This is a genomic window from Flavobacterium fluviatile (assembly GCF_010645065.1).
GTDB lineage: Bacteria > Bacteroidota > Bacteroidia > Flavobacteriales > Flavobacteriaceae > Flavobacterium > Flavobacterium fluviatile.
On record NZ_JAADZW010000024.1, the window covers coordinates 1 to 50,581 of the forward strand.

Genomic DNA, 50,581 nt, shown 5'->3' on the forward strand with positions numbered 1-50,581 from the left:
GTAAGGAATATAGACTTCTTCTTATTCAGATTATCTAATCTTTTTGCTTAATCCCCAACTTTTGCACCTGATCCGAATTCTTCCTTTTTAGGCTAACTAATATTTATGCTTAATTTTTTAATCCCACAGGTTTTCGTGTTGATCCGTTTTCGTGTTGATCCCCGTTGATCCCAGAAGAGTGGGCAGAAAAACAAAAAAGCCACTCAAATTGAGTAGCTTTTGATGTGATCCCAGAAGGATTCGAACCTTCGACCTACGCATTAGAAGTGCGTTGCTCTATCCAGCTGAGCTATGGAACCATTTGTTTTAAACTTATGGCAAAGTTTGTCGGGGTGGCAGGATTCGAACCTGCGGCCTCCTGCTCCCAAAGCAGGCGCGATAACCGGGCTACGCTACACCCCGAGGCAAAATTAAGCGGAGAGACAGGGACTCGAACCCTGGCGACGGTTACCCGTCGACAGATTAGCAATCTGCTCCATTACCGCTCTGGCACCTCTCCATGCTCAAGGAATTGATTCCCTTTTTGCGGTTGCAAATGTAAGACAACATTCGATATCTCACAACTATTTTTGCTCTTTTTTCAATCTTTTTTCAATCTTTTTTTTAAAACACTTCACAATCAAATGAATAGAATTAACAAAAAAATGATCTAATTTTAAAATCTGTCCTATTCCATACAAAATTTGAATTTGTTCAAATAAACAGTAAATTTGCTTTAATAACAAATTATACAGAACATGAACAAAAGAGTTGTTATCGTTTCTGCCGTTAGAACACCTATCGGAAGTTTCATGGGAGGTTTATCTACCGTACCCGCACCAAAATTAGGAGCTGCTGCTATAAAAGGAGCTCTTCAGAAGATCAATCTAGACCCCAAACTTGTCGATGAAGTTTTCATGGGTAATGTAATTCAGGCCGGAGTTGGTCAGGCTCCTGCCCGCCAGGCCGCACTTTTTGCCGGTTTGCCTGAAAATGTTTCCTGTACAACTGTAAACAAAGTATGCGCCTCCGGAATGAAAGCTGTCATGTTTGCAGCTCAGGCAATCGCCTGTGGAGATGCTGAAATTGTTGTTGCCGGTGGAATGGAAAGCATGAGTCTGATTCCGCATTACGTACAAATGCGTGCCGGAAATAAATTTGGTCCTGCTACACTGCTCGATGGAATGCAGAAAGATGGTCTCACAGATGCTTACGATAACAACGCAATGGGAGTTTGCGCTGACTTATGTGCTACTGAATACAACATCAGCCGTGAAGAACAGGATGCATTTGCTATCCAGTCCTACGAAAGAAGTGCAAAAGCCTGGGATGCCGGAAAATTTGACAATGAAGTGGTTCCGGTTGAAGTTCCGCAAAGGCGTGGTGAACCTATCATATTTTCAAAAGACGAAGAATATACTAATGTGAAATTAGATAAAATACCTTCGCTAAGTGCCGTTTTCACAAAAGACGGAACGGTAACTGCCGCAAATGCATCCACAATCAATGACGGGGCTGCAGCTTTAATTTTAATGTCTGAAGAAAAAGCTAATGCATTAGGCCTAAAACCTCTGGCTTACATAAAAGGCTATGCTGATGCTGCACAGGAGCCAAAATGGTTTACTACGAGTCCTGCAAAAGCATTACCTAAAGCATTGGACAAAGCCGGAATTTCAATCTCAGATGTAGATTATTTCGAATTCAACGAAGCATTTTCTGTTGTTGGCTTAGCCAATGCAAAAATCTTAAATCTCGATAATAATAAAGTAAATGTTAACGGCGGAGCGGTTTCTTTAGGACATCCTCTTGGCGCTTCAGGAGCACGCATCATCGTTACATTACTAAATGTTTTAGCACAAAACGATGCCAAAACCGGAGCTGCAGCAATTTGCAATGGCGGAGGAGGTGCATCTGCAATTATTATCGAAAGAGCATAAATAATATTCACATCAGGAGTTACATAACAAATAACTCCTGATATTAACTTATAAAATTTCCTTTAATGTTCGGAATTTGCAATTTAGCCATAGTACCCGTTCGATCTGAAGCCAGCGACAGAAGTGAAATCGTTACACAACTTTTATTTGGAGAACATATCGAAATTTTAGAACGTAAAAACCAATGGGCGCGAATCAGGATTCACTTTGATGATTATGAAGGCTGGGTAGATTCTAAACAATATCAGGAAATCACTAAAGAGCAATTTAATCAGCTAAGCAAAGAAGCCATTATCTTAAATGCTGATTTAATTGATTATATCACAGCACCGGATAATTTATTGCTTCCTATTCCGCTTGGAGCCTCATTATCGTTTTTAAACAACAGCGAAATCAATACCTCAAATTTTGATTTCGAAGGAACCAAAACGAGCGGCATAAAACCTAAAAGTGCTATCATAAATACTGCTTTTATGTATTTGAACGCTCCCTATCTCTGGGGCGGAAAAACACCTTTTGGTATTGATTGTTCGGGATTTACCCAAATGGTTTACAAATTAAACGGTTATAAAATTCACCGTGATGCCTCTCAGCAGGCTCTTGAAGGTGATCCTTTAAGTTTTATAGAAGAAAGCGAACCTGGCGATTTGGCGTTTTTTGACAATGAAGAAGGCAACATCATTCATGTCGGAATCATAATGGACAACAATTATATCATTCACGCAAGTGGAAAAGTGCGCATTGACCGCTTAGACCACCTCGGAATTTACAATCCCGAATTAAACAAACATACCCACAACCTCAGAGTAATTAAGAAGATCATTTAAATATCCATACTTGCGTTGTAACCCCTAAAAAAGCAAAATGACTAAAATTGAATTATCGAAATCAGGCTTTCAAATTAATGGAATAACCATCGAATTCCCAATTGACATCACAATTTTGCAGCAAGCCTTAGGAAATTACCGATACACCAAAAAGCAATACAATCATACTTATACCTGGGACAATCTGGGCATTATCGCTTTTTCTAAAGAAGGAAATAAAGCGGAAAGTCTCGCAGTTGAACTCGAACTTATGAAATATGATTATTGCCCAAAAAGTGTTTTTAAAGGAGAGTTTATCTTTGATGATCAGGAATTATTCGAACTATACAAATCCGGTAAAAATAAACCCGTAAAACTTTTTAAAGGAGACAGAAGCGGTGCTTTCATTCTTAACGGAATCAGTGTTTGGTTTGACAAAGAAGATGGTAAAATTACGGCCCTTGATATTTCATCATACGAAGAGAAAGAAAAATCAAAAAAAGCCACAGCACCTGTTGATCCCAAATTCAAAGCATTCGAAGCTTTATGGCAGGAATGGATTTCAGAAATCAACAAAATTGTTTCAACAGACAATGATTACTACAATCTTACAGATGGAATCACTTCCGAAGACATAAAAAAACATACAGTTCTTGAAGACGATATAACCATACCTCCTGCTCTATTAAATTTCTATAAAGTTCAAAACGTAGATTATGACCCTGTAACTTCTGGTTTTCAGTTTGGCGTAAATAATTTCAGTTACGATCTTATTCCATTTCAGGATATTAAACAAGAATGGGAATCTATACAAGATTTACAATTTGATGAAGACGATCTTCCGGAACAAGAGAAAATAGATTTCGATAAAATTCAGACCAACAACTACGCCAATCCAAAATGGATTCCATTTGCAACGGGAAGAAACGGCGATTATTTACTCTATGATACAGATCCTGCTTCAAAAGGAAAATTTGGCCAAATCATAGAACTTCAAAACGAATCGTGGTCTAGAGATATCGTTGCAGATTCTCTGGAAGAATTAATTCAAAACGAAATCAATAATCTCAAAACCGGCAACACCGAACATTTTAATTTTATTGTTGGAAAGGAAAATTAAAGCACGCGGACAAAACAGATTCACTTTGCGAAAACGCTGATTTATACGGATTTTTATTCCTTTTTCTCTCGCAGATTCGGCAGATTTAAACAGATTCTTTTTTAAATTAAATCCGCTAAATCTGCGAGAAAATTTAATAGCCTCAAACCAAAATCCTTTCAATCACATTAATCTGTGGCAAAAAACAACTTAGGCACTCAACCGAATCGTCTTCCTAAATTCAGAAGGACTATACCCTTTCTGTTTTCTAAAGAATTTATTGAAATGGCTTTCATCCGTAAAACCAAATTCATAAGCAATCTCATTGATACGCTTATCGCTGAACTGCAATCGATGTTCAATCAGTTTGGTTTTGTAATTACTAATGTATTGCTGCATCGTTTCACTGGCATGCTTTTTAAAATAACGACCTAAATACGTATTCGAAATTCCGAAATAATCGCTAATTGACTCCGCTTTAATCTTTTCGGGATAATAAATATTGTTCTGAATATATTGCAGAATATCCATCGCTTTAGCCTCAGTATCAATATTAACCTGCTCCGGAAGGTATTTTGCAATATTTCTCGCCACAATAATAATCAGTGTATTGACCAATTGCTGAATCAGTTCCTGATTGTAAATATCTTTATCTTTCTTTTCCCTGCAAATCGCTTCAATCATCACTTTTACCAGACATTTATCCGGATCATTTTTCAAAATACAGCCCGGCTGATGATTCGCATTTTGAAGAATATATTCCAATCGCTGAATACTTTCGTTTTGCAGACTTGAATTCTTCAAATAAATATCATTGAATCTCAAAAAGAAAAATTTCGTTTCGGTTTCAATCGTGAAATTATGACAGTCTTCAGGCGTCAATAAAAACAAATGGCCCGGATCATACCTAAAAATGTTTTTGTTGATACACTGCGAACCTGTTCCCTCCAAAATATAAACCAGTTCAAAAAAATTATGACGATCTCCCACATCCGGATATTCACTCAGCGTTTCAAAAGAAACCGTAAAAGGCTCATATAGATTTTCTTTTTTCATAATTCAATTTATTTGAAGATGCAAATATACCTAAAAAAGACAAAAATATACCAAACAACAATCGTAAAAACAGTATAATTTTGCTTAATCAATTTAAAACAAAAAAATCACAATCATGGAATATAGAAAATTAGGCAGCTCAGAACTTGAATTATCAGCTATTACTTACGGTGCTTTTGCAATTGGCGGAACCATGTGGGCAGGAACAGATAAAAAAGATTCAATCGACTCCATTCACGCTTCAATCGATCACGGTGTTACAACAATCGATACTGCTCCTTTTTACGGATTTGGTTTAAGCGAAGAAATGATCGGAGAAGCTATCAAAAATCACGATCGCTCAAAAATTCAGTTATTGACTAAATTCGGTTTGGTTTGGGACGGAAGCAACAACGGAAAAGGCGATTACTTTTTCGATGCCGATGACAACGGAAAAAAAGTGCCGATTTACAAATATTCATCCAAACAAAACGTAATCAAAGAAATCGAAGAAAGCTTAAAACGCCTTCAAACCGATTATATCGATTTACTCCAAATTCACTGGCCCGATATTACAACACCAATTTCTGAAACCATGGAAGCTGTTGAAACACTAATCCAACAAGGAAAAATCAGGGCTTTCGGAGTAAGTAATTACAATGTTTCACAAATTCAGGAAGCACAAAAAACAGTTCAGGTAGTTTCTGATCAGGTTGCCTATAGCATGCTAAACCGTAAGATTGAAGAGGAATTAATTCCTTTCACCGTGGCAGAAAACATCGGAATCATTGCTTACAGTCCAATGGAAAGAGGTTTATTGACCGGAAAATACTTCTTAGACAGCAAATTAAAAGAAAACGACCACAGAAATGGCTATTTCGGAAAATTCGATTTACAGCAGGTAAAAACCTTAATCGAAGAATTGAGTGCTTTAGCACATTCAAAACATGTTTCAATTTCACAATTGGTTTTACGCTGGACTACTTTACAAAAAGGGATTGCAATAGTTCTAGCCGGAGCCAGAAACGCAGAACAGGCTATTTCAAATGCCAAAACAATGGATTTCGATCTATCCCCTTCTGAATTGGAATTTATCAATCAGGCAATTTCTAAAATAAAATAGTTTTTTTAAATACATAGAAACATAGTTTTGTATTATCTCAAGGTGTTTTTCACTTTGTAAGATAAACAGTACATTCTCAATATTATCATTCCGACGAAGGAGGAATCTTCGCGAGTAACTCTACAAAGATTGGCAACATTCTAGACAGAAACACTTACGAAGATTCCTCGTCCCTAGGAATGACAAACTTTGCAAACAAAAAAAACCTATGTTTCTATGTGTTAAAACAAATTCACAACAATCAAAATAATTTGGGTGTGTCCCTCCGGGTCGGGCTATCCGTTGCAATCTTTTATGCCGAACCCCGGCACAAAAGGATTTCCACTTCTATCCCTCACACATCCGCTTACATAAGAACAATTAAAATGAAAAAGATATTTATAATCAATGGCGGACAAAAATTCGCTCATTCAGGAGGACAATTCAATCAAACCGTTCAGGACTGGACAGTCGAATTTCTTTCAAAAAACAGTGCATACGAAATAAAAACAACCCATATCGAAAACGAAATTGATCTTCAGGAAGAAGTAGAAAAATTCGTCTGGGCAGATTTAATTATCTATCACACACCGGTTTGGTGGTTTCAGCTGCCAAATATTTTCAAAAAATACATTGACGATGTTTTCACGCACGGACACAACAACGGAATCTACAAAAGCGACGGAAGAAGCCGCGTAAATCCCGATATCAATTACGGAACCGGCGGACTTTTACATGGGAGAAAATACATGCTTACCACAAGCTGGAACGCGCCAAAAACAGCTTTTACACTTCCGGGAGAATTTTTTGAAGAAACTTCTGTTGATGACGGTGTAATGTTTGGCTTCCACAAAATGAACCAATTCACCGGAATGGAACGTATAAACGGCTTCCATTTTCATGATGTAGAAAAAGGAGCTACACCGGAAAATATCGTTATCTTTAAACAGGATTATACCCAACATTTAGAAGCAACTTTTAAAAAAATTCAATTATGATCTCAATTACAGCCATCATAAAAAGCAAACACGAAAACCTGATCGAAGTTCAAAATATGATTACACATCTGGTTACTGAAACCAGGAAAGAACAAGCATGCATCCGTTACGATCTTCACACAACAGATAATGTTTTCATTATTTGGGAAGAATGGAAAGATCAAACCGGACTTGATATACACAACAACCAGTCTTATTTGGTTGATTTTATTTCAAAATCCGAAACATTATTATCTGCTCCTGTACAGGTTTACAAAACTGCTCAGATTTTATAAATATTCCAACATTCCTGCAAGGTTTTCAAAACCTTGTAGGTATTTTATATAAAATTTCCACAAACAAAGTCCTACAAGGTTTTTGAAACCTTGCAGGACAAATAAAACCTTACTTTATCCCTCCAAAAGCCCCGAAACACATATTTTTATGTAAAATTTCGACTTTTGAAAAACCCACTTTTTTCATCAAATCCAATTGATAATTCATAGATCTTGGAGAATCTTCAATTTCGATATAATTTAAAACTTTCCGGCGATACTCTCCCCCTCCTATTCCTTCCAAATATTCGCCATAGCGCTGCCAGGTATATTGATTTAACAACTCCGTATCTTGTGTAATTAAATCAGAAATCATCAAACAGCCTCCGGGTTTCAATAATTTGAACAATTTAGCAAAAGTCGTTTCCCAATCGTTATCATCACGTAAATGATGCAAAACAGCACCTGCCAAAATAATATCGAAACTGTTTTCCTCTAAATCTGCTTCCCGAATATCGCCTTGCTTGATTTCGACTTTTCCGTTTGTTGCTGCCGAAACCCTTTCAAAAGCACGATCCAACATTGGCAAACTCAAATCGACCAAAGTGCAGTTTAAATTTGGCAACTTAGACAACATCATTAATGTATAATTTCCGGCTCCGCATCCTACATCCAAAACGGTTGTCGCATCAGGAACAATACGTTTTGAAGCTTCGGTTATTAATTCTAAAGAAATAGTAGCGTCAATTGTTGCTACTTGTCCCGTTTCTAAATTTGAAAATCGTTCGACATCATTGTCAAATCTTTCTTTGATTTCTGCAATAGTTGATTTTTTCATGGTCTTTGTTTTTTGGTTTTTAATCTCTCGCAGATCAAGCAGATTGAGCGGATATTTTTTGCTATTATATGATCGGGAAATTATTATGATTAAAATGATTCATCTTAAATTAATAATCTGCTGTATCTGAAAAATCTGCGGGAAACTTATTTTTCTTTTTCTTTAATCTCTCGCAGATCAAGCAGATTGAGCGGATCTTTTTGCTATTATATGATCGGGTATTATTATGATTAAAATGATTCATCTTAAATTAATAATCTGCTGTATCTGCAAAATCTGCGAGAGAAATATTTTTATTTTTCTTTAATCTCCCGAATATCAAGCAGATTGAGCGGATATTTTTTGCTATTATATGATCAGGAATCATTATGATTAAATTGATTATAAACATAATAATCTGCCTGATCTGCCAAATCTGCGGGAAACTTATTTTTCTTTTTCTTTAATCTCCCACAGATTGGGCAGATTCAGTGGATCTTTTTGCTATTATATGATCGGGAAATTATTATGATTAAAATGATTATAAACATAATAATCTGCCTGATATGCCAAATCTGCGAGAAACTTATTTTTCTTTTTCTTTAATCTCCCGCAGATTGAGCAGATTGAGCGGATCTTTTGGCTATTATATGATCGGGAAATTATTATGATTAAAATGATTCATCTTAAATTAATAATCTGCTGTATCTGAAAAATCTGCGGGAAACTTATTTTTCTTTTTCTTTAATCTCTCGCAGATCAAGCAGATTGAGCGGATCTTTTGGCTATTATATGATCGGGAAATTATTATGATTAAAATGATTCATCTTAAATTAATAATCTGCTGTATCTGAAAAATCTGCGGGAAACTTATTTTTCTTTTTCTTTAATCTCCCACAGATTGGGCAGATTCAGTAGATCTTTTTGCTATTATATGATCGGGAAATTATTATGATTAAAATGATTATAAACATAATAATCTGCCTGATATGCCAAATCTGCGAGAAACTTATTTTTCTTTTTCTTTAATCTCCCGCAGATTGAGCAGATTGAGCGGATCTTTTGGCTATTATATGATCGGGAAATTATTATGATTAAAATGATTAATCTTAAATTAATAATCTGCTGTATCTGAAAAATCTGCGGGAAACTTATTTTCTTTTTTTTTAATCTCTCGCAGATCAAGCAGATTGAGCCGATCTTTTTGCTATTATATGATCAGGAAATTATTATGATTAAATTGATTATAAACATAATAATCTGCTTGATCTGCCAAATCTGCGAGAGAAATATTTTTATTTTTTCAAAACTACCTTATTGTCATATACTTTAAAAATACTATTTTTATCATTTAACAATACTTTAAAAGTATCATGGAATTACGTCACTTAAAATATTTTCTGGCTGTAGCAGAAGAACTGAACTTCACCAAAGCTTCAGAAAAACTCTTTATTTCCCAGCCTCCATTAAGCCGACAAATAGCTGAATTAGAAGAAGAACTTCATTCAAAGCTTTTTATTCGGAACAATAAAAAGGTAGAACTCACCGAAGCCGGAAAATATTTTAAAGAAGAAGTGACAGCACTTTTTAAAAATCTGGAACGCATTTCTGTGAAAACAAAAAAGATTGCAGAGAATGTTTCGGGTGAATTCAGAATCGCTTATATCAGTTCGATTTATTCCGCAGTAATATCCGATTTAATCAAACATCTCAAAGCACAATTCCCGTATGTAAATTTCAAACTTTTTGAAGTTTCCACCACCAAACAAATTGATGCTTTGGAACAGGGAAAAATCGAAATGGGAATCATCAGATCGCCCATTCATTCACCCAAAATAAAATCGTATTTATGGTTTAAAGACGGCTTTTCATTGGTTTACAATAAGAAATCCACTCAGATAAAATCAGAAATTGATATTTTAAAACTTAAAGATGAAACGTTTGTTTTCTTCAATAAAGATTACGCGCCGCATTATCATGAAGTTTTACTTGAATTGTGTGCCTTTTATGGCTTTTCGCCGAAAATTATCCATGAAGCAAATAATATTAATTCAATTGTACAACTGGTCAAAAACGGATTGGGGATTTCGATTGTGCCTTCGAATATTGCAAAAAACAATTCCGACTCAGAAATTGGTTTTATTGAACTGAAAAAGGTTAATTTATATACGAATGTATCATTAATCACTTCAAAAGACGATCATTCTGAAATCACACAATCAGCTGTTGCCTTTTTGTTGTCACAAAAGCGCTAAGATGCTTTTTTTTAATCTCGCAAAGTCACAGAGTCGCAAAGTTTTATTTATCAAATACAAAAAAGAATATGTTTCACGCAGATTCAGCAGATTTGAGAAGATTTTTTTTTTAATCATCTGCAGAATCTGCTTAAATCTTATAAAATCTGCGTGAAATAAAAACTTTCCGACTCTGTGACTTTGTGAGAAACATATTCAAAATCTATTATGACCATAAAAAAAATTCGTTACAAATTAGTACAGTAATCCACATCATAAAAAGAGAACTTTTAAATACCTTAGCAAATTCAAATTCTACAATAAAAATTTCAATATAAAATGGCTGAGCAATCTTCAATTCAGTGCCCAAACTGCGGAACTCCTATCGATGTCAATGATGTTTTAAAACACCAGCTGGAAGATACCATCCGTAAAGAATTTCAACAAAAAGCCAACATTCAAAACCGTGAATTAGAGCTTAAAAACGAACAATTCGAAAAGGCAAAAGCCGAATTTGAAGCGAAGAAAAAACAGGAAAACGAACTTTTTGCAGAGCGTCTGGAACGTGAAAAGAAAAACGCAGAAAAAGAAATTGGGGAAAAACTAAAAACCAAACTCGAAGAAGAAAACAGAGACCGGTTGTTATTGATGGAAAAAGAACTCTCTGAAAAGTCTGAAAAAATCAGGGAATTAAATAAAATGGAAGGCGAAATTGCCAAATTACAGCGTGAAAAACTGGAAATGAAAGATGCCATCCAGGCCGAAGCCGAAAAGCAATTGAATGCTCAACTGGCATTGGAACGCGAAAAAATCAGAAAGCAGGAAGATGATAAAAACGAACTAAAATTCAAAGAACTTCAGAAACAGCTGGAAGAACAAAAAAAGCTGACTGAAGAAATGAAACGCAAGCAGGAACAAGGATCCATGCAATTACAAGGCGAAGTAATGGAACTGGCAATCGAAGAATGGCTTGCCAATAATTTTCCTCTTGACAGCATAGACGAAGTTAAAAAAGGGGCAAATGGCGCCGACTGTCTGCAGATTGTAAATACCCGTGAACATCAAAACTGCGGGTCTATTTATTATGAAAGCAAACGTACCAAAGCGTTTCAGCCATCCTGGATTGAGAAATTCAAAAACGATATCAGAACCAAAAGAGCGAATATCGGTGTTTTAGTTACCGAAGTGATGCCGGCAGGAATGGAACGAATGGGCATGCGAGACGGAATATGGATTTGCACCTATGACGAGTTTAAAGGCCTGAGTGCCGTTTTGCGTCAATCAATAATTCAGGTGAGTCAGGCGGTTCAGGCGCAGGAAAACAAAGGCGATAAAATGTCAATGTTATATGATTTCTTAACCAGCAATGAATTTCGTTTACAAGTAGAAGGAATTGTAGAAGGCTTTACCCAAATGCAAAGCGACCTGGACGCTGAAAAAAGAGCCATGCAGCGAATCTGGAAACAACGCGAAAAACAAATCGAAAAAGTAGTCCACAATACTTTAGGCATGTACGGTTCAATTCGGGGTATTGCCGGAAATGCGGTTCAAACCGTTAGGGCTCTGGAACTGGATTTTATTGAAGACAATAGTGATGATCCTAAGGAATTGGAATAGTTTTTTGTAAAATATTATTTTAATTCATCCATACATTATCCCTTTTTTGGCGATTCAGCCCGAAAAGGGATAATATTTTTATAGAGGGGTATACTTATTTTCAACTCTTTGAAATATTATTTATACAGTAATTTACCTCATTTTCCATGTAGAATTGTTAAGAAACTTTGGTTTTTATTCATAGTCAAAAAACCAAACAACTCGTTTTCAATTACTTATTTATATTTTTTAAGTAAAAACTTAACATTAGAAAACTTGTTTTATAATTATCTTTACTTAACTGCGAGTTAACAATTTAGTTACACTACAGAGATAATCATCATCTAAATGCATCTATAATATGGAAAACAAGAACGAAGAAACAAATCCTGAGAAAATTGATTCTCCAGCAACTGAAGCCGTACAACCTGTTGCAGAGCCTGAAAAAGCTGAAAATACACCTGTTAAAAAAGCACCTGCCCGTAAAACTACACCTGTCAAAACTGCAACAGCTAAGCCTGCAGCAACCACAAGTCCAGTTAAACCTGCTGTAAAAACTACCACAGCAGCTAAACCAACTGTTAGAAGAGCACCTGCTAAGAAAGTATCAGCACCTGCTACAAAAACAGAGAATAAAACTATAGTTACTGAAACACCTGTTACTGAATTGAAAGAAGAGAATACTAACGAAACGGTTAAAGCTGAGAAAACTGAAAAGGACAAAGCCGCTAAAAAAGCCAAAAAAGTGAAAGACAAAGAAAAAGAAAAGGAGAAAAAGAAATTAGCTAAGAAAAAAGAAAAAGCTAAAAAAGACAAGAAGAAAGAGAAAGCCAAAAAAGCAAAACTAAAAGCGAAGGCGAAGAAAAAAGAAAAAGCAAAAAAAGCAAAAGAGAAAGCTAAAGCTAAAAAAATAGCCAAAAAGAAAGCAAAGTCTCAGAGAAAGGCTAAAGCAAAAAAGAAAAAATAATTTTGAAGAAAGGTTTGACTTGAAAAGGTTAAACCTTTTTTATTTCTTTAGATTCTGTTTGTCATTCTGAGGAACGAAGAATCTTAGCAAAGAGGATCGACAAAGTATGGCTTAACGATAAGGAGTTCTAGCGTACAGATTCCTCTACGCAAGATTAACCACATATTTTAAATGAAATGTCACCCCCCAATCGCAATCATACTTCGATTGTCAAAATGTTTGACAGGATCGTCCATTTCAGAAATGGTTACCATTCCGGCTCTGACTTTTTTCTTGTTTTTTACAGAAGTAGAAATCAATTCCGTTATCGATTCACCGTTTCTGAAGGCAGTCAGCAAATCAGTTTCTGAATTAGAGAAAAGACAGTTTTTTATTTTTCCGTTTGCAGTAAGGCGGATTCGGTTACAGCTGTCACAAAACGGATTTGTAATCGAACTTATGATTCCGAAATCGCCCTGAAAACCTTTGATTTTATAAGTTCTGGCAGTAAAGTTTTTCTCATCTTCAAGCTTTTGGATTTGATCCAAAGTAAAACAGTTTTCAGCCTGAGATAAAATTTCATTTTGCGATACCATTTTGCTCCTGTCCCACTCGTTTCCGGCAAAAGGCATGAATTCAATAAAACGTACGGAAATGGGTAATGATTCCGTTAAATTGATAAAATCGACAATTTCGTTATCATTAAACCCCTTCATTAAGACAATATTTACTTTCACCTGAAAATCATGATTCAGTAGCAAATGCAGATTATCAATCACTTTTTCAAACTGATTTCGCAGCGTTATCGAATGAAATTTTGATGCAACAAGCGTATCTAAACTCAAATTGATTTTTTTGATTCCGGACTTTTTTAAAACTTCAATATGGCGGTCAATTAAAATACCATTGGTCGTAATCGAAAGTGAAACTTGTAAAGCCGATAATTTTGAAACAATTTCAGGAAAATCCTTTCTCAACAAAGGTTCTCCACCTGTCAGTCTGATTTTATCCACACCATTTTCTACGAAAGTTTGAGCAATGGCAAAAATCTCTTCAGCTGTCATTAAACTGGCTTTTGGAGACAATGCAATTCCGTCAGCAGGCATGCAATACGTACAACGCAAATTGCATTTCTCCAGCAACGAAATACGCAAATAATTGTGTTTTCGCCCAAAATCATCCGTTAAAATGGTTTTAGAGGGTGTCATGATTTTTTCCTTTTAAAATATGAAAAACGTGCATTACATGCGGAAAAACGGCATCCATGGATTCTCTTGCCCCGTTTGTAGATCCAGGCAAAGCCAAAACCAGGCTTTTTCCTAATGTTCCTGCCACTGTTCTGGATAACATCGCATACGGCATACGCTGCTGTCCATAATCGCGAATCGCTTCTTCAATTCCCGGAATTCGGCTTTCTAATATTGGCGAAAGTGCTTCAGGTGTTACATCCCTTGGCGATAATCCTGTTCCTCCTGTAAAAATAACCAGCTGATTCTCTTTCGCGAACGCCTTCGTTTTTTCCTGAATGATTTCTAATTCATCCGGAATAATCTCGTAATGAGTCGTTTCAACGCCGTAAGAATCTAACTTTTCTACAATGATTTTTCCGGATCGGTCTTCTTTATCACCGGCAAAAATAGAGTCGGAACAAACAAAAACTGCTGCTTTTATAGCATACGGAAATTTATTTTTGAAAGACGATTTTCCACCTTCTTTATTAATTAATTTGATCGTAGAAATTTCGATTTCCTTATCGATTGGTTTCAGCATATCGTACATTGTAAGCGCTACGATTGAAGCTCCGTGCATAGCCTCTACCTCTACTCCGGTTTTATAAACGGTTTTTACATTGAATATGATCTGAATCGTCAAATCCTCAATTTTATATTCAACCGAAGTATATTCAATTGGCAGCGGATGACAATCCGGAATTGATAAATGCGTGTTTTTTACGGCAAACAATCCGGCTGTTTTGGCCATTTCCAATACATTCCCTTTTGGCACCAGATTATTGACTACCGCATCAATTGTTTCCTGTTTGCTTACTTTGACAATTGCTGTGGCTGTTGCCTTTCTTAAGGTGCTTATTTTATGCGTAATATCTACCATTTAGGTGTTTTGTTTCCAGGTGAATGTATCGTTTTCAAACATTTCCTTGCCAAAAATTGGCACATCTGTTTTGATCCAGTTTACGATAGTTTCTGTGGCTTCATATACCTGCTTGCGTCTTGTTGCAGAAACGAAAACAAACAGACAGATTTCGCCTGCTTTTACAACTCCTAAACTGTGATAAATGTGCATACAGGTCAAATCGAATTTAGCAAAAGCTTTTTCACGAATGGTATGCAGGGCTTCGTTTGCCATATCAGTGTAAGCCGAATAATCAATGGCCACAACCCTATTATCGTGAATCACATCAGCACGAACCTGCCCCAGGAAAATATTGTGTGCCCCAATTGTATGTTTGGATTGGTGTTTGGCAATTGACTCCGCAATAAATGCCGGAGAAATTGGTCCTTCTACAAATACATTTTTACTCATTTTCTTTATTTTTTATTGTCCACTGATTTCACAGATAAAAAGGATTTTTTGCCACAAATTATACAAATTTTCATTACTTAATTCTATAAAAAAATAATCGTAGTATTGTCATTTCGACGAAGGAGAAATCCCCGTAAGAAGCTCTACAAAGATTGGCGAAATTCCAGACGGAGTTACTTGTGTAGATTCTTCGTTCCTCAGAATGACAAATTGTGCGGAGAATTATAATCTTTGACTATATTTTTATTTCTTTCGTTAATAATTCTTTCATTGCTAAAGCTCCACCAGAAATGCTTTTCACATTTTGAAACTGATTTCTCAGTAGCAATTCAACAGCCATTTTACTTCTGATTCCGGATTGGCAGAAAACATAAATCGCTTGTTTTGAATCTAGTTTTTCAATTTCATTTTCCAGATTCATTAACGGAATCTGAATGCTGTTTTTGAATGTTATTTTTGGAAGTTCATCTTCATTACGAACATCTAAAAACAAGGCTTCTTGATTATCTATTTGATCTAAAACTGCTTCAGCTGAAATATCTTCCACAAGATTTTCTTTTTGGGAATATTTTTCTTCAAAAGTATTTCTGTCCATTACAAAAGAATTATTTTTTTCAAAATCATATTTCTGCTGTTCATTATTCAGGATATTATAAACCAATATTTTTCCGCTCAAAACTTCTCCAGTTTCCAGAATCATTTTTATAACTTCATTGGCTTGGAGCATTCCAATAATTCCAACCGAGATTCCAATAACTCCTGCATCTGTACAATTTGCAGAAAAACTGTTTTCATCCGGATACAAACATCTGTAGGTTGGCCCGTTTTCATAATTAAAAACCGAAACTTGCCCCTGAAACCTGAAAATTGATCCGTAAACCATTGGTTTATTGGTGATCAGACAAGCATCATTTATAAGGTATTTTATTTGAAGATTATCTGTTGCATCCACAATAATATCATACTTTTCGAATAAAGCAATGGCATTATTACCGGAAAGTTTTTCAGCAATGGCATTTACTTTAACATCGGGATTCAATTCTGAAATCATGGCTTTGGCTTCCTCAACCTTATATTTTCCAACAGATGAACTTTTATAAATTACCTGACGCTGTAAATTTGAAACTTCGATAACATCATCATCCACGATTCCGATTTCACCAACTCCGGCAGCTGCCAGATAAGGCAATATGGCAGCGCCCAGACCTCCTGCACCAATAATTAAAACTTTGGATTTTAATAATTTGTACTGACCTGTTTCTCCAATTTCGGGAAGGATTATTTGTCGGTTATAACGTGAGGATGCATTCATAAATTGTAAATTATCCTCCGGCAAAAGGAGGCAATAAAGCAACAATATCACTTGTTTTCAAATTGTAATCTGTTGTTTTTGAAACTATTTTCTGATTGACTGCAACACTGAATGTCAGTGATTCGAACCTGTATTTTTCTTCTAAATCCTGCAATAAATCCTTCAGGGAAATATTCGAAGAAACCACATTTTCAAAAGTGCATTGTGTTTTTTCGGCAACAGCTCCAAAATATTTAACTTCAATCATTTATTATAAATTTAAATTCTGAAATATAAATTCGTCTTCAAAATGTCCCTGAAAATACGAAGTCAGTTTTGACGTATTTTTTACCACTTCACCAATTACAATAATTGCCGGTGATGAAATGTTTTTTTCGGCGACTAATTTAGTAATTGAGCTAATATTACCCACTACTTTTTGTTCTGAATTTTTAGTTCCGTTTTGGATAATGGCAATCGGAAGGTCGTCTGTACGATTAGCTTTATAAATGTCAACTATTTCATTTAGTTTATGCATTCCCATTAAAATCACCACGGTTGCAGCCGATTTTGAAGCCAAATGTACATCTTTGGACAGTTCATGGCTGGAAGTTGTACCTGTAATCACCCAAAAACTTTCTGCAACTTTTCGCTGTGTCAAACTGATTCCAACAGAAGCAGGAACACCTAAAGCTGATGAAATTCCAGGAACCACAGCAGTTTCTAAACCAAATTTTTCTGCAAATTCGATTTCTTCGCTTCCACGTCCGAAAATAAACGGATCCCCGCCTTTCAAACGAACTACATGCCCGTAACGATTTGCCATTGAGACAATCAATTCGTTAATCTGGTCTTGTGTATAAGCATGGCATCCCAGGCGCTTACCCACAAAAACAATTTCTGCCTGCGTTGCGTATTGCAGTAATTCTTCATTGACAAGAGCATCATACAAAACTACGTCGGCATTTTCTAACGCTTTTATTGCTTTTAGCGTAATCAGTTCTACATCTCCAGGCCCTGCGCCTACTACTGTTAATTTTGGTGTTCTTAAGCTTTTCATAACTATTAACTTAAATTGATATTCAGGTCGTTTAATTCGTCTGGCGAATTAATATTGGTTAAAGGAAAGTTTTCACTTTCTTCTATTTTTATGATCTGATGAGGCACTTTTGATAAAAAATCCATCATTTTCAGTTCATTATTGTCAATCGCTTCTTTTATAAGCGGAATAATTTTTTTTGAATAAATTCCGATTAAAGGATGCATTCTGCTTTCTGTCGCAAATATGGTAATCTGAGCTTCCTGATTGTGTTTTGATATTAATTCGGTTAATAATTCCGAAGAAATTAACGGAATATCACAACTCAGGATCAGGTTAAATTCGGTTTCAGAATTTACTAATGCTGTATAAATTCCCCCCAACGGACCTTTATCTTTTATTATATCAGCCGACTTTTTATATGGAAGATAATCGTATTCCTTTGTATTTGTTATAAACTCTAGACTTTCAGTAACCGGTAAAACAGCCTGAATAATATGCTCTATAAATGGTTTTCCCTGAAACATAACCAATCCTTTCTCAGACTTCATCCGGGAACTTTTTCCTCCACAAAGAATAAATGCTGTTAGTGTTTTCATGATTGAACTGTTTACTGTTTGTTGTTTCAGGTTTCAGGTTTAAAGTTTCAGGTTTAAAGTTTCAGGTTTTCACCAATCTTTCTTTTTTCTAACACATAGAAACATAGTTTTCTTTGTCGGTAAAGGTGTTTCACTTTGCCCTAATTCACATAGCTATGTGTGAGATAATGTGTTATCTTTTAAAATCTTTTTTAAATCTTTTATAAATATAGAAAACCTATGTTTCTATGTGTTTAATCCCCTGTTTAAGGAAAAATCAATTTTATGCTTGCCATCAAAATCACGGTTCCTAACACTATTTTTAATGTTTTGTTCGAAAAATAACCACTTCCGTAAAATCCGCCTAACATTCCGCCAATCACTGCAATCGGAACCAGATAGAAACTTTCTGTCGGAATAATTTTTCCTCCCAGAAGAAATCCGAGCATTCCTGCAAATGAATTCACAAATATGAACAGACTTGAGATAGCCGCAGATTCTTTTACAGAAGCCCATCCCAGGAACAATAAAATCGGACTCAAAATAATACCTCCTCCGATTCCCAGCATTCCTGACAACAATCCAATTACAAATCCGATTGCCAATGCAAAAGGCAATTTGATCTGAACAGCTTCTTTTTCCTTAAAATTAAATATTCCGAACAGCCTCAGAGCAGCAAATACCAGAACAATTCCCAAAATAACTTTATAAATTGTATTGTCTAGTGTAATAAATCCGCCAATAAAAGCTGCCGGCACAGAAGCTATCGCAAACGGATAAAAAAGTTTCGGTTTGAAATAATTCATTCTGTAATAGAATAAGAACGAGATACTTGAAACAAATAAATTCAATAATAATGCCGAAGGTTTCATAATCGCTACCGGAAAAGCAAAAATAGTCATTAAGGCCAAATACCCCGATGCACCGCCATGTCCTACACTGGAGTACAAAAACGCAATCACAATCAATGCGACACTAAATAAGATCATATTTTCGGAAGTAAGTAACTGCATCTTTTTTTGTTTCAGGTTTCAGGTTTTTTTGTTTCAGGTTCATGCTATATGTTTATTTTTACACACTGCATCTTAAAAACTCAATTCTATATTTTTTATTCTTTATTCTTTAAATCTAATCAATCGGCAATAATGTCACCAATTGTTCTTTTTTAAGGTTTTCGACATCATTTGGTACAATGAGCAGACAATTTGCTGTTGCAAAAGTGTTGAGCATTGCTGAACTCTGACCGTCTAAAACCGTTACATGGGTTTCATTGTACAAGGCTTTTAAGAACAATGTTTTACCTGAATCATTAGAAATTTCCGCATTTAATTTCCGGACTAATTTTGGTAAATGAATATCAGAAAATCCCATACGGTTTCTGATAGCGGGATATACGTACACATAAAAATTAGTCAGTGACGAAGCCGGATTTCCGGGTAAAGCAAAAACTAAAGTTTCTTTTTTAGAACCAAAAAACATTGGTTTTCCCGGTTTCTGATTGATTTTATAAAAGAGTTCTTCTACACCGTTTTTCAGTAATGCTTCTTTTACAAAATCGTAATCCCCAACTGAAATTCCGCCCGAAACTAAAACCACATCATATTTGGTGAGAATGCTTTTTAAAGCATTCTTCGTCGCTTTAAGGTTGTCTTTTACCTTAAAAACCTTCGTTTTCTTTATTCCGATTGTTTCAAGCGCAGCCTCCAGCATCACCGAATTGCTTTCGTAAATTTTACCCTTTGGCAATTTTTTACCAGGTTTAACCAATTCGTTACCGGTTACCAAAATAGCAACTTTGGGCTTCTTGTAAACTGTAATTTCTGTGATTCCCAAACAAGCCAGAAAACCAATTGCAGCAGGTGTGATTAACGTATTAGCCTCAAAAACAATTCCATTTTTATTAATTTGCTCTCCTTTTGCCCGAACATTTGCAAACTGTTCCGGCATTTTGGCAATCAAAATCGAATTTTCATTCGCCATAACATGCTCCTGCATCACGACTGTATCCGCATCATCCGGAACAAAAGCTCCGGTAAAAATCCTTACTGCTTCATTTTCTTTCAGTTTAACATTAAAATAATCTCCAGCTTGTGAACTGCTGACCACATCATACTGATGTTTTCTGCTGTGAATAAAAGCATAACCATCCATTGCTGACTGACGAAACGGCGGCATTGCAATTGGGGAATAAACCGTTTCTGCCAAAACATATCCCATTGCTTTTCTGACTGCTATTTTTTGCAATGGCATTTTCGAACTATTTCCAGCTACGATTGTTAAGGCTTCACTTACTTGTATCATTTTACAACTTATAAAACTAAGTATAAATACTTATTGCGAATATAAGTATTTTTTACTAGTGTGGTTAAAAAAAAATAATTTATTTTTCAGGATATAAAATTACTTCAATTTATTTAAAATCAATGTTTAAATCACTTTCTGTTTTGTATCTAAATTCTTTTGATTATTATTCGACTAGATATTCATTGTATTTTTTTATTCAATTAAAAATTTTAAATTGATATGTTTAAGTATAAAACATACCATCCTATTCACATCGGAAAAAAATTTATACCGTTTTTATTCAAAACAAAACATACCGCAAGTTACTGAAAAACAAATATTTGAAATATCATATATAGTTTTTACAGAGCATCATTTGCTTTATTTTAAAAAAAATACAGGAATTTTTTGGATTTTATTATATTAAAATTAACTTTGTCTATATAATTAGTAGAGTTTTAATTACTATTTAAAATTATAAAAACTACATTTTGAAAACAGCCGAAAGCCTATCGTATTTCATTTATGCTACAAAAATAACTTATAACACATCTTGTTGTTGTATGTGCAACTGTTTCTAATTCTTAAGCAGTTTTGTTTATGATGAATTTTTAACTTTTTGAAATAAACACTCTAAAAAAACAAAAAAATGTTTACTGCAATATGTATGACACAACAACTTACGCCGAAAAAGGATTGAAACTGTACCTGAAATAATACAATGTCAAATTAAAACTAAAATTATCAAAATGAAAAAAATGCACAACTGTTGCTGTAAATAACAAAAAAAAGCCATTTCTGCGGCAACAGAAATGGCGAGGCTTAAAGACAATTTATCGCTAAATAAAGGAAACACGAGAGAGTTGAAAAATCAGCTTTCAGGGCTCCTTGTTAATTACTTAAACCAATACAAAGAAATGAAAAAAAATATAAATCTCATTTTATGGGGAGCAATTTTATTGATCTCCCTGCAACTTCAGGCACAAAATACACAAGCTACCATTAACTCAACACTCAACGGAACTGTCATTGATCAGGTTACCAATCAGCCCATTCCGGGGGTTAATATTCAGATTAAAGGAACGACACATACAGCCGTAACCGATTTAGACGGAAAATTTTATTTCCAGACAGGTCAGAAATTCCCATACATACTGATCGTGAGTTATATCGGTTATGTTACCGCAGAACACACTGCAAATACCGATTTTGTTCAGATTTCATTAAAAGAAGACCGTAAAGAACTCGATGAACTTGTTATTATCGGATACGGAAGCACTACCAAAAAAGATTATACCGGAGCTGCCGAAACCGTTTCTTCTACAGCATTAAAAGCCACACAACGTACCCTTGAAAGTTCGCTTCAGGGTTCAGTAGCGGGCGTAAATGTTACACAGACTTCGGGACAGCCGGGGGCGGGATTAAGCATTCGTATTCGTGGAGGAAGTTCTATTCAGGGAGGAAATGAACCGCTGTATGTAATCGACGGATTCCCGCTTTATAATTCGGATGTAACTTCTGGAGTTTTGAGCGGAACACCAACCAATCCTTTGTCTTCCATAAACCCTTCGGATATTGAATCAATTACGGTTTTAAAAGATGCTTCTTCTACAGCAATCTACGGATCAAGAGGTGCAAATGGAGTTGTGATCATTACCACTAAAAAAGGATCTGCAAGCGCCATGACAGTCAATTATGATTTTACCATTGGACAACAGGAAGTACGCAATAAAGTGGATGTTCTGGATGCAAAAGGTTTCGCCCGACTTAGAAATGCGGCTTTATACGACACTAATCCTGCTTTGGGACCGAATCAATATTTAAGTGATGCGCAAATTGCTGCACTGGGAAAAGGAGTTGACTGGCAGGAAGAAGCCTTTCAGAAAGGATTGGTACAAAACCATCAATTGAGTATTTCAGGCGGAAACAACCAGACAAGATATGCCGTTTCGGGGAATTATTACAATCAGGAAGGGATTATTAAAAATACCGGTTTCGAAAGGCTGAGCGGAAGAGTAAACCTGACTTCGAAAATAAGCAGTAAAGCAAGAATTGGTTTAAACCTTACCATTGCAGAAACCAAAGCAAAAGTGGCTCCGGCAGGTTTGATCACTTCTTTACTGAGCATGCCTCCTACTGCCACTATTTATGAACCGGACGGAAGCTATACTTTAAGAAATCCATTTGAAAACATCTTCGCAAATCCAATTGCAACCTTAAATGAGCGTAAAACGAGGCCATTACTGACCGGATTCTGGGAACGATTTATGGCGAATATGATATTTTGAAAAACTTAGTTTTTAAAGTTTCTTTCGGAACCGATTTGATTTTTAACAAAGAGAAAAGCTACCTTCCTTCCACTATTTATGAAGGACTGATTACCAATGGAGAAGGAAGAATCGGTACCGCAGATTCAAGAACCTGGTTAAACGAAAACACCCTTACCTACTCTAAAATTGTTGGAGAAAAACACAATCTGAATGTACTGGCGGGTTATACTCAGCAAAATTCTACTAAAGAATTTGTTACAGCCGGTTCTCAGCAATTTGTAAATGATTTAACCTATTATTACAGTCTTCAAAGTGGAAATGTGGCGCTAATGCCTTCTTCAGGAGAAAGTACATGGGCTTTGAACTCCTATTTATCAAGGGTTAACTACAACTATGATTCAAAATATTTTTTAACGGCAAGTTTAAGAGCCGACGGTTCTTCGAGATTTGGAAAAAACAATAAATGGGGTTATTTTCCTTCTTTTGCTGTAGCATGGCAAATTAGCAATGAAGCCTTTTTTGAGCCTGTAAAAGACGTAATCAACAGCATAAAGATCAGAACCAGTTACGGTGCTACGGGAAATCAGGAAATTGGAGAATACCAGTCACTTTCTACATTAAGCAGTGTAAAATACCTTTTTGGAGACCAGATTTACACCGGCTTTACGCCAGCAAGAATCTCCAATGATGACTTGGGATGGGAACTGACCAACCAGTTTGACGCAGGTGTTGACGCAGGTTTTTTTGATGATAAATTAAACCTGACAGTTGACGTTTACCGCAAAACAACTAAAGACTTATTACTTGCAGTTCAAATTCCTCATACTACCGGATTTACATCTTCTTTACAAAATTTTGGCACTGTACAGAATCAGGGAATTGAATTAGGAATCAATACAGCTCTTGGAAATACAGCATTTTCATGGAATTCAAACTTTAATATTTCATTCAATAAAAACAAAATCATTGCACTTGGAAATGATGCGGAATTCTACACTTTCGGAAATTACATTCTTAGAAAAGGAGAATCATTAGGAACTTTTTACGGCGCAGTAACCGATGGAATACTTCAAACGGCAGATATCGCTACGAAAGGAGCATTTACCGGAAATGCAACTCCAAAAGCAGGTGACCGTTTATATAAAGACATCAATGGAGACGGTACTTTTACAACCGCTGCCGACAGAACCAGTATTGGTGATGCTCAGCCTGATTTTATTTTTGGTTTCACTAATACATTTACCTACAGAGGTTTTGAGTTATCAGCACTAATTAACGGATCGGTTGGAAATAAAATTCTGAATGGAAATGCTCAGGCACTTGAATTATACAACGGCCAGCAAAATGCTTCTACAAGTGCATTAGATGCCTGGACGCCGACTAATCCAAGTACGACTACACCACGTGCCAAACTGGATCCGGCTCCGGTTTTCTCAGACCGATTTGTTGAAGACGGCTCTTTTGTGAGAATCAAAAACATCACTTTCAGCTATAATTTACCAAAAAAGGTTTCAGAAAAACTGCTTCTGACCTCCGTTAAATTCAGAGTTGTCGGAGAAAACCTTTTCACTTTCACCAAATACACAGGATTTGATCCTGAAGTAACGAACGGAACTACAATTTCTCCGGGAACAGATACGGGAATTTACCCTGCATCCAAAACAATTTCGGGTGGTTTAATTGTAACATTTTAAAACGATACATCATGAAAAATATAACACTATATAGTCTATTACTTATTTTCAGCCTTAGTGCTTGTAATCCTTTGGATGAAAATCCAAAAGCTTTTATTGGCACAGGTAATTTTTACAATACGACAGAAGATGCTGATGCGGCCGTACTATCAATTTATAACGCCATCAACAGCAGTACACATACACTTTACAATCGTCTGATTCAAATTTCGACCGAAATGGCAACAGATGATTATGAAGCGGGTCCGAGAGCCAGAAATGCGCATGTTAGAGCTTTATCAAACCTGACACATGATGCTTCAAATGATCGTATGTTAGAAATTTGGCGTCAGAGTTATGACGGAATAAACAGAGCAAATGTGGCAATCGACAACATTGCTAAAAATCCGAATCTGAATTCGCAAAAAGATAAAGATCTGATTAATGAAGCAAAATTTCTAAGAGCGGTTTTATACTTCAATATCGTGAGATGGTTTGGAGACGTGCCGTTGGTTTTACACGAAACCAAAGGTCTGACACCGGAAGTTCTTAACGTTACCAATACCCCAGAAGCCGAAGTTTACGCTCAGATCGAAGCTGATTTACTTGATTCTGAAGCCTTGCCGGAAGTTCAGTCAGTAAAAGGACGGGTAACTTCGGGTGCTGCAAAAAGTTTATTGTCTAAAGTGTAACTGACGCAGAAAAAATGGCAAAAAGCGGCTGATAAAAGCAAAGAAGTAATTAACAGCAAGGTGTATGACCTGTTTGAAAATTTTGCAGATGTTTTTAACGTAGCTACCAAAAACGGCAAAGAACATATTTTTTCGGCACAGTTTAAAGGGCTTACCAACTGGAACGGAAATATGCTCGCTTCTACCGCCTCACCAAATACAGTTCCGGGAATTGCAGGAGATCATGCCGATGCATTGCACACTGCAGGTGGTCTATTTGAGGCTTTCGCCGAAACGGACAAGCGTAAATACATCACGTTTGCTGTAGAATTTGTGAGCCCGACGGATGGCAAAACGTATAAAACGATTCCGCATTTCAATAAATATTTTGATCCTTCAACTCCGGCATCTCCGGGACAGTCTTCTAAAAACACACCGATTATTCGGTTTGCAGAAATATTATTGATTTATACTGAAGCAGAAAACGAACTGAACGGTCCAACGACAGCCGCTTTTGAAGCCATTGACCGTGTCAGGGAAAGAGCAGGAATTGATTTGCTGTCGGTAACTTCCCCTTCAATCAACAAAGACGATTTCAGGGAAGCTGTTTTTGAAGAAAGAAGAAAAGAACTGGTGTACGAATACCAGCGCTGGTTTGATCTTGCCAGAAGAGGCCCTGATTATTTTGTGGCAAAACTAAAAGCGGCGGGTAAAACCAATGCACAGCCAAAACATGTTCACTTCCCGATTCCGCAAAGAGAACTGGATTTAAATAAAAATTTGAAACAGGTTCCTGCATGGAGAGAGTGAAATAATTTTAAAACATAGAAAAACATAAGCTTTTTGTTATTGAAAAGAACATAAAAGAGAAACACATTTCTCAACATATAGCTATGTGTTTTTTGAATAAGTGAAACGCTTTTTTACGCTTACAAATCTATGTTTCTATGTGTTAAAAACTTTCCAGAATTAAATAAGTACTAACAGTAATTACAATAAAATGAATCAAAAAAGAATTACAACTTTGCTTTCTGCCCTACTGATTGGGGCATTGGGCTCTTATCAACTGAATGCACAAACCAATTCATCAAAACCAAACGTCATCTTGATTATGGTAGATGACATGGGCTATTCTGACTTAGGAAATTATGGTTCCGAAATTAACACGCCAAACCTCGACAGATTAGCGAAAGAAGGTACACGTTTGCGCGAGTTTTACAACAACTCTATCTGTGCGCCAACAAGGGCTTCTCTTTTAACAGGTCAATACCAGCATAAAGCCGGTGTGGGTTATTTTGATGTCAACTTAGGATTACCGGCTTATCAAGGATATTTAAACAAAGAGTCCTTAACCCTGGGAGAGGTTTTCCGTTCAGGTGGTTACAGCACTTTAATGTCCGGAAAATGGCACGTAGGTTCTGAAGATAAAGCACAATGGCCAAACCAAAGAGGTTTCGATAAATTTTACGGAATCCTGAAAGGTGCTGCCAATTACTTTAATACGGATGGTCTTCCTTTTGGGAAAAGTCCATATCCGGTTGCTTTAATCCGTAATAATGAAGAACTGCATCCAAAAGCAGATTCGTATTATTTTACGGATGAGATTGGTAATAATGCCGTACAATTTTTAGATGAGCAAAACAAAGAGAATAAACCGTTCTTTTTATACATTGCTTTTACAGCACCACACTGGCCACTACAGGCAAAACCGGTTGACATTGCCAAATACCGTGGGAAATTTGACGAAGGCTGGGATGTTCTAAGAGAAAAAAGAATCAAAAAACTGAAAGAAAACGGAATCTTATTAGCAGACCAAACCATCGCTCCAAGAGATCCTGAAGTACCGGAATGGAATAAATTAACCTATGACGAAAAGCAGTTCTGGAAAGCTAAAATGGAAGTGTATGCCGCAATGGTTGACAATATGGATCAGAATGTTGGTAAGGTTCTGGACAAATTAAAAGCCCTGAAAAAAGACAAAAACACACTGATAGTTTTCATCTCAGATAATGGTGCACAAGGCGGTTTCAACACCTACAATCCGTTAAGAAGAGGATTAGTGAAAAATGATGGTCCAATTGGAACTTCGGGTTCTTTCGATTATCAGGAACAGAACTGGGCCTATTTGTCGAATACTCCATTGCAGGATTATAAAAACAACATGCACGAAGGCGGTTTCAGTTCGCCATTCATTGCCTGGTATCCATCCAAAATAAAAGCCGGCAGAATTGATAAAGGAACAGGACATTTGATTGACCTTGCTCCTACTTTCTATGATTTAGCCGGAATTCAGTATCCAAAAAAACTGAATGGCGTAACTTCAAATCCTTTACCTGGAAAAAGTTTATTGCCTGTTTTAATTGACGGCGCTTCCGAAGTCAACCGTGGTGCTCCGATATTCTGGGAAAGAGCCGGAAACAGAGCTGTGAGGGATGGCAAATGGAAACTAGTTTCAATTTATCCTTCTTACCAATGGGAACTTTATAATTTAGAAAATGACAGAGGTGAAACTAAGGATATAGCTTCACAAAATCCGGGTATTGTAAACGAACTTTCGGCTAAGTATTTTGACTGGGCTGACAAAACCGGCGTTGTGGAATACAGCAAATTCAAATCAAAAAATGAACTGATTCCGGGGGCCGCTCCTAAAAAGTAATTGCTTTTTTTGATATTTTAAGCAATTAAACAAAAGGCGATCGTTGATTCGATCGCCTTTTTGTGTTTGTAAAATATTATTTTAACTCGTTGGGTGAAAATATTTTTTTCCAATTCTATCGCATCAGCTTAGATATAAATCTGTCTAAATCTGCTTTAATCTGTGTAAATCTGAGTGAAAAATTAATATGCAAAAATACTTCACGCAGATTTTAAAGGATTTTTGCAGATCAAATTAGATTTAATCCTTGAATGAAGCTATTTTATTCTATTTCACCGAACGATTATTTTATATCATGCAAAATTTGGCGCACCTCAGCTAAATCGCTGACAAAATACCTTGCTGCTGTTTTTGTATTTCCAACTTTTACTGTATAAGCACTATCCGCCAATTCCTGAAACATAAATTCATCTGTCCAGTCATCTCCAATAGCTAAAATAAAATCATAATAGCCCTCAGTTACAAGCCTTCCTGCTGCACGTCCTTTATTTACATTGCTGCTCTTGACTTCGAGCACTTTATTCCCTTCCAGAACTGAAAGCGAATTGTTAGCCAAAAGTCCCGTCAGGACATGTTTAAGTTCCATTGTTCTTAAACTGGCAAGCTCAGCATCAGCTCTTCGATAGTGCCAGGCAAGCGAATAGTTTTTCTCTTCAATAAAAGTACCGGGAGTACTATCCGTAAAACTTTCTATAATGGGTCGTATATTTTCTTTCCATTCAGATTTAAGATGCTCCAGACTTATCCATTCTTTTTCTTTTTTTCTAAGCCATACACCATGATCTGTAATCAAAGTATAATTTTTATGTCCAAACCAGCTTTCCAGTGTTTTGCGGTCACGTCCGCTGATTATGGCTATTTCAGTGTTTTCGTCTGCGGCGATACTGTCCAGGAGAGCATATAACTCATCATCCGGACTTGCATCTGAGGGTATATTTTTAAATCCAACCAGTGTACCGTCGTAATCAAGCAAAAGCAGTCTTTTTCCGGAATTCTTATAATCCAATGCAATATCATGAATTATTTCAGGATTCATTTTTTTGGTAATGGCAACGGGTTTTGAATTTTTAGTAATTTCAAGGGCGTTTAAAAATGAGTCTGCCCATTTTTCTACATTATAGCGAGACACCCTTTTCTGCAAAGTTTCCAGTCTCGATTTTTGTTCTGACTCAGGCATTTCCAGAGCATATTTCAAAGTATCCGCAATCTGCTCAAAATTGTTAGGGTTTACTAAAAGAGCCTCATACAATTCTTTAGCAGCGCCAGCCATTTCGCTTAAAACAAGCACGCCTTTACCTTGTGTTTTTGCAGCAACATATTCCTTTGCGACAAGATTCATTCCGTCTCTTGTTGGTGTAATCAGGGCTATATCAGAAGCTACATATAAATCAATGAGATCATCAAACGGCATTGATCTGTAAAAATACCAGATAGGTGTCCAGTTTACTGTAGCAAGCTGACCGTTTATCCTGCCTACCAATTCGTCTGTTTCCCGTTTTAAACGCTGGTACTGTGCCACATTTTCCCTTGAGGGTACAGACAGCATCACCAGTCGTACTTTTCCTTTGTATTCCGGGTATTTGTTCAGGAAATATTCAAATGATTTTATTCTGTTTGGAATTCCCTTCGTATAATCCATTCTGTCGATTGATAAAATAAGCTTGCTTTCTGCAAAGGACATATTGTGAAGTTCTATATTCTGCCTCAGTTCGGACTTCTTGTCATCCGGGCTCGTTGCATGTTCAAGAGCTGAATTGTAATACTTATCATAATCAATTCCCATAGGGAAAGAATCTACTTTTACAATTCTGTCCTTATAAAATATTTCGTTAAAGCGAATTTCAAATCCTGTGATTCTGGATGCAGAACTGATAAAATGTCTGACATAATCATAGGTATGAAAACCAATAAGATCAGCACCAAGCATGCCATATAACAATTCATCACGCCACGGACAAGTCCTGAAAAGCTCAAATGACGGATACGGAATATGAAGAAAAAACCCTATTGTAAGGTTTGGTGCTTTCTGCCGAAGCAATTCGGGAAGCAATAACAGCTGATAATCATGAATCCATACCGTATCCCCTTCATTTACATGCTGAAGTACGATGTCAGCAAACTTCTGATTCACCTTTTTATAAGATTCCCAATGGTTAAGCTCAAACTCTGTATATGCTTGAAAATAATGAAAAAGAGGCCATAATGCGGTATTGCTGAAACCATAATAATAGTTTTCTATATCGTAGGCCGTCAAAGGAACCCTAACGCATTTTTCTTTTGCAAGTGCGGTATCTACTTCACTTTTTACTTCTGGCTGTATTTCCTCCTCTGTAAGTCCCGACCAGCCTATCCAGATTCCGTTTCCTTCTGAGTGAACTGATTTCATTCCGGTCGCAAGTCCCCCAACACTTGATTTTACTACTAATTTTTCGTCATCAAATTTAAGATCTACAGGAAGGCGATTGGAAATTATAATTGTCTTATTCATTTAGAATGTTTTGGATTAATAACATCGTTTTAGTAAATTTAAAGAATTAATACCCTTTTACCTAACTAAAAGATGACTTTATGAAGAATTTAAACTATGGTATAATTGGTAATTGTCGCAGTGCCGCATTGATTTCAGACAAGGGAGCTATCGAATGGTGCTGCCTTCCGGAATTTGATTCTGCATCCGTATTTGCAAAAATACTGGATCAGGAAATTGGAGGGAGTTTTGAAATACAAGTAACTGATGACTATACAATTACCCAAAAATACATACCAAATACAAGTATATTAGTTACTGCATTTTCTAACGGTACTGATGCTTTTGAAATTAACGATTTCATGCCGAGATACCGAAAAGATAAAGGAGGATATATGGCTCCTCCGGAAATTATCCGTTATTTTAAAAAATTGTCAGGAAACCCTTCGTTCAGGATAATTTATGATCCGCGTCTGGACTACGCATCAGGTGTAACGAGCAGTTTCGTGAAAGAAAACCATATCGTAAGCCTTACCGGTACAATAAAATTTGATTCCCTTTTCTTATACAGTAATTTAGATCTGGAAAGTATTGCCAATGGAAATGAAATCACGCTTCACGGTGACGGTTATCTTTTAATGGCGTATAATGAGAAAATTTTTATTCCAACGCTCACAAAAATAAATCTGGAATTTGAAAGAACCAAAACCTATTGGCTCAGCTGGAGTGATAAAACTACAGAATATAAAAAATACAATGAGCAGATTGCGCGTAGTGCCATTACGCTTAAATTACTCAGTTATGAAAAAACAGGTGCTGTTTTAGCAGCAGCTACAACTTCCCTGCCCGAAACTATTGGAGAAGTTAGAAACTGGGATTACAGATTCTGCTGGATTAGGGATGCTTCTATGGTAGTGAAGGTCATTTCTGAACTTGGACATAAGAAACTTGCCAAAGATTACCTGCAGTTCATCATTGATTTAGTTCCTAATAAAGATGAAAAACTGCAAATCATGTATGGCATCAATAAAGAAAAAAAACTGACGGAGGAAACACTTGATCACCTCAGCGGCTACATGGGCAGCAAGCCTGTGCGAATTGGTAATGCAGCCTACTCCCAGCGCCAGAACGATATTTACGGTATTCTTATGGATGTGATTTACCAGCAGCTCATCTCTTTCAGTAATGATACAGAAAACGGCGAAGAACTCTGGAACATAACCAAAGGAATCGTTTGGGTGGTAAATAAACACTGGCAGGAACCTGACAAGGGAATTTGGGAATTCAGGACTGAGGAAAGGCATTTTACATTCTCTAAAATATTGTGCTGGACAGCCATAGACAGAGCCATCAAAGTTGCCAGAATATTAGGCAAAAGACACAAAGCAGAAAAATGGGAGCCATTAGCTGCCACTATAAAAAATGACATCATGGAAAATGCCTGGAATGAAACGGTACAGGCTTTTACGCAGTCTTATGGCTCTAACGACCTTGATACTTCAGTACTTTTAATGGAAAGTTACGGTTTTATTGAAGCTATGGATCCAAAATATGTTGCAACCGTCAAGGCAATTGAACGTGATTTAAGCAATGACGGTCTTTTATACCGTTATAAAAACAAGGACGATTTCGGTCTTCCCTCTTCTTCTTTTACAATTTGTACATTTTGGTTCATTAACAGCCTGTACAAAATTGGAGAAGAAAAGAAAGCAGAAAAACTTTTCGAACAATTACTTTCTTACAGCAATCATTTAGGATTATTTAGTGAAGATATTGATTTTGAAACTAAACGCCTTTTAGGGAATTTTCCACAGGCCTATTCTCATTTGGCACTTATAGAAACAGCTATCAATCTTTCTAATATTACCAATGAAGAGGTAGTGCTTGATGCGATACGTTAATTTCAGGTAATTAAATCAAAAAGCGATTGTCTCCGGACAATCGCTTTTTGATTTATATAACTAAGTAAGAAAGTAAAATTAAGATGCCAAAGCAATTTCCAATGGTGCTTTTATTGCGGACAAAGTAAACGGATCTGAATATCCTGAGAAAAAAACATCCAGTATTTCCTTAAAAACAGGATCAGCATTTTGAGCCTGAGAAAAAAGAGTCATCGAAGAACACAGTTTTCTTGCATCTAATTCTCCAAGAATAGCCTCTATTGATTTTCTTTTATATTCAAGCAGTACCTGGCAAATTTCAATCAGATGTTTCGCTAAAACAGGGTGATTCAAAAAATCTTCTGCTTCTTTAAGATTTGCAAGTCCATAATAATTAGCTATTGTGCTTTTTCCTAAACCTTTTAGCTGCGGAAAAATAAACCACATCCAGTGCGTTTCTTTCTTCCCTTTTTTTAATTCGGAGTAAGCAGTAAGATAAAGTTTGTTCTGTGCATCTAAAAAGCGTGTTAAATCATTATTTGCGTAAGCCATTCTGAAATAATTTATAAGGTTAAACAAATTTTAGGTTGTTTTTAAAGTCCTCCAAAACTACTCAGCTTCTCAGTTTAAAATTTTATATAATTATTAAAATTGCATTATATAATTTCAATTTCTATGAAAAAGAAACAGCTGCGAAAAAATAGTAATCGCAGCTGCTTTGAACCCATATAAATAAAGACAAATTTAATTTTTAATTTTTGAAATCATTCAAAGATTTCTCAATAATAGCAAGGCATTCCTTAATTTGATCTTCTGTAATGACCAAAGGCGGAGCCAGACGAATTTTATTTCCGTGAGTTGGTTTTGCCAATAATCCGTTATCCCTGAATTTCAGGCAGATTTGCCAGGCAAGATCCGATTCTTCATCAGAATTGATTACAATCGCATTCAGCAAACCTTTTCCGCGAACCAGTGTAATTAAATTGTTGCGTTCGGCAATTTCGTTTAATCCTTTTCTCAAAATGATTCCCAGACGTTCTGAATTCTCAGCCAGTTTTTCATCTTTTACCACTTCAAGAGCTGCAATCGCAACAGCAGCCGCAACCGGATTCCCTCCAAAAGTAGAACCGTGTTGTCCCGGTTTGATTACATTCATGATTTCATTATTTGCCAAAACCGCCGAAACCGGATAAACACCACCGGAAATTGCCTTTCCTAAAATCAAAATATCAGGCTGTACGTTTTCGTGATGAACGGCTAAAAGTTTCCCTGTACGTGCAATTCCAGTCTGAACTTCATCTGCAATAAACAGTACATTATGTTTTTCGCAAAGTGCTTTTGCTTTCGCTAAATAACCTTCAGACGGAACATAAACTCCTGCTTCTCCCTGGATTGGTTCTACCAGGAAACCGGCAATATTTTTTGACGATTCCAGTGCTTTTTCCAAAGCCTGCAGATTATCATATTCTATTTTTATAAAACCTTCTGTAAAAGGACCGAAACTCTTGCGGGCAGTTTCATCATTCGAAAACGAAATAATGGTTGTGGTTCTTCCGTGAAAATTATTCTCACAAACGATAATCTGCGCCAGATTTTCATGGATTTCTTTTACTTCATAAGCCCATTTTCTGCAAAGTTTCAAAGCTGTTTCTACCGCTTCGGCACCTGTGTTCATAGGCAAAACTTTATCAAAACCAAAATAATTGGTTACATACTCTTCGTAATTTCCTAATTTATCATTGTAAAATGCTCGTGAAGTCAAAGTCAGTTTTTGCGCCTGCTCTGTCATTGCCCCTACGATTTTAGGATGACAATGTCCCTGGTTTACGGCAGAATAAGCAGACAAAAAATCATAATATTTCTTTCCGTCCACATCCCAGACATAGACACCTTCCCCCCTGTCTAAAACTACAGGAAGCGGGTGATAATTATGAGCTCCGTATTTATTTTCTTTATCTATTAAAATTTCAGATTTAGATGAAAGAGCTTGTTTAGTATGTTCCATGATTTTGAGTTTTTTATCTTTTCAAAATTAATCATATTATTTTATTTCACAATAAAAAACCATATTTTTGACTTTATTTTACAATTATAAAGTGAATTATAAAAATTATAACCAAATTAAAAGTCAATTTTAATTTCAAACAATATAAAAATGGATTCATTAGACCAATTTGACATCAAAATTATCCAAGAACTGGAAAAAGACGGCAGAATGGCTTTTTCAACCATCGCTGCAAATTTGAAAATCTCAAATACAATGGTGCATCAGCGGGTGAATCGCTTAACAGAACAAGGAATTATTTCAGGAATTAAACCTTTGGTAAACGAAAAAAAAATGGGTTACGACTGGGCTTCTTTTACCGGAATTACACTCAATAAAGATTCGGATTCGGAAAGAATTATTGAAGCCTTAAAAGCCATTCCGGAAATTACGGAGTGCTATTATGTGACGGGATCTTTTACACTCTACATAAAAATTATAGCCAAAAATCACGAGCACTTGCGAAATGTTCTTTACGAAAAAATAGACCGTATTTCGGGCATCGCTAAAACCGATTCGATTGTAGAATTGGGATGTGCTTTTAAAAGAAATATTACGCTTTAAATTTCACAATGTTTTTAAACTACTATTTTTCAACATTTTAAATTCTTATAAAAAACCGCACAAGAAAATATTATTGAGTTTTTTGGTACGATTTTATTTTAGATATTTGTTTAAAATTGTAAAAATCATGAAAAAATCAACATTCTTAATTTTAGTTATTTCCTTATTTTTCAACGCTATGAATGCCCAGTTAAAAACCGTAAAATACAATGACGGAGATCAGGTTTTAAATGGATTATCTATAAAATCTGCGAAAAAAAGCAGTCAAAACCCGGGTATTTTACTTTTACCGGCATGGCTGGGGATTGACAATGCCTCAAAAGGAATTGCTGAAGATTTATCAAAACTGGGTTATACCGTTTTTATAGCTGACATTTACGGAGAAGGAAATTATCCTAAAAATACTTCCGAGGCCGGAAAACAAGCCGGATTTTACAAAAAGAATTATGAGGCGTATCAAAAACGTATTCAGCTGGCTTTAGACCAACTAATTAAATCAGGTGCAAATGCCAATAATATTGTAGCAATTGGCTATTGTTTTGGCGGAACAGGAGTTTTAGAAGCTGCCCGCGGAAAACTGAATGTGAAAGGCGTTGTTTCTTTTCATGGCGGTTTAGGCAAAGATGCTGCCAGACCTTCTGAACCTATCACAACCAAAGTTTTAGTTTGTCATGGTGCTGATGATCCATTTGTTTCAAAAGAAGAAATATCGGGTTTTCAGCAGGAAATGCGTGAGACCAAAGCCGACTGGCAAATGATTTATTATGCAAATTCGGTACATTCATTCACAAATCCCGAAGCCGGAAATGACAATTCAAAAGGCGCTGCTTATAATGCCGTTGCTGCAAAACGTTCTTTTGAACATTTACAGCTTTTCCTAAACGAGGTGCTTAAAAAGTAACCTCATCATAAATCACCATTACTGACAAAGCCAAAAAGTTCATTTGTTAAAAGTGTAACATTATTTGTTATAAAATTTATTTTTATTCTATTTTTACTGCTTATATATCTCCATAAATTTACGCTAAACAAAAAATGAAAAAATTTTTAATTCTATTTTTAATCGTTTCTGCATATTCATGTAAAAACGCCCACAGTGTTATCTCCAATGACAATTCGGATCCTTCAAAATACATTGAAAAAATTTCCGAAAAAAACTTAAAGGCAATGCTTTACACAGTCGCTTCAGATGAAATGGAAGGTCGTGAAACGGGTTCGAAAGGCCAGAAGAAAGCAGGACTTTATATGATAGAGCAATATAAAAAAAATGGGATTCCTTTTCCAAAAGGTGCTTCAGATTACTATCAGCACATTCCTGCGTCTTACTTAAATGCAAAGCACAATGAAAACTTACAGGATTCAGAAAACATCTGGGCATACATTGAAGGTTCTGAAAAACCAGATGAAATAGTAGTAATCTCAGCTCATTACGACCATGTTGGCATTCAAAATGGTGAAGTTTATAACGGTGCAGATGATGATGGTTCCGGAACGGTAGCCTTACTGGAAATGGCAAAAGCTTTCGCAAAAGCTAAAAAAGAAGGACATGGTCCAAAACGTTCTATTTTATTCCTGCACGTAACAGGTGAAGAACATGGATTGCATGGCTCAAGATATTACTCTGAAAATCCATTATTCCCATTAGCCAATACAATCGCCGACATCAATATTGATATGATTGGCCGTCGTGACGTGGAGCACGCCAAAACAAACAATTATGTATATGTTATAGGAGCTGACAGATTATCATCCGATTTACATAATGCTGTAGTTGCACAAAATGAGAAATATATCAAAATGGATTTGGATTTTAAATTCAACGATCCAAAAGACCCAAACCGTTTTTATGAACGTTCTGATCATTATAACTTTGCCAAACATGGTATCCCGTCAGTTTTTTTCTTTAATGGGGTACACGAAGATTACCATGGCAAAGACGATATCGCAGAAAAAATCGAATATGATGCTTTAACCAAAAGGACTAAGCTGGCTTTTGTTGTTGCCTGGGATTTAGCAAACAGAAAAAACAGACCCGTAGTGGATAAGAAATAGGTTCTGAGGTTCTGAGGTTCTGAGGTTCTGAGGTTCTGAGGTTCTGAGGTTCTGAGGTTCTGAGGTTCTGAGGTTAGGTTCTGAGGTTCTGAGGTTCTGAGGTTCTGAGGTTCTGAGGTTCTGAGGTTCTGAGGTTCTGAGGTTCTGAGGTTTCTCTTAGCAAATGTCAAAAAAAAGGATGAGCAAAGCTCATCCTTTTTTTTATATTTATTTAAGCTTAGAAACTTAGCAGCTTAGAGCCTTAGCAGCTTTTTTATCAGTCATTCATCGAAATCAAAAACTCTTCGTTATTTCTGGTTTTCTTGAAACGGTCGTTTACAAAATCCATAGATTCTACCGGGTTCATATCAGATAGATATTTACGCATGATCCACATTCTTTGTAATGTTTTTTCGTCTAACAGCAAATCATCACGACGAGTACTTGATGACGTTAGATCAATTGCAGGGAAAATACGTTTATTAGCAATTTTACGATCCAGCTGAAGTTCCATGTTACCGGTACCTTTAAATTCTTCAAAGATAACCTCATCCATCTTAGAACCGGTTTCTGTCAATGCAGTAGCGATAATACTTAGAGAACCTCCGTTCTCAACATTTCTTGCGGCTCCAAAGAAACGTTTTGGTTTTTGAAGTGCATTAGCATCAACACCCCCGCTTAATACTTTTCCGGATGCCGGCTGAACTGTATTGTAAGCTCTTGCCAAACGTGTAATCGAATCAAGAAGAATTACGACATCGTGTCCGCATTCTACCAGACGTTTTGCTTTTTCGAGTACGATATTTGCAATTTTCACATGTTCCTGTGGTTCTCTGTCAAATGTAGAAGCGATAACTTCTCCACGCACGCTTCTTTGCATATCAGTAACCTCTTCAGGACGCTCATCGATCAAAAGAACGATTAGGTAAACTTCAGGATGGTTTGCCGCAATCGCATTGGCGATGTCTTTTAACAACATTGTTTTACCCGTTTTCGGTTGTGCGACTATCATACCGCGCTGCCCTTTTCCGATTGGAGAAAATAAATCGATAATACGGGTTGATATAGAACTGCCTTTTTCGGCTAATTTGAATTTTTCAGAAGGAAAAACTGGTGTCAGATGTTCAAAAGAAACTCTGTCGCGAACTACCTGAGGATCATGTCCGTTGATTTTCAATACACGGACCAAAGGAAAGAATTTCTCTCCTTCTTTAGGAGGGCGAACCACTCCTTTTACAGTATCTCCGGTTTTAAGACCAAACAATCTGATTTGAGAAGTTGATAAGTAAATATCATCCGGAGAGGCTAAATAATTATAATCTGATGAACGTAAGAATCCGTAACCGTCTGGCATCATTTCAAGAACACCCTCACTTTCGATAATTCCGTCAAATTCAAAGTCTGAATCCCTGAAATTATTATTCTTTTTGTTTTTATGATTTGGATTCTGATTTCCGTTATTTCCGTTAGTATTCCCGTTTTGATTTGGATTTGGATTCGGATTCAGGTTCGGGTTCTGATTCGGATTTTGTTTTTTATTCTGATTAGGGTTAATCTTTTTTACCGGAACATTTCCTTCTTCTTTTTCAGCATTCGGTGTGGCCTGAACATCTGCTTCTGCTTCTACAGCCTCTTCAGTAGTTTCTTCTTGTGCTGTTTCCTTCTCTTTCTGCAAGGCAACCTTTTTCTCGTATGCTGATTTATTAAACTTAACAATTTTCGGCTCCTTTTTCTCTACTGTTTTATTTTCACGAGTTTCTTCAGCTTTTGATTTTGGCTGAATTTTAGCATTTTGTTTAGCCGGAGCTTGTATTTCCTGACGTGGTTCTTCCACTTTATCAAATTCTGAAACAGGAGCATTTTTACTGGCAGCTGTTTTTTTTGCAGGAGCGATTCTTGCCCGTTTTGGTTTTTCATCCATTATTTCTGCATTTGTAACAAGAGGTACAGGCGGCTCTGCAGTCGCTTCCTGATGCGCTAAAATCTGACTGATCAAAGTATCTTTTTTGACGCCGTTAAACTTTATTGTTTTAGCTAATTTAGCTATTTCCTGAAGCTCAGAAAGCTTCATTTCTTTTAATGCAGAAATATCAAACATGAATGTTCTATGAATTTAATTATTTTAAAGGAAAATACTGTAAAAAGAATAAGGTAGATAATTATTTTGAATTGACCGCAGTATGAAGTGCTTACGGTATTATGATGCAATAATACGAATAAAATTTTATCATACAATAGTATTTATAAAAAAGAAAATATATTTTTGTAAAACAATTACAGACCATGCTACAACGAATTCAGACCATATATTTAATCCTTACCTTTTTAATCACAGGTGTATTATTATTTTTTATCCCGCTCTGGACATTAAATAATGGGAAGGCATTTTATTTCATGGAGAGTCAGCTCTACACAGTTTTATTGGGACTAAGTACCATGCTGACCATCATCAGTATTATTTCATTCAAAAAAAGACAAAATCAGTTTGTTATGGGCAGACTGAACATCATATTAAATTTAATTTTATTAGGATTATTTGTTTACCGTTCGCTAAATTTATCTGGAGAAACAGTTAATACTGTTTCTGAGAAAGGTATTGGGATGTTTCTTCCTATTGTTGCTATCGTGTTATTAGTTTTAGCTAATAAGGCCATCAAAAAGGACGAAGATCTTGTAAAATCTGTGGATCGTTTGAGATAAACCTATAAACTTAGTTTATTGCGCGAAGAGAACCCGAATTGAATAATTCGGGTTTTTTTGTATAAAATTCACTATATTTATTACCAGGCAATGAAAATAAACCTTAGAAATTCACGATTTTAAGTAGATATTTCATAATTTCGCTTCTGTTATTTCAATTATTTATGGCACATAAAATAAGAATACACCTCGCTGATGACCATTTAGTACTTATTGACGGATTAATAAATTTATTAAGTACTGTTTCTGAATTCGAAATTGTTGGTTCGTCCTCTAATGGTTTGAACATATATGATGAAGTAACAGCAAATAGTGCAAACATTTTGGTGCTTGATCTGAGTATGCCTGAAAAAGACGGCATTGAAGTTTTGAAAGAATTTCAGCAAAAAGGATATCCCTGCAAAGTCATCATCCTGTCCAGCTATGATGATTTAAAAATCATCAGGGAAGTAATGAATTTGGGTGCCAGCGGCTATCTGACCAAAAAATGTGCAGGAGAAAATATAATTGAAGCCATTGAAGTAGTCAATGAAGGAGAAGAATATTTTTGCAACTCTGTGAGGGAAAAAATCTTCAACACTTTTACAGAAAATAATCCCAAATTAAACAAAAAAAATATTGTTCCAGAAAATTCAATCCTGACAGGCCGCGAATTAGAAATTGTAACACTGATTTCACTCGAATACAGTGGAAAAGAAATCAGCGAACAATTATTTATAAGCACCAATACTGTTGAAACTCATCGCAAAAATATAATGAAAAAACTACAGACAAAAAACACTATTGGACTTGTAAAATATGCTATCAAAAATAATTTGATAAAATCGTAAAATTACTACTTTAACCAGCTTTGTCGTTAGGATTAATTTAGCATTCCTCTTATTTAAACAAATGCTTTCAAAAAATATCCTATAAACTATTTCATTTGAATAATATTTATGAACTTATTTCATTACTTATCTTAATATGTCGGTTTTTCGCAATTTTATAATTTACTTTTTAATAATTCTTTATTATATTCCTGCGGCAAGCCAAAAAAAAAATTTTACAGAAAAAGAGTTGTTAAAACTTTATAGTCAGGCAACAACTAACCTTCATAATGAAGATTATGAGAAATCATTAATACAATCCAGACTTCTTCTTAATCATTCTCTTTTATCTCAAAACAACAATCTGATTGCAAGGGCGTACAATACTATTGCAGCCAATTTTGATGGAATATCCGAACCTGATAAAGCTCTTTTTTATTATCAAAAAAGCCTGATATATGCTGAAAAATCTAATGATTCAGAACTTCAAAACTGGCTTTACAATAACATTGGAAATATTTATTGTTTTGACAAAAAGAAATATGAAAAAGGCATCTCTTATTATATAAAGTCGCTATATTACAGCAGGTCGATCAGGGATTCCTCCCAAGTTTTTCTTACCAAACTTAATATCACATGGGCCTATTTTGACATAGGACGCTTCTCCGAAGGATATCCTTATTTAGAATATATCAACAAACACAATCAGAAATACGGCATAGAAACCACTGCTGCCGTTACTGACATGCTTAATGGTATGTACTATAGCTATATTAAAGACATTCAAAAAGCAGATTACAGCTTTAAAAGAGGTATAAAGAATGCCATAAAATATGATGAAAAAACCGACTTATCCTATATTTACCAGGAATATTCAAGATTTTTATCTAAAAGTAAAAAATTCGAAGCTGCTTATAAATACTTAAGTGCTTTTCAGCAATTAAACGACGAAATCAATCTTCAGGATAAGGCAAAGAAAGCAAAAATTGCAGGAATAAATCTCGAAATTGACGAATACAAACGGGAGATTGATAAAATGGGAATCGAAAGCAAAAAAAGAGAGAAGTTATTTCATTCTGAAAGTGTCCGTAAAAACAAAATGACAACTATCATCCTGTCTTTATTCCTGATTAGTCTTATTTTATTCTACTTTTTTTATCAAAATACCAAACTGAAGCAAAAAAACAGAATTAAGGATATTCAGAATAAAATACACCAAAATATAATCAATGCCAGTATTGACGGACAGGAAAGCGAACGCAAAAAGGTTGCTTTATTTTTACATGATACTATTAGTGCCTCATTGTCATCGGCAGGAATGCATCTAAATGTTTTTTTATCCCAGCATGACAGCCTTCCTGCTGAAATTACCAAAACAAAATTAATATTAGATGAAACCCATGATAAAGTCAGGGACCTCTCCCACGATCTTATCCCTACTTTATTAGCACGTTTTGGATTACTATATGCTTTGGATGATCTCTGCGAGAAATATTCCAATTCAACCTTACATTTTGAATACCAAAACACTATCCCTATCAAAAAAAGATATAATGAGAAATTTGAAACGAGGCTCTATTTTATCATTTCTGAACTTTTGAATAATATCATCAAACATAGCGAAGCCAGCAAAGCTCAAGTTTCGCTGATTGAAAATAAAAATGAAATGATTATTGAAATTACGGATAATGGAAAGGGTTTCGATACCAATAAATTTAATTTTGTGGAAGGATTTGGTCTTAATCAAATCAAAGCCAGAATTAATAATCTGAATGGGCAATTTGATGTCAAATCAAAAATTAATGAGGGAACTTCTATCAATATTTGCGTTCCATTAAATAGCTAAAAAAACGCTTCATTTCTGAAACGTTTTTTTTCTTCTCGCCTTTGAAAGAAACTATTAATTTTTATTAAGCTTCCGTTTTTCCGCCTTTTCTCTCATCGGCTTCTCCAATTTCTTCATCTTCTTCATCATCCGCAAAAAAATACTTTGCCTGCTCATACCCTGCTAAGTCTTGAAATTCTAATTCTAAAAATCTGTCTGACATAATTATTTATTTAAAGTTGATATTTCTAGCTTATTATTTTTCTTCATAAAGGCATCTTATCTTATTAATATTACACCAATTACCCTACAATAATAAACATTTTTTTTTAGAATAAGAATGAATTTAATTATTAAATTTGAACAAAATACTAAAATTTAAATCTGTTATCATTAATATAAATGCGTAGAACCTTAAGAAATTTATTACTCATTTTGCTTATTTGTTTTTTCAATTGTATTTATTCTCAAAATGTAAATACTAATAAAACAGAAGCTGAAAAATTAGTTCTTGAGGCAACTGAAAGTTGGAGAAATAATAACTATCAAAAATCATTATCGCAAAGCAGACACGCTTTAAAAAAAGCCATAGCAAGTAATGATTATCATCTGATTGCCCGGAGCTATAATCTAATTGGTGTAAATTTCGATGACCTCCTAATGTTGGATAAGGCGCTAACTTTTTACTTAAAAGCACTCTACTACATAAATAAAACAAACAATACTATTTACAAAGGAAAGATTAACAATAATCTTGCAAACATTTATTTCTTTGATAAAAAACAATACAAAAAAGGGATACAGTATTATAAAAAAGCACTGGAATACAGCAAAAATTCAGCCGATACATCAATTATTTACATTCGAAAACTCAACATAACCTGGGCTTATTTTGAAATTAAAGATTTTAAAAACGGATTGTCTTTTTTTAAATACATAAACCAATTCAAACAATACGGTGATGAGTCAACAGAAGTTGCATTAAACATGTTAAACGGCATTTATTATGGGCATTTAAATGATTTAACCAAAGCAAATTTTTATTTTTCGAAAGCCATCAAATCAGGAAATACAAGTGATGAAAAATTTGATTTATCGATAGCCCATCAAAAGTATGCTGCTTTTCTATTTAAAAACAAGAATTATAAAAAAGCTTATGAAAACATAATAGAATTCAACCGATTAACCGATGAAATTACAGATTTGGCAAAACAAAAAAAAACAAAACTTGCCGGGGTTAATCTTGAATTGGACGAATTTAAAAGAGAAGTCGATAAGATCGAAACAGAATATAAAGCCAAGCAAAAACTACTACAGGAAGAACAGTCACGCCACAAAAAAATATTCAGTATCATCGTTATTTTATTCCTCATTATTACCATTCTTTTTTACTTTTTCTACCAAAACACAAAACTGAAACAAAAAAACAGAATAAAAAGTATCCAGAATAAAATACACCAAAACATCATCAATGCCAGTATTGACGGGCAGGAAAGCGAAAGAAAAAAAGTTGCTTTGTTTCTACACGACACCATCAGTGCCTCCCTCTCATCTGCGGGAATGCATTTGAATGTTTTTTTATCGCAGCATAATACTGTTCCTGATGAAATCATAAAAACAAAATTTATCCTTGACGAAACACATGACAAAGTAAGAGATCTTTCACATGACCTACTTCCTACTTTATTAGTCCGTTTCGGATTGTTATATGCTTTGGATGATCTATGCGAAAAATATTCTAATTCGACGTTACATTTTGAATATCAGAATACTATTTCAAGCAAAAAAAGATATGCCGAAAAATTTGAAACAAGACTCTATTTTATCATTTCAGAGCTTCTGAATAATATTATAAAGCACAGCGAGGCCACCAGGGCTGAAGTTTCGTTATCAGAAACAGAAAACCACAAGGAGTTAATTATTGAAATTACCGATAACGGAAAAGGATTTGATATTAATGATTTTAATTTTGTGGAAGGATTTGGCCTTAATCAGATAAAAGCCAGGATAAATAATCTGAATGGACAATTTAAGGTAAAGTCAAAAATTAATGAAGGGACTTCTATTAAAATAACGGTTCCTCTTGGGGATTGATTTTTTAGTCCTTAGTAATTAGTCATTAGTAATTAGTCATTAGTAATTAGTTTTTTTACTCCCTAAATACGCTATCTTTTATCGATTTCTATGATTTCTAAATCTTTTATTTTGTCTCCTTCAATTACAAAACGCAACATGGTTCTTACCTGATGGAAACCGCTTTTACCGGCTGCTCCGGGATTCATGTGCAGCAGATTATTTTTTTTGTCAAACATCACTTTTAAAATATGCGAATGCCCGCAAATGAATAATTTTGGCGGATTGTTTTGCATTTCTTCCTTAATGGCAGGATTATATTTTCCGGGATATCCTCCTATGTGTGTAATCCAGACTGAAACTTCTTCGCACAAAAAACGACTGTGGAGCGGAAATTCCAATCGTGCCTGCGCATCATCTATATTACCATAAACACAACGCAGCGGTTTTAATTTTTTGATAGTATCAGTAACTTGCAGATCTCCAATATCTCCTGCATGCCAAACTTCATCTGCCTGAGCCACATATTTTAAAATAGTATCATCAATGTGACTGTGCGTGTCGGAAAGAAGGAGGATTTTGGTCATTTTTTAAAAAAGGGACTAAGGTTCTAAGCTGCTAAGGTACTAAGATTCCTGCGTTGAGTATGCAATGTAATACTTCTTTATTGTTACAATTTTATTTTCTTATTAGGAGTTAGACGCACAGCAGTGCGTCTCTACCAAAAAAACTTTGTACCTTTGCAACTTTGTCACTTTGAACCTTTACTTTGAGATATTTTATTCAATTTGCTTATAACGGAACCCAATATCACGGCTGGCAATTTCAGCCCAACGCATCTTCTGTTCAGGAAACTTTAAACAAAGCACTTTCTGTTTTATTGAATTCCACAATAAATGTAATGGGTGCCGGAAGAACTGATACTGGTGTTCATGCATCTGAAATGTACGGGCATTTTGATTTTGAAAATCTTATTGATGTTCCGGTTTTGGTACACAAACTCAATTCGTATTTACCGAAAGATATTGCTATTTTTGACATTATCCTTCTCCATAATGACGCCCATTGCCGGTTTGATGCTGTCAAAAGAACTTATGAATACCATATCAATACTATTAAAAATCCGTTTTTAGAAGGACTGAGCTGGTATATGAATCAAAAATTAGATGTTGATTTGATGAATGAAGCGTCGAAGATTCTATTAAAACATACCGATTTTCAATGTTTTTCAAAAGTACATACCGATGTCAATACATTTGATTGCACGGTTTTTGAGGCGTACTGGAAAAAAGAAAACAACAAACTGATTTTTACAATTTCGGCAAATCGTTTTTTACGAAATATGGTTCGGGCGATTGTAGGAACTTTAATAAATATAGGTCTGCATAAAATTTCGCTGACTGATTTCGAAAACATTATTGCCAGTAAAAGCAGAGAGAAAGCGGGATTTTCAGTTCCGGCGCATGGTTTATATTTAACAGGAATTAATTACGATTACATCATAAAATAGCCCTGATTGCAATGGAAATCCTTTTGTGTTTTTTCTTTAAAAACAAAAAAGATTGAAGTGAAAAGCAGGAATCAGCTCCTAAAATAAATGAAAGCAAAAGCATTTGACACCGGATTATTCAAACGGATTCTAAAATATACCAAACCTTATAAATGGCGCTATTACGGCGTTATCCTTTTTGCAGTATCGTTATCGGTTTTTGCGGCACTACGCCCCTACTTACTGAAACAAACTGTTGACGGGTACATAAAAACGCATGATAAATACGGTTTGCTGATGTACATTATCCTGATGGGAATTGTTTTACTGATGGAAGTATTCTCTCAGTTTTACTTTGTTTTTTGGGCGAACTGGCTGGGTCAGGATATTGTGAAAGATATTCGAAATAAGCTCTTTAAACATATTTTGAGTTTCAGGATGAAGTATTTTGATTTGGTTCCGGTTGGGCAATTGGTAACCAGATCTGTTTCGGATATTGAATCGATAGCACGTATTTTCAGTCAGGGATTATTTATGATTATAAGTGATTTGATGAAAATGCTGGTAGTACTGATTTTTATGTTTTACATGAACTGGAAACTCACGTGGATCGTTATTGTCGCCATGCCGGTTTTGGTTTACATCACGAGAATTTTTCAGCGCAAAATGCAGGTTGCATTTGAGGAAGTTCGAACGCAGATTGCCAATATGAATTCGTTTGTGCAGGAGCGCGTTACGGGAATGAAAATCGTTCAGCTTTTTAACCGGGAAAAAATCGAGATTGAAAATTTTAAAAACATCAACGACAAACATCGTGTTGCCTGGATTAAAACAATTTTATACAACTCGATCTTCTTCCCGATTGCCGATATCATTTCGTCCATTACTTTAGGATTGGTTGTGGTCTTTGGCGGATTTAAAATTCTGAACGGAGATAACTTTACGACTTTTGGAGATTTATTTTCTTATACCATGTTCATCGGAATGTTGTTTAATCCGCTGCGTCAGATAGCGGATAAATTCAATGAGATGCAATTGGGAATGATTGCTGCCAATCGTGTTTTTGATATTATTGATACGCAGGATCACATTCAGGATACCGGAACCCTGGAGGCGCCTGTTTTTCAGGGAAGCATCGAATTCAAAGACGTCCGTTTTAGTTATATCCCGGAAGAAGAAGTGATAAAAGGGATTAATTTATCGGTAGCTTCTGGACAGACAATCGCTATCGTAGGATCAACAGGAGCCGGAAAATCGACCATTATTAATTTACTGAACCGTTTTTACGAAATTAATAGCGGAACTATTTTTATTGACGGACACAATATCGAAAACTATACTCTGGCTTCATTGCGAAAGCAAATTGCAGTGGTTCTTCAGGATGTGTTTTTGTTTGCTGACACCATTTACAATAACATCACTTTACACAATCCCGAAATTACGCGTGAGCAGGTTATAGATGCCGCTAAAAAAATTGGCGTGCACGATTTCATCATGAACCTGCCTGACAATTATGATTTTGATGTAAAAGAACGAGGCGTCATGCTATCTTCCGGACAACGACAACTGATTGCTTTTTTACGTTCGTATGTGAGCAATCCGAGTATTTTGATTTTGGATGAAGCAACCTCATCTATCGATACTTATTCTGAAGAATTGATTCAGCGTGCAACAGAAACTATTACCAAGGGCAGGACTTCTATTGTTATTGCGCACCGACTGGCAACTATTGTAAATGCCGATAAAATTTTGGTAATGGATAAAGGTCTGATTGTAGAACAGGGCACACATCAGGAATTATTAAATAAAGCTAATGGTTTTTATAAAAACCTGTACGATTCGCAATTTTCTGTTGCAAACTAAAGCATTTACAGATATCATTCTTTTTAAATTTTAGTATATTTTACAATGACTTCAAAAAGATAAAAGAGAGCTCACTTTGTTAATTTATAACTTTTGGATAGTAAAGCAGTTTAATGCCCTTCTTAAAAGTTAAAAAAGCGTTATAAGAATCATAAATTTTACCGTTAAAAATCAAGTACATAGCTTTTTTTTCTTTGAAATTGTATCTTTGAGATAATTAGAATTTCAAATGCAAAAGACGTATGCCACAGATTAGATTTTATCCAAATGAAGAATTCAAAGAAATAGAAATTAATGAGTCCTTACAATTTAGATATGCCATTTCAAACAAAGGAAGACTGATTAGCTTTACAGACGATATACAAAACGGACGCCTTTTAAAAGGAGGTTTAAGCGATGGATATCCCACGTTTAGATTCAAAATCAGACAAGGTGATAAAATTGTCAATAAATACCTTTTCCTCTACAAATTAGTAGCCCAGTATTTTATTCCGAAACAATCAGAAGACCAGACTTACGTACTTCATTTAGATTATATACGCAACAATGATGATGTGAAAAACCTTCGCTGGGCTACCAGAGAAGAAATGATTGCCCATAGCCGTAAAAGTCCGCACGTTATTCAGGCCAAAAAGAACCTCATTGAACACAATATAAAATCAGACGGCAGAAAACTGACTACTACCAAAGTCATGCTGATCAAAAAAATATTAGCCCGCCCGGAGCAAAAAACACGTCTGAAGATGATTGCAAAACAATTTGGCGTAAGCGAAATGCAGATCAGACGTATTGCCAGCGGTGAAAACTGGGGACATGTAAAAATTTAAGAGTTAATTGTTATTGGCAAATTATTAATGATATCACGCCGAACAATGTCCGGGAGCTGTAAAAGTTCCTGGACTTTGTTTTTTGGAAAAACTTCATTTTTCAGATTTATCTTCAAAATTTTAATTTACAGTTCATAATTCACAATTTACAATTCACAATTCCCCTGTTTTCTGTGAAAAGACTAAAATCTGCATGGGTAAAAACAAATTTACAAGTGTTTTTTAAAATAAATCCTTAAATTCGCAGGCACAAATAATCGTGAATAACTGGAAAAGAGTTTCAGAAAAATAAGGCTCTATTTCAGTAGTAATACTAAATAACCAAAAAAATGACAAGAGGGTTAGCGACTGCATTTTTACAAATAACAAATAAATTAGCAAAAAATGACACGAGCGTTAGCGACTGCATTTTTACAAATAACAAATAAATAACCAAAAAAATGACAAGAGCGTTAGCGACTGCATTTTTACAAATAACAAATAAATTAGCAAAAAATGACACGAGCGTTAGCGACTGCATTTTTACAAATAACAAATAAATAAGTAAAAAATGAAATACGACGTTATTGTTTTAGGAAGTGGTCCCGGCGGATATGTAACAGCCATCAGAGCATCACAATTAGGCTTTAAAGTAGCTGTAGTTGAAAAAGAAAACTTAGGTGGTGTATGTTTGAACTGGGGATGTATCCCAACAAAAGCATTACTGAAATCGGCTCAGGTTTTTGATTATTTAAAACATGCTTCTGATTACGGATTAACAGTTTCTGAATTCGATAAAGATTTCCCGGCAGTTATTCAGCGTAGCCGTGGTGTTGCAGAAGGAATGAGCAAAGGAGTTACTTTCCTGATGAAAAAAAACAAAATCGACGTTATCGAAGGTTTCGGAAAACTGAAACCGGGAAAAAAACTTGACGTTACGGATAAAGACAATAAAGTTACTGAATATAGCGCTGATCATATCATCATCGCAACGGGTGCCCGCTCCCGTGAGTTGCCAAACTTACCTCAGGATGGTGTAAAAGTAATTGGGTACCGTCAGGCAATGACATTGCCTACACAGCCAAAATCTATGATTATTGTAGGTTCCGGTGCAATTGGAGTTGAGTTCGCTCACTTTTACAATTCAATGGGAACAGATGTTACTATTGTAGAATTTATGCCAAACGTTGTACCGGTAGAAGACGAAGATATATCAAAGCAATTTGAAAAATCATTGAAAAAAGCAGGTATCAAAGTAATGACTAATTCCTCTGTTGAGAAGTTAGATACTTCAGGAGCTGGAGTTAAAGCTACTGTAAAAACTGCTAAAGGAGAAGAAATTCTTGAAGCTGATATCGTACTTTCTGCGGTTGGAATCAAAACAAACATCGAAAATATCGGTTTAGAAGAAGTGGGTATTGCTGTTGACAAAGATAAAATCTTAGTAAACGCTTACAACGCAACAAATATCCCGGGTTACTACGCAATTGGAGACGTTACTCCGGGTCAGGCTTTGGCTCACGTAGCTTCTGCTGAAGGAATCAACTGTGTAGAGAAAATCAAAGGCCTTCACGTAGATCCAATCGATTACGGAAACGTTCCGGGTTGTACCTATGCAACTCCTGAAATCGCTTCTGTAGGTTTAACAGAAAAACAGGCTAAAGAAAAAGGATACGAATTAAAAATTGGTAAATTCCCGTTCTCAGCTTCTGGAAAAGCAAAAGCTGCCGGAAATGCTGACGGATTCGTAAAAGTAATCTTCGATGCGAAATACGGAGAATGGTTAGGATGCCACATGATTGGTGCTGGTGTTACAGATATGATTGCTGAAGCAGTTGTAGCCCGTAAACTTGAAACTACAGGTCATGAAATCCTTAAATCGATCCACCCTCACCCAACCATGAGCGAGGCGGTTATGGAAGCGGTTGCTGATGCTTACGGCGAAGTAATTCACTTGTAATCAATAGCCGTTTTACGGTTACATATAATTTTCAATTTAAAGAATCCGGTTTGTGAAAGCAGACCGGATTTTTTATGGCCATGCCCCGTAGAAAAAGCGGGCCGGGCTATACGCTAAATTCCCGATTAACAAAAACTACGGCTAAAAAGCCTTGTTTTTCTAAACCGGGAGATACCACTGCTATCCCTATGTCATTAAGTTAACGTCACTTCGAGTGATTTTTAATCATAATGCGATAGCTTTATTATTAAAAATTGTATCGAGA

The 50,581-nt window shown here is 35.6% G+C and carries 43 protein-coding genes and 3 tRNA genes; 26 read left to right on the forward strand and 20 right to left on the reverse strand.

What is annotated here, in order from left to right; translation table 11 throughout:
- Window positions 1-225: 225 nt before the first annotated feature.
- The 3 genes from GXM17_RS18160 to GXM17_RS18170 all read right to left on the reverse strand — a co-directional run bounded on the left by GXM17_RS18160 (window position 226) and on the right by GXM17_RS18170 (window position 499).
- Window positions 226-299 (reverse strand) — tRNA-Arg (locus GXM17_RS18160).
- A gap of 28 nt (window positions 300-327) precedes the next feature.
- Window positions 328-402, reverse strand: a tRNA-Pro gene (locus GXM17_RS18165).
- A 13-nt stretch (window positions 403-415) separates the two neighbouring features.
- A tRNA-Ser gene (locus GXM17_RS18170) sits at window positions 416-499 on the reverse strand.
- A gap of 238 nt (window positions 500-737) precedes the next feature.
- Between GXM17_RS18170 and GXM17_RS18175 the strand changes: the two genes are divergently transcribed.
- The 3 genes from GXM17_RS18175 to GXM17_RS18185 all read left to right on the forward strand — a co-directional run bounded on the left by GXM17_RS18175 (window position 738) and on the right by GXM17_RS18185 (window position 3,842).
- Entirely contained in the window at window positions 738-1,916 is a 1,179-nt protein-coding gene (locus GXM17_RS18175) for an acetyl-CoA C-acyltransferase (protein WP_163400929.1), read from the forward strand.
- Between the two features lie 65 nt (window positions 1,917-1,981).
- The gene (locus GXM17_RS18180) at window positions 1,982-2,743 is read left to right on the forward strand and encodes a C40 family peptidase (RefSeq protein WP_163400930.1); all 762 of its coding nucleotides are present in this window, start codon (window positions 1,982-1,984) and stop codon (window positions 2,741-2,743) included.
- A 37-nt stretch (window positions 2,744-2,780) separates the two neighbouring features.
- The gene (locus GXM17_RS18185) at window positions 2,781-3,842 is read left to right on the forward strand and encodes an SMI1/KNR4 family protein (RefSeq protein WP_163400932.1); all 1,062 of its coding nucleotides are present in this window, start codon (window positions 2,781-2,783) and stop codon (window positions 3,840-3,842) included.
- A 189-nt stretch (window positions 3,843-4,031) separates the two neighbouring features.
- On the opposite strand, the gene GXM17_RS18190 is transcribed toward GXM17_RS18185, so the two are convergent.
- Window positions 4,032-4,877, reverse strand: a complete 846-nt coding sequence (locus GXM17_RS18190; protein ID WP_163400934.1) for an AraC family transcriptional regulator — start codon at window positions 4,875-4,877, stop codon at window positions 4,032-4,034.
- 115 nt (window positions 4,878-4,992) lie between these two features.
- On the opposite strand from GXM17_RS18190, the gene GXM17_RS18195 reads away from it, so the two are divergent.
- From GXM17_RS18195 to GXM17_RS18205, 3 genes are all read left to right on the forward strand, one after another.
- A complete protein-coding gene (locus tag GXM17_RS18195; RefSeq protein ID WP_163400936.1) occupies window positions 4,993-5,979 on the forward strand; it encodes an aldo/keto reductase in 987 nt (328 codons plus the stop codon).
- Between the two features lie 365 nt (window positions 5,980-6,344).
- Entirely contained in the window at window positions 6,345-6,956 is a 612-nt protein-coding gene (locus GXM17_RS18200; protein WP_163400938.1) for an NAD(P)H-dependent oxidoreductase, read from the forward strand.
- Window positions 6,953-7,231: a putative quinol monooxygenase gene (locus GXM17_RS18205; protein ID WP_163400940.1), complete on the forward strand. Its 279-nt coding sequence runs from the start codon at window positions 6,953-6,955 to the stop codon at window positions 7,229-7,231. Before GXM17_RS18200 ends, GXM17_RS18205 begins: the two co-directional genes overlap by 4 nt.
- A 109-nt stretch (window positions 7,232-7,340) precedes the next feature.
- Here the strand turns inward: GXM17_RS18205 and GXM17_RS18210 are convergent, their stop codons facing one another.
- A complete protein-coding gene (locus GXM17_RS18210) occupies window positions 7,341-8,048 on the reverse strand; it encodes a class I SAM-dependent methyltransferase (RefSeq protein WP_163400942.1) in 708 nt (235 codons plus the stop codon).
- Window positions 8,049-9,400: 1,352 nt separating this feature from the next.
- Between GXM17_RS18210 and GXM17_RS18215 the strand changes: the two genes are divergently transcribed.
- The 3 genes from GXM17_RS18215 (at window position 9,401) to GXM17_RS18225 (ending at window position 12,824) form a co-directional block, all read left to right on the forward strand.
- Window positions 9,401-10,282, forward strand: a complete 882-nt coding sequence (locus tag GXM17_RS18215; RefSeq protein ID WP_163400944.1) for a LysR family transcriptional regulator — start codon at window positions 9,401-9,403, stop codon at window positions 10,280-10,282.
- 318 nt (window positions 10,283-10,600) lie between these two features.
- Entirely contained in the window at window positions 10,601-11,878 is a 1,278-nt protein-coding gene (locus GXM17_RS18220) for a DUF2130 domain-containing protein (RefSeq protein ID WP_163400946.1), read from the forward strand.
- A gap of 340 nt (window positions 11,879-12,218) precedes the next feature.
- The gene (locus GXM17_RS18225; RefSeq protein ID WP_163400948.1) at window positions 12,219-12,824 is read left to right on the forward strand and encodes a hypothetical protein; all 606 of its coding nucleotides are present in this window, start codon (window positions 12,219-12,221) and stop codon (window positions 12,822-12,824) included.
- Window positions 12,825-13,003: 179 nt separating this feature from the next.
- Here the strand turns inward: GXM17_RS18225 and moaA are convergent, their stop codons facing one another.
- The 9 genes from moaA to GXM17_RS18270 all read right to left on the reverse strand — a co-directional run bounded on the left by moaA (window position 13,004) and on the right by GXM17_RS18270 (window position 20,553).
- On the reverse strand, window positions 13,004-14,011 hold the full coding sequence (moaA, locus tag GXM17_RS18230; RefSeq protein WP_163400950.1) for a GTP 3',8-cyclase MoaA: 1,008 nt from the start codon (window positions 14,009-14,011) through the stop codon (window positions 13,004-13,006).
- Window positions 13,998-14,912 (reverse strand): bifunctional molybdenum cofactor biosynthesis protein MoaC/MoaB, encoded by a 915-nt coding sequence (gene moaCB / locus GXM17_RS18235; RefSeq protein WP_163400952.1) that lies wholly within the window; start codon window positions 14,910-14,912, stop codon window positions 13,998-14,000. Before moaCB ends, moaA begins: the two co-directional genes overlap by 14 nt.
- On the reverse strand, window positions 14,913-15,344 hold the full coding sequence (locus GXM17_RS18240; RefSeq protein ID WP_163400954.1) for a molybdenum cofactor biosynthesis protein MoaE: 432 nt from the start codon (window positions 15,342-15,344) through the stop codon (window positions 14,913-14,915).
- Between the two features lie 235 nt (window positions 15,345-15,579).
- Complete coding sequence (gene moeB / locus GXM17_RS18245) at window positions 15,580-16,656, reverse strand: HesA/MoeB/ThiF family protein (protein ID WP_163400956.1); 1,077 nt, start codon at window positions 16,654-16,656, stop codon at window positions 15,580-15,582.
- A gap of 10 nt (window positions 16,657-16,666) precedes the next feature.
- Window positions 16,667-16,903, reverse strand: coding sequence for a MoaD/ThiS family protein (locus GXM17_RS18250; protein WP_163400958.1), 237 nt, complete (start codon window positions 16,901-16,903; stop codon window positions 16,667-16,669).
- A 3-nt stretch (window positions 16,904-16,906) separates the two neighbouring features.
- Window positions 16,907-17,695 carry a uroporphyrinogen-III C-methyltransferase gene (cobA, locus tag GXM17_RS18255; protein ID WP_163400960.1) on the reverse strand — a complete coding sequence of 263 codons (789 nt, stop codon included), beginning with the start codon at window positions 17,693-17,695 and terminating at the stop codon, window positions 16,907-16,909.
- Between the two features lie 5 nt (window positions 17,696-17,700).
- The gene (locus tag GXM17_RS18260) at window positions 17,701-18,273 is read right to left on the reverse strand and encodes a molybdenum cofactor guanylyltransferase (protein WP_163400962.1); all 573 of its coding nucleotides are present in this window, start codon (window positions 18,271-18,273) and stop codon (window positions 17,701-17,703) included.
- A 245-nt stretch (window positions 18,274-18,518) separates the two neighbouring features.
- Window positions 18,519-19,265, reverse strand: coding sequence for a sulfite exporter TauE/SafE family protein (locus GXM17_RS18265; RefSeq protein ID WP_163400964.1), 747 nt, complete (start codon window positions 19,263-19,265; stop codon window positions 18,519-18,521).
- A gap of 115 nt (window positions 19,266-19,380) precedes the next feature.
- Window positions 19,381-20,553 carry a molybdopterin molybdotransferase MoeA gene (locus GXM17_RS18270; RefSeq protein ID WP_163400966.1) on the reverse strand — a complete coding sequence of 391 codons (1,173 nt, stop codon included), beginning with the start codon at window positions 20,551-20,553 and terminating at the stop codon, window positions 19,381-19,383.
- An 899-nt stretch (window positions 20,554-21,452) separates the two neighbouring features.
- Between GXM17_RS18270 and GXM17_RS21920 the strand changes: the two genes are divergently transcribed.
- The 5 genes from GXM17_RS21920 to GXM17_RS18290 all read left to right on the forward strand — a co-directional run bounded on the left by GXM17_RS21920 (window position 21,453) and on the right by GXM17_RS18290 (window position 27,805).
- Window positions 21,453-22,823, forward strand: a complete 1,371-nt coding sequence (locus GXM17_RS21920; RefSeq protein ID WP_163400968.1) for a SusC/RagA family TonB-linked outer membrane protein — start codon at window positions 21,453-21,455, stop codon at window positions 22,821-22,823.
- Complete coding sequence (locus GXM17_RS21925) at window positions 22,820-24,499, forward strand: SusC/RagA family TonB-linked outer membrane protein (protein ID WP_163400970.1); 1,680 nt, start codon at window positions 22,820-22,822, stop codon at window positions 24,497-24,499. Before GXM17_RS21920 ends, GXM17_RS21925 begins: the two co-directional genes overlap by 4 nt.
- An 11-nt stretch (window positions 24,500-24,510) precedes the next feature.
- A complete protein-coding gene (locus GXM17_RS21675) occupies window positions 24,511-25,170 on the forward strand; it encodes a RagB/SusD family nutrient uptake outer membrane protein (RefSeq protein ID WP_208796461.1) in 660 nt (219 codons plus the stop codon).
- Window positions 25,171-25,230: 60 nt separating this feature from the next.
- On the forward strand, window positions 25,231-25,959 hold the full coding sequence (locus GXM17_RS21680; RefSeq protein ID WP_208796462.1) for a RagB/SusD family nutrient uptake outer membrane protein: 729 nt from the start codon (window positions 25,231-25,233) through the stop codon (window positions 25,957-25,959).
- A 190-nt stretch (window positions 25,960-26,149) separates the two neighbouring features.
- On the forward strand, window positions 26,150-27,805 hold the full coding sequence (locus tag GXM17_RS18290) for an arylsulfatase (RefSeq protein ID WP_163400972.1): 1,656 nt from the start codon (window positions 26,150-26,152) through the stop codon (window positions 27,803-27,805).
- Between the two features lie 283 nt (window positions 27,806-28,088).
- Here the strand turns inward: GXM17_RS18290 and GXM17_RS18295 are convergent, their stop codons facing one another.
- Complete coding sequence (locus GXM17_RS18295; RefSeq protein WP_163400974.1) at window positions 28,089-30,293, reverse strand: bifunctional alpha,alpha-trehalose-phosphate synthase (UDP-forming)/trehalose-phosphatase; 2,205 nt, start codon at window positions 30,291-30,293, stop codon at window positions 28,089-28,091.
- A gap of 80 nt (window positions 30,294-30,373) precedes the next feature.
- On the opposite strand from GXM17_RS18295, the gene GXM17_RS18300 reads away from it, so the two are divergent.
- On the forward strand, window positions 30,374-32,173 hold the full coding sequence (locus tag GXM17_RS18300; RefSeq protein ID WP_163400977.1) for a glycoside hydrolase family 15 protein: 1,800 nt from the start codon (window positions 30,374-30,376) through the stop codon (window positions 32,171-32,173).
- A gap of 78 nt (window positions 32,174-32,251) precedes the next feature.
- Here the strand turns inward: GXM17_RS18300 and GXM17_RS18305 are convergent, their stop codons facing one another.
- Both GXM17_RS18305 and rocD read right to left on the reverse strand, forming a co-directional pair.
- Window positions 32,252-32,704, reverse strand: coding sequence for a DUF1810 domain-containing protein (locus tag GXM17_RS18305; protein WP_163400979.1), 453 nt, complete (start codon window positions 32,702-32,704; stop codon window positions 32,252-32,254).
- Window positions 32,705-32,903: 199 nt separating this feature from the next.
- Complete coding sequence (gene rocD, locus GXM17_RS18310; RefSeq protein WP_163400981.1) at window positions 32,904-34,157, reverse strand: ornithine--oxo-acid transaminase; 1,254 nt, start codon at window positions 34,155-34,157, stop codon at window positions 32,904-32,906.
- 150 nt (window positions 34,158-34,307) lie between these two features.
- Between rocD and GXM17_RS18315 the strand changes: the two genes are divergently transcribed.
- The 3 genes from GXM17_RS18315 (at window position 34,308) to GXM17_RS18325 (ending at window position 36,812) form a co-directional block, all read left to right on the forward strand.
- Window positions 34,308-34,760, forward strand: coding sequence for an Lrp/AsnC family transcriptional regulator (locus GXM17_RS18315; RefSeq protein ID WP_163400983.1), 453 nt, complete (start codon window positions 34,308-34,310; stop codon window positions 34,758-34,760).
- A 127-nt stretch (window positions 34,761-34,887) separates the two neighbouring features.
- Entirely contained in the window at window positions 34,888-35,661 is a 774-nt protein-coding gene (locus tag GXM17_RS18320; protein WP_163400985.1) for a dienelactone hydrolase family protein, read from the forward strand.
- A 134-nt stretch (window positions 35,662-35,795) separates the two neighbouring features.
- Window positions 35,796-36,812 (forward strand): M28 family peptidase, encoded by a 1,017-nt coding sequence (locus GXM17_RS18325; protein ID WP_163400987.1) that lies wholly within the window; start codon window positions 35,796-35,798, stop codon window positions 36,810-36,812.
- A 256-nt stretch (window positions 36,813-37,068) separates the two neighbouring features.
- Here GXM17_RS18325 and rho read toward each other — a convergent pair whose 3' ends face one another.
- Window positions 37,069-38,889: a transcription termination factor Rho gene (gene rho, locus GXM17_RS18330; protein ID WP_163400989.1), complete on the reverse strand. Its 1,821-nt coding sequence runs from the start codon at window positions 38,887-38,889 to the stop codon at window positions 37,069-37,071.
- Between the two features lie 185 nt (window positions 38,890-39,074).
- Here rho and GXM17_RS18335 point away from each other — a divergent pair, with 185 nt between their 5' ends.
- The 3 genes from GXM17_RS18335 (at window position 39,075) to GXM17_RS18345 (ending at window position 42,146) form a co-directional block, all read left to right on the forward strand.
- Window positions 39,075-39,491 carry a DUF4293 domain-containing protein gene (locus GXM17_RS18335; protein WP_163400991.1) on the forward strand — a complete coding sequence of 139 codons (417 nt, stop codon included), beginning with the start codon at window positions 39,075-39,077 and terminating at the stop codon, window positions 39,489-39,491.
- 164 nt (window positions 39,492-39,655) lie between these two features.
- Entirely contained in the window at window positions 39,656-40,321 is a 666-nt protein-coding gene (locus GXM17_RS18340) for a response regulator (protein WP_163400993.1), read from the forward strand.
- 229 nt (window positions 40,322-40,550) lie between these two features.
- On the forward strand, window positions 40,551-42,146 hold the full coding sequence (locus GXM17_RS18345; protein ID WP_244307440.1) for a tetratricopeptide repeat-containing sensor histidine kinase: 1,596 nt from the start codon (window positions 40,551-40,553) through the stop codon (window positions 42,144-42,146).
- A 64-nt stretch (window positions 42,147-42,210) separates the two neighbouring features.
- On the opposite strand, the gene GXM17_RS18350 is transcribed toward GXM17_RS18345, so the two are convergent.
- Window positions 42,211-42,348: a hypothetical protein gene (locus tag GXM17_RS18350; RefSeq protein ID WP_163400997.1), complete on the reverse strand. Its 138-nt coding sequence runs from the start codon at window positions 42,346-42,348 to the stop codon at window positions 42,211-42,213.
- A 179-nt stretch (window positions 42,349-42,527) separates the two neighbouring features.
- Here GXM17_RS18350 and GXM17_RS18355 point away from each other — a divergent pair, with 179 nt between their 5' ends.
- Window positions 42,528-44,219 (forward strand): tetratricopeptide repeat-containing sensor histidine kinase, encoded by a 1,692-nt coding sequence (locus GXM17_RS18355; RefSeq protein WP_163400999.1) that lies wholly within the window; start codon window positions 42,528-42,530, stop codon window positions 44,217-44,219.
- Window positions 44,220-44,290: 71 nt separating this feature from the next.
- On the opposite strand, the gene GXM17_RS18360 is transcribed toward GXM17_RS18355, so the two are convergent.
- Entirely contained in the window at window positions 44,291-44,785 is a 495-nt protein-coding gene (locus GXM17_RS18360; protein WP_163401000.1) for a metallophosphoesterase family protein, read from the reverse strand.
- Window positions 44,786-44,967: 182 nt separating this feature from the next.
- Between GXM17_RS18360 and truA the strand changes: the two genes are divergently transcribed.
- From truA to lpdA, 4 genes are all read left to right on the forward strand, one after another.
- Window positions 44,968-45,708, forward strand: a complete 741-nt coding sequence (gene truA, locus GXM17_RS18365) for a tRNA pseudouridine(38-40) synthase TruA (RefSeq protein ID WP_163401001.1) — start codon at window positions 44,968-44,970, stop codon at window positions 45,706-45,708.
- 87 nt (window positions 45,709-45,795) lie between these two features.
- Window positions 45,796-47,550 (forward strand): ABC transporter ATP-binding protein, encoded by a 1,755-nt coding sequence (locus tag GXM17_RS18370; RefSeq protein WP_163401002.1) that lies wholly within the window; start codon window positions 45,796-45,798, stop codon window positions 47,548-47,550.
- Window positions 47,551-47,792: 242 nt separating this feature from the next.
- Window positions 47,793-48,377, forward strand: coding sequence for an NUMOD4 domain-containing protein (locus GXM17_RS18375; protein WP_163401003.1), 585 nt, complete (start codon window positions 47,793-47,795; stop codon window positions 48,375-48,377).
- Window positions 48,378-48,927: 550 nt separating this feature from the next.
- Window positions 48,928-50,316 (forward strand): dihydrolipoyl dehydrogenase, encoded by a 1,389-nt coding sequence (lpdA, locus tag GXM17_RS18380; RefSeq protein ID WP_163401004.1) that lies wholly within the window; start codon window positions 48,928-48,930, stop codon window positions 50,314-50,316.
- The last annotated feature ends 265 nt before the right edge of the window (window positions 50,317-50,581 follow it).

Coding starts and splice junctions, on each gene's coding strand:
- moaA (WP_163400950.1), bottom strand. CDS start 14,011: ATGACACCCTCTAAAACCATTTTAACGGATGATTTTGGGCGAAAACAC.
- GXM17_RS18355 (WP_163400999.1), top strand. CDS start 42,528: ATGCGTAGAACCTTAAGAAATTTATTACTCATTTTGCTTATTTGTTTT.
- GXM17_RS18370 (WP_163401002.1), top strand. CDS start 45,796: ATGAAAGCAAAAGCATTTGACACCGGATTATTCAAACGGATTCTAAAA.
- GXM17_RS18200 (WP_163400938.1), top strand. CDS start 6,345: ATGAAAAAGATATTTATAATCAATGGCGGACAAAAATTCGCTCATTCA.
- GXM17_RS18375 (WP_163401003.1), top strand. CDS start 47,793: ATGCCACAGATTAGATTTTATCCAAATGAAGAATTCAAAGAAATAGAA.
- GXM17_RS18250 (WP_163400958.1), bottom strand. CDS start 16,903: ATGATTGAAGTTAAATATTTTGGAGCTGTTGCCGAAAAAACACAATGC.
- GXM17_RS18335 (WP_163400991.1), top strand. CDS start 39,075: ATGCTACAACGAATTCAGACCATATATTTAATCCTTACCTTTTTAATC.
- GXM17_RS18290 (WP_163400972.1), top strand. CDS start 26,150: ATGAATCAAAAAAGAATTACAACTTTGCTTTCTGCCCTACTGATTGGG.
- rho (WP_163400989.1), bottom strand. CDS start 38,889: ATGTTTGATATTTCTGCATTAAAAGAAATGAAGCTTTCTGAGCTTCAG.
- GXM17_RS18225 (WP_163400948.1), top strand. CDS start 12,219: ATGGAAAACAAGAACGAAGAAACAAATCCTGAGAAAATTGATTCTCCA.
- GXM17_RS21920 (WP_163400968.1), top strand. CDS start 21,453: ATGAAAAAAAATATAAATCTCATTTTATGGGGAGCAATTTTATTGATC.
- GXM17_RS18340 (WP_163400993.1), top strand. CDS start 39,656: ATGGCACATAAAATAAGAATACACCTCGCTGATGACCATTTAGTACTT.
- moeB (WP_163400956.1), bottom strand. CDS start 16,656: ATGAATGCATCCTCACGTTATAACCGACAAATAATCCTTCCCGAAATT.
- GXM17_RS18260 (WP_163400962.1), bottom strand. CDS start 18,273: ATGAAAACACTAACAGCATTTATTCTTTGTGGAGGAAAAAGTTCCCGG.
- GXM17_RS18300 (WP_163400977.1), top strand. CDS start 30,374: ATGAAGAATTTAAACTATGGTATAATTGGTAATTGTCGCAGTGCCGCA.
- GXM17_RS18350 (WP_163400997.1), bottom strand. CDS start 42,348: ATGTCAGACAGATTTTTAGAATTAGAATTTCAAGACTTAGCAGGGTAT.
- GXM17_RS18265 (WP_163400964.1), bottom strand. CDS start 19,265: ATGCAGTTACTTACTTCCGAAAATATGATCTTATTTAGTGTCGCATTG.
- GXM17_RS18240 (WP_163400954.1), bottom strand. CDS start 15,344: ATGAGTAAAAATGTATTTGTAGAAGGACCAATTTCTCCGGCATTTATT.
- GXM17_RS18270 (WP_163400966.1), bottom strand. CDS start 20,553: ATGATACAAGTAAGTGAAGCCTTAACAATCGTAGCTGGAAATAGTTCG.
- GXM17_RS18295 (WP_163400974.1), bottom strand. CDS start 30,293: ATGAATAAGACAATTATAATTTCCAATCGCCTTCCTGTAGATCTTAAA.
- GXM17_RS18215 (WP_163400944.1), top strand. CDS start 9,401: ATGGAATTACGTCACTTAAAATATTTTCTGGCTGTAGCAGAAGAACTG.
- lpdA (WP_163401004.1), top strand. CDS start 48,928: ATGAAATACGACGTTATTGTTTTAGGAAGTGGTCCCGGCGGATATGTA.
- rocD (WP_163400981.1), bottom strand. CDS start 34,157: ATGGAACATACTAAACAAGCTCTTTCATCTAAATCTGAAATTTTAATA.
- GXM17_RS18210 (WP_163400942.1), bottom strand. CDS start 8,048: ATGAAAAAATCAACTATTGCAGAAATCAAAGAAAGATTTGACAATGAT.
- GXM17_RS18185 (WP_163400932.1), top strand. CDS start 2,781: ATGACTAAAATTGAATTATCGAAATCAGGCTTTCAAATTAATGGAATA.
- moaCB (WP_163400952.1), bottom strand. CDS start 14,912: ATGGTAGATATTACGCATAAAATAAGCACCTTAAGAAAGGCAACAGCC.
- GXM17_RS21675 (WP_208796461.1), top strand. CDS start 24,511: ATGAAAAATATAACACTATATAGTCTATTACTTATTTTCAGCCTTAGT.
- GXM17_RS18190 (WP_163400934.1), bottom strand. CDS start 4,877: ATGAAAAAAGAAAATCTATATGAGCCTTTTACGGTTTCTTTTGAAACG.
- GXM17_RS18305 (WP_163400979.1), bottom strand. CDS start 32,704: ATGGCTTACGCAAATAATGATTTAACACGCTTTTTAGATGCACAGAAC.
- GXM17_RS18360 (WP_163401000.1), bottom strand. CDS start 44,785: ATGACCAAAATCCTCCTTCTTTCCGACACGCACAGTCACATTGATGAT.
- GXM17_RS18220 (WP_163400946.1), top strand. CDS start 10,601: ATGGCTGAGCAATCTTCAATTCAGTGCCCAAACTGCGGAACTCCTATC.
- GXM17_RS18320 (WP_163400985.1), top strand. CDS start 34,888: ATGAAAAAATCAACATTCTTAATTTTAGTTATTTCCTTATTTTTCAAC.
- GXM17_RS18175 (WP_163400929.1), top strand. CDS start 738: ATGAACAAAAGAGTTGTTATCGTTTCTGCCGTTAGAACACCTATCGGA.
- GXM17_RS18180 (WP_163400930.1), top strand. CDS start 1,982: ATGTTCGGAATTTGCAATTTAGCCATAGTACCCGTTCGATCTGAAGCC.
- cobA (WP_163400960.1), bottom strand. CDS start 17,695: ATGAAAAGCTTAAGAACACCAAAATTAACAGTAGTAGGCGCAGGGCCT.
- GXM17_RS18325 (WP_163400987.1), top strand. CDS start 35,796: ATGAAAAAATTTTTAATTCTATTTTTAATCGTTTCTGCATATTCATGT.
- GXM17_RS18195 (WP_163400936.1), top strand. CDS start 4,993: ATGGAATATAGAAAATTAGGCAGCTCAGAACTTGAATTATCAGCTATT.
- GXM17_RS18205 (WP_163400940.1), top strand. CDS start 6,953: ATGATCTCAATTACAGCCATCATAAAAAGCAAACACGAAAACCTGATC.
- GXM17_RS18315 (WP_163400983.1), top strand. CDS start 34,308: ATGGATTCATTAGACCAATTTGACATCAAAATTATCCAAGAACTGGAA.